Source organism: Curtobacterium sp. LFS079 (assembly GCF_047977865.1).
GTDB lineage: Bacteria > Actinomycetota > Actinomycetes > Actinomycetales > Micrococcaceae > Arthrobacter.
Map to the genome: position 1 here is coordinate 113978 of NZ_JBFPFO010000004.1, position 56831 is coordinate 170808.

54 protein-coding genes (2 of these 54 running past the window's edge) are annotated in these 56831 nt (G+C 66.8%); 21 read left to right on the forward strand and 33 right to left on the reverse strand.

The features are described from left to right. Both ACNQPB_RS08850 and polA read right to left on the reverse strand, forming a co-directional pair. On the reverse strand, window positions 1–759 hold the 5' portion of the coding sequence (locus ACNQPB_RS08850) for a GNAT family N-acetyltransferase (RefSeq protein WP_498750908.1). The gene continues 540 nt to the left of window position 1, outside the view; only the first 759 of its 1299 coding nucleotides appear in the window; it begins with the start codon at window positions 757–759; the stop codon falls past the left edge of the window. A gap of 131 nt (window positions 760–890) precedes the next feature. After that, window positions 891–3533 carry a DNA polymerase I gene (polA, locus tag ACNQPB_RS08855; protein WP_498751289.1) on the reverse strand — a complete coding sequence of 881 codons (2643 nt, stop codon included), beginning with the start codon at window positions 3531–3533 and terminating at the stop codon, window positions 891–893. A gap of 202 nt (window positions 3534–3735) precedes the next feature. On the opposite strand from polA, the gene ACNQPB_RS08860 reads away from it, so the two are divergent. Further along, window positions 3736–4203, forward strand: coding sequence for a hotdog fold thioesterase (locus tag ACNQPB_RS08860; RefSeq protein WP_498750910.1), 468 nt, complete (start codon window positions 3736–3738; stop codon window positions 4201–4203). A gap of 30 nt (window positions 4204–4233) precedes the next feature. Here the strand turns inward: ACNQPB_RS08860 and ACNQPB_RS08865 are convergent, their stop codons facing one another. The 6 genes from ACNQPB_RS08865 to ACNQPB_RS08890 all read right to left on the reverse strand — a co-directional run bounded on the left by ACNQPB_RS08865 (window position 4234) and on the right by ACNQPB_RS08890 (window position 8983). Beyond that, window positions 4234–4788: a dihydrofolate reductase family protein gene (locus tag ACNQPB_RS08865; protein ID WP_498750912.1), complete on the reverse strand. Its 555-nt coding sequence runs from the start codon at window positions 4786–4788 to the stop codon at window positions 4234–4236. A 13-nt stretch (window positions 4789–4801) separates the two neighbouring features. Next, window positions 4802–5782: a hypothetical protein gene (locus ACNQPB_RS08870; protein ID WP_498750914.1), complete on the reverse strand. Its 981-nt coding sequence runs from the start codon at window positions 5780–5782 to the stop codon at window positions 4802–4804. Continuing rightward, window positions 5779–6750, reverse strand: coding sequence for a hypothetical protein (locus ACNQPB_RS08875; protein WP_498750916.1), 972 nt, complete (start codon window positions 6748–6750; stop codon window positions 5779–5781). The genes ACNQPB_RS08870 and ACNQPB_RS08875 overlap by 4 nt, the downstream gene beginning before the upstream one ends. Window positions 6751–6874: 124 nt before the next feature. After that, the gene (locus tag ACNQPB_RS08880; RefSeq protein ID WP_498750917.1) at window positions 6875–7096 is read right to left on the reverse strand and encodes a hypothetical protein; all 222 of its coding nucleotides are present in this window, start codon (window positions 7094–7096) and stop codon (window positions 6875–6877) included. Continuing rightward, window positions 7093–8307, reverse strand: a complete 1215-nt coding sequence (locus ACNQPB_RS08885) for an inorganic phosphate transporter (RefSeq protein WP_498750918.1) — start codon at window positions 8305–8307, stop codon at window positions 7093–7095. Before ACNQPB_RS08885 ends, ACNQPB_RS08880 begins: the two co-directional genes overlap by 4 nt. Window positions 8308–8488: 181 nt before the next feature. Next, window positions 8489–8983, reverse strand: coding sequence for an HAD domain-containing protein (locus ACNQPB_RS08890; RefSeq protein WP_498750920.1), 495 nt, complete (start codon window positions 8981–8983; stop codon window positions 8489–8491). A 206-nt stretch (window positions 8984–9189) separates the two neighbouring features. Here ACNQPB_RS08890 and ACNQPB_RS08895 point away from each other — a divergent pair, with 206 nt between their 5' ends. The 7 genes from ACNQPB_RS08895 (at window position 9190) to ACNQPB_RS08925 (ending at window position 15765) form a co-directional block, all read left to right on the forward strand. Next, window positions 9190–10449 (forward strand): kynureninase, encoded by a 1260-nt coding sequence (locus ACNQPB_RS08895; RefSeq protein ID WP_498750921.1) that lies wholly within the window; start codon window positions 9190–9192, stop codon window positions 10447–10449. Next, window positions 10446–11336: a PaaX family transcriptional regulator gene (locus ACNQPB_RS08900; RefSeq protein ID WP_498750923.1), complete on the forward strand. Its 891-nt coding sequence runs from the start codon at window positions 10446–10448 to the stop codon at window positions 11334–11336. The genes ACNQPB_RS08895 and ACNQPB_RS08900 overlap by 4 nt, the downstream gene beginning before the upstream one ends. Window positions 11337–11484: 148 nt before the next feature. Then, window positions 11485–12621 (forward strand): LolA family protein, encoded by a 1137-nt coding sequence (locus ACNQPB_RS08905; protein WP_498750925.1) that lies wholly within the window; start codon window positions 11485–11487, stop codon window positions 12619–12621. Beyond that, window positions 12618–13595: an ABC transporter ATP-binding protein gene (locus ACNQPB_RS08910; protein WP_498750927.1), complete on the forward strand. Its 978-nt coding sequence runs from the start codon at window positions 12618–12620 to the stop codon at window positions 13593–13595. Before ACNQPB_RS08905 ends, ACNQPB_RS08910 begins: the two co-directional genes overlap by 4 nt. Before the next feature lie 4 nt (window positions 13596–13599). Continuing rightward, window positions 13600–14442: an ABC transporter permease gene (locus tag ACNQPB_RS08915; RefSeq protein WP_498750928.1), complete on the forward strand. Its 843-nt coding sequence runs from the start codon at window positions 13600–13602 to the stop codon at window positions 14440–14442. Window positions 14443–14467: 25 nt separating this feature from the next. Further along, window positions 14468–15088: an L-threonylcarbamoyladenylate synthase gene (locus tag ACNQPB_RS08920; protein ID WP_498750930.1), complete on the forward strand. Its 621-nt coding sequence runs from the start codon at window positions 14468–14470 to the stop codon at window positions 15086–15088. Then, the gene (locus ACNQPB_RS08925) at window positions 15085–15765 is read left to right on the forward strand and encodes an alpha/beta hydrolase family protein (protein WP_498750932.1); all 681 of its coding nucleotides are present in this window, start codon (window positions 15085–15087) and stop codon (window positions 15763–15765) included. Before ACNQPB_RS08920 ends, ACNQPB_RS08925 begins: the two co-directional genes overlap by 4 nt. Here the strand turns inward: ACNQPB_RS08925 and hrpB are convergent. Next, window positions 15762–18401: an ATP-dependent helicase HrpB gene (gene hrpB / locus ACNQPB_RS08930; protein WP_498750934.1), complete on the reverse strand. Its 2640-nt coding sequence runs from the start codon at window positions 18399–18401 to the stop codon at window positions 15762–15764. The genes ACNQPB_RS08925 and hrpB overlap by 4 nt on opposite strands. A gap of 272 nt (window positions 18402–18673) precedes the next feature. On the opposite strand from hrpB, the gene ACNQPB_RS08935 reads away from it, so the two are divergent. From ACNQPB_RS08935 to ACNQPB_RS08955, 5 genes are all read left to right on the forward strand, one after another. Next, window positions 18674–18844, forward strand: a complete 171-nt coding sequence (locus ACNQPB_RS08935) for a hypothetical protein (RefSeq protein WP_498750936.1) — start codon at window positions 18674–18676, stop codon at window positions 18842–18844. Window positions 18845–18925: 81 nt separating this feature from the next. Next, on the forward strand, window positions 18926–19183 hold the full coding sequence (locus tag ACNQPB_RS08940) for a DUF6458 family protein (RefSeq protein ID WP_498750937.1): 258 nt from the start codon (window positions 18926–18928) through the stop codon (window positions 19181–19183). 85 nt (window positions 19184–19268) lie between these two features. Continuing rightward, a complete protein-coding gene (locus ACNQPB_RS08945) occupies window positions 19269–20096 on the forward strand; it encodes a DUF1206 domain-containing protein (protein WP_498750939.1) in 828 nt (275 codons plus the stop codon). Window positions 20097–20104: 8 nt separating this feature from the next. Continuing rightward, the gene (locus ACNQPB_RS08950) at window positions 20105–21061 is read left to right on the forward strand and encodes a DNA topoisomerase IB (RefSeq protein WP_498750941.1); all 957 of its coding nucleotides are present in this window, start codon (window positions 20105–20107) and stop codon (window positions 21059–21061) included. Window positions 21062–21085: 24 nt separating this feature from the next. Further along, window positions 21086–21667 (forward strand): cysteine hydrolase family protein, encoded by a 582-nt coding sequence (locus tag ACNQPB_RS08955; protein WP_498750943.1) that lies wholly within the window; start codon window positions 21086–21088, stop codon window positions 21665–21667. A gap of 62 nt (window positions 21668–21729) precedes the next feature. Here ACNQPB_RS08955 and ACNQPB_RS08960 read toward each other — a convergent pair whose 3' ends face one another. The 8 genes from ACNQPB_RS08960 to ACNQPB_RS08995 form a co-directional block, all read right to left on the reverse strand. Beyond that, window positions 21730–21981: a hypothetical protein gene (locus tag ACNQPB_RS08960; protein ID WP_498750945.1), complete on the reverse strand. Its 252-nt coding sequence runs from the start codon at window positions 21979–21981 to the stop codon at window positions 21730–21732. Between the two features lie 180 nt (window positions 21982–22161). After that, entirely contained in the window at window positions 22162–22701 is a 540-nt protein-coding gene (locus ACNQPB_RS08965; RefSeq protein WP_498750946.1) for an SRPBCC family protein, read from the reverse strand. Between the two features lie 450 nt (window positions 22702–23151). Beyond that, a complete protein-coding gene (locus ACNQPB_RS08970; protein ID WP_498750948.1) occupies window positions 23152–23811 on the reverse strand; it encodes a D-sedoheptulose-7-phosphate isomerase in 660 nt (219 codons plus the stop codon). Window positions 23812–24042: 231 nt separating this feature from the next. Then, entirely contained in the window at window positions 24043–25893 is a 1851-nt protein-coding gene (gene ggt / locus ACNQPB_RS08975) for a gamma-glutamyltransferase (RefSeq protein WP_498750949.1), read from the reverse strand. A gap of 98 nt (window positions 25894–25991) precedes the next feature. Next, complete coding sequence (locus ACNQPB_RS08980; RefSeq protein WP_498750951.1) at window positions 25992–27005, reverse strand: isopenicillin N synthase family dioxygenase; 1014 nt, start codon at window positions 27003–27005, stop codon at window positions 25992–25994. A 76-nt stretch (window positions 27006–27081) separates the two neighbouring features. After that, entirely contained in the window at window positions 27082–29289 is a 2208-nt protein-coding gene (locus ACNQPB_RS08985) for a bifunctional polysaccharide deacetylase/glycosyltransferase family 2 protein (protein WP_498750953.1), read from the reverse strand. Further along, window positions 29286–29738 carry a hypothetical protein gene (locus ACNQPB_RS08990; RefSeq protein ID WP_498750954.1) on the reverse strand — a complete coding sequence of 151 codons (453 nt, stop codon included), beginning with the start codon at window positions 29736–29738 and terminating at the stop codon, window positions 29286–29288. Before ACNQPB_RS08990 ends, ACNQPB_RS08985 begins: the two co-directional genes overlap by 4 nt. 12 nt (window positions 29739–29750) lie before the next feature. After that, entirely contained in the window at window positions 29751–30953 is a 1203-nt protein-coding gene (locus ACNQPB_RS08995) for a low temperature requirement protein A (RefSeq protein WP_498750956.1), read from the reverse strand. 65 nt (window positions 30954–31018) lie between these two features. Here ACNQPB_RS08995 and ACNQPB_RS09000 point away from each other — a divergent pair, with 65 nt between their 5' ends. Then, window positions 31019–31498 (forward strand): NUDIX hydrolase, encoded by a 480-nt coding sequence (locus ACNQPB_RS09000; RefSeq protein ID WP_498750957.1) that lies wholly within the window; start codon window positions 31019–31021, stop codon window positions 31496–31498. Here ACNQPB_RS09000 and ACNQPB_RS09005 read toward each other — a convergent pair. After that, on the reverse strand, window positions 31491–33188 hold the full coding sequence (locus ACNQPB_RS09005) for a sensor histidine kinase (protein WP_498750959.1): 1698 nt from the start codon (window positions 33186–33188) through the stop codon (window positions 31491–31493). The genes ACNQPB_RS09000 and ACNQPB_RS09005 overlap by 8 nt on opposite strands. 262 nt (window positions 33189–33450) lie before the next feature. Between ACNQPB_RS09005 and ACNQPB_RS09010 the strand changes: the two genes are divergently transcribed. Then, the gene (locus tag ACNQPB_RS09010) at window positions 33451–34239 is read left to right on the forward strand and encodes a response regulator transcription factor (protein ID WP_498750961.1); all 789 of its coding nucleotides are present in this window, start codon (window positions 33451–33453) and stop codon (window positions 34237–34239) included. An 18-nt stretch (window positions 34240–34257) separates the two neighbouring features. Here the strand turns inward: ACNQPB_RS09010 and ACNQPB_RS09015 are convergent, their stop codons facing one another. From ACNQPB_RS09015 to ACNQPB_RS09070, 12 genes are all read right to left on the reverse strand, one after another. Then, window positions 34258–34707 (reverse strand): Hpt domain-containing protein, encoded by a 450-nt coding sequence (locus ACNQPB_RS09015; RefSeq protein WP_498750963.1) that lies wholly within the window; start codon window positions 34705–34707, stop codon window positions 34258–34260. Window positions 34708–34829: 122 nt separating this feature from the next. Further along, complete coding sequence (locus ACNQPB_RS09020; RefSeq protein WP_498750964.1) at window positions 34830–35714, reverse strand: type II secretion system F family protein; 885 nt, start codon at window positions 35712–35714, stop codon at window positions 34830–34832. Window positions 35715–35723: 9 nt separating this feature from the next. Next, complete coding sequence (locus tag ACNQPB_RS09025; protein WP_498750965.1) at window positions 35724–36653, reverse strand: type II secretion system F family protein; 930 nt, start codon at window positions 36651–36653, stop codon at window positions 35724–35726. A 7-nt stretch (window positions 36654–36660) separates the two neighbouring features. Then, window positions 36661–38001 carry a TadA family conjugal transfer-associated ATPase gene (locus ACNQPB_RS09030; RefSeq protein WP_498751291.1) on the reverse strand — a complete coding sequence of 447 codons (1341 nt, stop codon included), beginning with the start codon at window positions 37999–38001 and terminating at the stop codon, window positions 36661–36663. Between the two features lie 225 nt (window positions 38002–38226). Then, complete coding sequence (locus ACNQPB_RS09035; protein ID WP_498750967.1) at window positions 38227–39420, reverse strand: CpaE/TadZ family protein; 1194 nt, start codon at window positions 39418–39420, stop codon at window positions 38227–38229. Continuing rightward, window positions 39417–40193, reverse strand: coding sequence for a Flp pilus assembly protein CpaB (gene cpaB, locus ACNQPB_RS09040; protein ID WP_498750968.1), 777 nt, complete (start codon window positions 40191–40193; stop codon window positions 39417–39419). The genes ACNQPB_RS09035 and cpaB overlap by 4 nt, the downstream gene beginning before the upstream one ends. A 33-nt stretch (window positions 40194–40226) precedes the next feature. Continuing rightward, a complete protein-coding gene (locus ACNQPB_RS09045) occupies window positions 40227–41258 on the reverse strand; it encodes a pilus assembly protein TadG-related protein (RefSeq protein WP_498750970.1) in 1032 nt (343 codons plus the stop codon). Then, the gene (locus ACNQPB_RS09050; protein WP_498750972.1) at window positions 41246–41620 is read right to left on the reverse strand and encodes a TadE/TadG family type IV pilus assembly protein; all 375 of its coding nucleotides are present in this window, start codon (window positions 41618–41620) and stop codon (window positions 41246–41248) included. Before ACNQPB_RS09050 ends, ACNQPB_RS09045 begins: the two co-directional genes overlap by 13 nt. A gap of 119 nt (window positions 41621–41739) precedes the next feature. Next, window positions 41740–41964 (reverse strand): Flp family type IVb pilin, encoded by a 225-nt coding sequence (locus ACNQPB_RS09055; protein ID WP_498750974.1) that lies wholly within the window; start codon window positions 41962–41964, stop codon window positions 41740–41742. Window positions 41965–42042: 78 nt separating this feature from the next. After that, window positions 42043–42267 carry a Flp family type IVb pilin gene (locus ACNQPB_RS09060; RefSeq protein WP_498750976.1) on the reverse strand — a complete coding sequence of 75 codons (225 nt, stop codon included), beginning with the start codon at window positions 42265–42267 and terminating at the stop codon, window positions 42043–42045. Window positions 42268–42444: 177 nt separating this feature from the next. Next, complete coding sequence (locus tag ACNQPB_RS09065; protein ID WP_498750977.1) at window positions 42445–42843, reverse strand: hypothetical protein; 399 nt, start codon at window positions 42841–42843, stop codon at window positions 42445–42447. 225 nt (window positions 42844–43068) lie between these two features. After that, entirely contained in the window at window positions 43069–43707 is a 639-nt protein-coding gene (locus ACNQPB_RS09070; protein WP_498750979.1) for a TetR/AcrR family transcriptional regulator, read from the reverse strand. Between the two features lie 103 nt (window positions 43708–43810). Between ACNQPB_RS09070 and ACNQPB_RS09075 the strand changes: the two genes are divergently transcribed. The 5 genes from ACNQPB_RS09075 (at window position 43811) to ACNQPB_RS09095 (ending at window position 50163) form a co-directional block, all read left to right on the forward strand. Next, a complete protein-coding gene (locus tag ACNQPB_RS09075) occupies window positions 43811–45754 on the forward strand; it encodes a primary-amine oxidase (protein ID WP_498750981.1) in 1944 nt (647 codons plus the stop codon). Further along, entirely contained in the window at window positions 45751–47262 is a 1512-nt protein-coding gene (locus tag ACNQPB_RS09080; protein ID WP_498750982.1) for an APC family permease, read from the forward strand. Before ACNQPB_RS09075 ends, ACNQPB_RS09080 begins: the two co-directional genes overlap by 4 nt. Before the next feature lie 17 nt (window positions 47263–47279). Then, complete coding sequence (locus ACNQPB_RS09085) at window positions 47280–47816, forward strand: hypothetical protein (protein ID WP_498750983.1); 537 nt, start codon at window positions 47280–47282, stop codon at window positions 47814–47816. Between the two features lie 130 nt (window positions 47817–47946). Further along, a complete protein-coding gene (locus tag ACNQPB_RS09090; protein WP_498751293.1) occupies window positions 47947–49356 on the forward strand; it encodes an aldehyde dehydrogenase family protein in 1410 nt (469 codons plus the stop codon). Window positions 49357–49566: 210 nt separating this feature from the next. Next, the gene (locus ACNQPB_RS09095; protein ID WP_498750984.1) at window positions 49567–50163 is read left to right on the forward strand and encodes a dihydrofolate reductase family protein; all 597 of its coding nucleotides are present in this window, start codon (window positions 49567–49569) and stop codon (window positions 50161–50163) included. Between the two features lie 537 nt (window positions 50164–50700). Here the strand turns inward: ACNQPB_RS09095 and ACNQPB_RS09100 are convergent. The 3 genes from ACNQPB_RS09100 to ACNQPB_RS09110 all read right to left on the reverse strand — a co-directional run bounded on the left by ACNQPB_RS09100 (window position 50701) and on the right by ACNQPB_RS09110 (window position 56615). Beyond that, window positions 50701–51327, reverse strand: a complete 627-nt coding sequence (locus ACNQPB_RS09100) for a dihydrofolate reductase family protein (protein WP_498750985.1) — start codon at window positions 51325–51327, stop codon at window positions 50701–50703. An 87-nt stretch (window positions 51328–51414) separates the two neighbouring features. Continuing rightward, window positions 51415–51762: a TraR/DksA family transcriptional regulator gene (locus ACNQPB_RS09105; protein ID WP_498750986.1), complete on the reverse strand. Its 348-nt coding sequence runs from the start codon at window positions 51760–51762 to the stop codon at window positions 51415–51417. A gap of 5 nt (window positions 51763–51767) precedes the next feature. After that, window positions 51768–56615 (reverse strand): NAD-glutamate dehydrogenase, encoded by a 4848-nt coding sequence (locus tag ACNQPB_RS09110; protein ID WP_498750987.1) that lies wholly within the window; start codon window positions 56613–56615, stop codon window positions 51768–51770. Between the two features lie 205 nt (window positions 56616–56820). On the opposite strand from ACNQPB_RS09110, the gene ACNQPB_RS09115 reads away from it, so the two are divergent. Beyond that, a protein-coding gene (locus tag ACNQPB_RS09115) for an FAD-dependent monooxygenase (protein WP_498750988.1) crosses the window boundary here: on the forward strand, window positions 56821–56831 show its 5' portion. The gene runs 1441 nt beyond the window's last position; the window shows 11 of its 1452 coding nt (coding positions 1–11); its start codon is at window positions 56821–56823; the stop codon falls past the right edge of the window.

Genomic DNA, 56831 nt, shown 5'->3' on the forward strand with positions numbered 1-56831 from the left:
GCCCGCGAATTTGTAGGAGACGTAGCCATCGACGGCGCCGTGGGCGTCGTAGTGGAGGGCGCATTTGATCGCCCGGTCCCCGTTGCCGTCGCGGCCCAGCATCCCGGAGACGTGGTTGCGGTAGTAGTCCTGCCGCACGATCGAACCCGGGGTGCGACTGTGGGCCGCTTGGAAGACTTCGGGTGCGAGTTCCTGAAGAACCTTCGGGTCCGCGATTTCCACCCGGCCAACGGGTTCGTGGCGAACCCGGAATTTCGGACCGGTGTCCACCTTCATGCTCCGTTCGAAGGTGGCGACGCCAAATCCAAAACGGCCGTAAATCGATGCTTCGGAGGCCGTCAATGCGGCCATCGCGGTCCCGTCCGCCTTCGCCGCCGCCAGGTCGCCTTCCATCATCCGTCGCAGCAGACCCTTGCGGCGATGCGTTCCACGGACGGTCACTGCCGTGATCTGGCGTGTCCGCAATTCCCGGCCGAAGCCGATGTTGAGGTTGTTCTCCATGGTTCCGAAGGTTGCCACGGGGAACCCCGGGTGGAGCGCATGCAGCGGAGGTTCGTCATTGACGTAGACACCGGTCAGCTCGCGGTTGTCCGCCCGGTACATCGCGAGAATTTTGTCGATGTGTTCGTCGCTGCGCTGCTCATCGTGGAATCCAACACCAACGGCAAGGATCCAATCGCGTGCTTGTCCGTAGTCCGGGTTCTCCTTGCCTACGGAACGAAAGCGCCTGACAGTGTATTTTTCCTGGGAATCAGCCACAACGCCAAGCGTAACCGCCGAGGGCCCCGAAGTGAGCGAAGCGAGCTTTGGGAGGCGATTACGCGGCACGCCGCAGGGCGGCGCCATTATTTCGGCGGCGCGCCCTGCGTGCGGTTCCGTGGGAGCGGGCCTCAGTGGCCGGCGTCGTGCCAGCTGGTCCCGACGCCGATTTGGACGTCCAGCGGGACGCTCAGCTCTGCTGCGGAGCCCATCTGTTCGGCGACCAGCTTCTCCACGGCTTCCCGCTCGCCCGGTGCGACCTCGAGGACGAGTTCGTCGTGGACCTGCAGGAGCATGCGGGACTGGAGTCCCTGGCCGGCCAGTTCGGCGGAGACGCCAAGCATGGCGCGTTTGATGATGTCCGCGGCCGAACCCTGGATGGGTGAGTTCAGGGCGATGCGTTCGGCGAGTTCGCGGTGCTGGCGGTTGGTGCTGGTCAGGTCCGGCAGGTAGCGGCGGCGGCCTTCGATCGTGGAGGTGTAGCCGTCAATGCGGGCCTGTTCGACGACGCCGCGCAGGTAGTCGCGCACGGCGCCGAAGCGGTCGAAGTAGTCCTTCATCAGCGAGCGGGCCTCGTCCACCGAGATTTCCAGCTGCTTGGAAAGACCGAAGGAGGTCAAGCCGTACGCGAGGCCGTAGGACATCGCCTTGACCTTGGAGCGCATGGCGCTGGTGACGTCTTCCGGTGCCACGTTGAAGATGTGCGAGCCGACGTAGCGGTGCAGGTCTTCGCCCTCCTTGTAGGCCTGGATCAGCCCTTCGTCCTGGGAAAGGTGGGCCATGATGCGCATTTCGATCTGCGAGTAGTCCGCGGACAACAGGCATTCATAGCCTTCGCTGACCACGAAGATCCCGCGGACCCGGCGGCCTTCCTCGCTGCGGACCGGGATGTTCTGCAGGTTCGGGTTGTTGGAGGAAATGCGGCCGGTGGCGGCAACGTTCTGCGCATAGTCCGTGTGGATCCGGCCGTCCTCGGCCACGGACCTCTTGAGGGTCTCCACCATCTGGGCGAGCTTGGAGGATTCGCGGTGCGCCATGAGCTGGACCAGGAATTCGTGCCCGGTTTTCTCCAGGAGGCCCTTCAGGGAGGCGGCGTCCGTGGTGTAACCGGATTTGATCTTCTTGGTCTTCGGCAGCCCGAGTTCCTCGAAAAGAACGGTCTGCAGCTGCTTGGGCGAACCGAGGTTCACTTCGTGGCCGATCGCGGCGAACGCCTGCTCCTGGGCGTGCTGGACCACCTTCGAGAGGTCGGCCAGCTGCTCGTTCATGCGGTCCGTGGACACACCGATGCCCGCGAGTTCCATGGCCGCCAGGACGCGGGCGACAGGCAATTCGAGGGTGGTCAGCAGGGCCCCGGCCTGGCGGTCGCTGAGTTCCTTTTCGAAGTGCTTGCTGAGGGTGTGCACGACGGCGGCCTGCCGCACCAGTTCGATCGCTGCGGCGTCGTCCGGGCCGTCGCCGAGGTCGAGTTCGAGCTGCCCCGAGGAGGATGCGCTGCTTGCCAGGGTGATTTTCAAGTGGTGCTGGGCGAGTTCAGCCAGCTCGTAACTGCGGCGGTCCGGCTCGATCAGGTAGCCGGAAATGGCGGTGTCATCGACCACGCCCTCGAGGCCGAGCCCGCGGTGGTGCAAGGCCTTCAGGGCGGCCTTGAACTCGTGCATCACCTTGGCTTCTTCGGGGTCGTTGAGCCAGGCTGCGACGACGGCCTCGGCGGCGGCGTCGAGCCTGGTCAGTTCCACGAAGGCCGCCCCGTTGGCGCGGACGACGGCGAGGGATTCGGCGTCGTTCCCGATCCGGCCGGGAACCATCTGCACGGCCAGGGCCGAACGCATCCCGGCCCCGGCGGCGAAGAACGCCTGCAGTTCAGCTGCGCTTTCGAGAACGGCGAACTCCGGGACGTCGATGGTGTCCGGAGCCGCGCCGGCGGTGTCGTCACCGTAGAGGTCGAACAGGCGGGTGCGGAGCGTCTTGAATTCGAGTTCGTCGAAGAGTTCTTCGATGGCCTTCCGGGTGGGTCGCGGCTCGGCCAGCTCCTGCAGGCTGACCGGGAGGTCGAGGTCCGTCAGCAGCCGGTTCAGGCGGCGGTTGCGCTTGACGGCGTCGATGTTCTCGCGCAGGGCCCCGCCCACCTTTCCGCCGATCGCGTCCAGGTTCTCCAGGATGCCCTCGAGGCCCCCGTATTGGTTGATCCACTTGGCCGCCGTCTTCGGCCCGACGCCGGGGACGCCGGCAAGGTTGTCCGCGGACTCCCCCACCAGGGCAGCGAGGTCCGAGTAGCGCGCCGGGGTGACGAAGTACTTTTCTTCGATCGCCGCGGCGTCCATGCGCGGAATGTCGGAGACGCCCTTCTTCGGGTAGAGGACGAAGACGTTGTCGGTGATGAGCTGGAAGGAGTCGCGGTCCCCGGAGACGAGCAGCACTTCGAAGCCTGCCGCTTCGCCCTGCGCTGCGAGTGTGGCAAGGATGTCGTCGGCCTCGTAACCGGGCATCTTGATGGTCTTGATGCCCCAGGCATGCATGACCCGCTCGATGATGCCGATCTGGCCGCCGAACTCTGCCGGGGTCTCATTGCGGCCGCCCTTGTACTCGCTGTATTCGGCCTTGCGGAACGTGGTGTCATCCGAGACGTCGAAGGCCACGGCAACGTGGGTGGGCTTCTGGTCCCGGATCAGGTTGATCAGCATCGAGGTGAAACCGTGGACGGCGTTGGTGTGCTGGCCCGCTGAGGTGGCGAAATTTTCGGCCGGGAGTGCGTAGAAGGCACGGAAGGCCATCGAGTGGCCGTCGAGCACCAACAACCGGGACCGGCCGCCTGCTCCTGTCCCCGGAACGGCGTCCGGAAGGGTTGAGGCAGAGGCGGACGGGACGGCCGCGGGCCCGGCGGCGGGGATTTCGATGACGGTGTTTTCGATGGCCTGGTTTTCGACGGTACCGGCCGGTTTGGTTGTTTCGCTCACAGGTGCCAGCCTAGTTGCCATGATGGACAATTTCACGCCGGGCCGCTTCACCGAGGAACTCATCGCCGCCGGCGTTCCGCAGGAGTATCACGGCTGGCTGGAGCGATACGGCGTGGGTTCCCTGGTGGCGAAGATGGGCATCAGGTTCCTGGAGCTTGGCCCGGACCGGACCGTCGCCACGATGCCGGTGGAAGGAAATACCCAGGTCGCCGGGATCCTGCACGGCGGCGCCCATGTGGTGCTTGCGGAGACCCTGGGTTCCTTCGCCGCTTCGCTGCACGCCGGGCCCGGGCGCCACGCAGTCGGGATCGAAGTGGGCGCGACCCACCACCGTTCGGTTGCCGCCGGCCTGGTTACCGGGACCTGCACCGCTATCCATCTCGGCGGCACCCTGGCCACCCACGAGGTGGTCATGACGGACGAATCGGGCCGGCGCCTCTCCACCGCGCGGATCACCAACATGATCAGGGACAACCGGGGCCGCTGAGTTTACAGGCGCCGGCGCCGTACCGGAACGCTAGCCGGTGCTCGTGCCCGGAATTCTGTACCGGAGCTCCACGGCGGCCCCGCCCACGGTGCGCGAGGAGAGCAGCTCAAGCGGCGCCGTCGGGCGGTCAACGGGAAGCAGCTGTTTGCCCGAACCGAGGACCACGGGGATCAGGGTGACAATCATCTCGTCCAGCATGCGGGCCCGCGCGAACTGGGCCACGAGGTCCCCGCCGCCCACCAGCCATACATTGCGGCCGGCCGCGCTGTCGATGAGGTCCTGCGCGAATTCGGCGACGTCGCCGCGGACGAAAGTGATGTCCGCCCCTTCGGGCGCTGAGTACTCGCGGTGGGTGAAGATCCAGCAAGGAAGGTCCGGGTAGGGCCATTTGCCGGGCTCGTGCTGCAGCAGCCAGCGGTAGGTCTGGCCGCCCATGACCACGCAGCCGACGCCGGCCATGAAGTCCGCGTAGCTCTCGCCGACGCCTTCGGTGTTGTCGAACTGGAGGAGCCAGGCGAGGTCGTCGTCGGGGGTGGCGATGAAGCCGTCGAGGGACGATGCCACGTAGTACTGGAAAGCGGACATGCCCCCAGCGTACTTACCGCGGCGCGGGGTTCCCAGAGCCAGGGTTGCCGTACTCGACCCGGACGGTGCCGTTGTCCGGCAGCACCACCACCCGGCCGTCCTTCAGCGTCCAGCCGTCGTTGAGCAGGAAGATCCGGCCTCCGCTGACCACCAGCAGCCGCAGCCCGCTGTAACGGTAGAGCGGCGCGGCGGTGGTCCCGGCGGAGGCCTCGAGCACATTCGGCGCCGAGACGGCGAGCCGCTCCTTGCTGTAGACAACGGCGGTGGGCAGCAGCGAGGACCGTTCCTGGTAGTCGACGGCGGCGCCGCGGCCGAGCGCCTGGGCATAGTCGGCAGTGCCCCAGAACAGCAGCAAGGTGACGAGGACGAACATGAAGGCGCGCTCCAGTCCGCGCGGGGTGAGGACCGGGCTGCGCCCGGCGGATTGCACCGCGCGGCGGCGCAGCGCCACTCCCCAACTGCCAAGAAGCAGGCCTCCGGCGATCAGGTAGGGCACGTAGAGGAGGGTACGGTCCGGCTGGGCCACAGTGACTATCCACATGGCGGCGGCGAACAGGTACCCGGCCGCAGCCAGCACCGCGGCCCCGCGGCCCAGAGCGCGCCGGTAGCGGCCCGCCGAGATGACTTTGTTGAGCGCGCGGTCCGCCATGAGCCAGGCGAGCCCGATGAGCGCAAGCCAGGCGAGAGGGCGGAACAGGGACTGGATGCTTCGCAGGATGAAGTCCTGCACCGAGTAGCCGAAGAGGCTTACGTCCAGGCCCATCGACTTTGCCTGTGCGTCGCTGCGGGCCCAGCCGAAATAGACGAGCAGTGCGGTCGCCACCGTGAGCGGCGGACCGATGACCGACAGCACTTCCAGGGTGCGCTGCCAGCGGGTGTCGGGCAGGCCCCTGTCGCCTTCCTGCGCGCCGGCTCCCTCTACGTCGCGATCCCCGGCACCGGCGCCGCTGGCACTGGCGTCCGGGGCTTGCGTACCGGAAGGCGTGCCGCTCACAGCGAATCCGTACTGCCGGATGGTCCGGGGCTCACAGTCGGCGGTTCAGTCGGGGAAGGCGAGGCGGTGCCGCTCGCTCCGCCGGTGGGGACGCCGTCGTCGTAGAAGAACTGCACCTGACCGGGCGCGTCCAAGGTGTCGGTGATCGAGACGGTGATCGAGTCCTTGCCGCCGGCCGGCGGCGTCTTGAAATAGACCGGCGAGTAGTCGCCGTCGCTGCGGGTTTCCACACCGGAGGGCTCGCCGTCGATCTTGACCTCCGAGACGCGGACATAGTAGCCGTCCAACCTGACCCAGCTGCCTCCGGCCCGCGGCCCGGCGGGGCGGCTCAGGCCGGGCACCGGGACGAAGTTCCCGTCGACCACCGTCAGGCCGCTGAGCCGCCTCGGGCAGGCTTCTCCGGTGCCCGGCTCCACCGGGACCGCGGTTGCGGGGTTGGCGTTGTGGTATTCGACGGCGCTGCGGGCCACGGAGAGAACCGCCAGTTCCAAGCAGCGGCCCTCAGGCGGGGCCTTGACGGCGGAGAGTGCCGTCGCCGCCTCCTGCCAGTGCGCGGCGGTCCCGTCGCGCAGCGCGTAGCAAACGGCTCCGGCGGCACGCCACACGTCTTTGAAGGTGGTGCCGTCAACCCCGTCGCGGAGCTGGTCACAGTCGCGGCCCTGCGCGAACAGGTACATCCGCCCTTCCTGGGGATCGTTGGGGCCTACGGGCCCGATCGGGATCCACCGGACAACGGGCGCCGCGACGGGTGGCGGAATGTCGGGGGCGGGCGGCCCGGGAACGGGCCGGACAGTGGGCTCAAGCGGCGCCGGATCACTGCTTGCCGGGACGCTGGGAGAAGTCAGGACAGGCGTCTGCTGCGCTGTGCCGTCCACTGGGGGCGGGCCACAGGACACCAGCGCGAAGGCGGCCAGGATCACCGGAAGGAACGTCCCGGAAAAGCCGTTCAATTTCAGCCGTCCGAACATGGCCCCACACCTGCCCCAGGGCGGCGCAATGGCCCCGGAAAGGGGGCCGGTCAGCTTGCGCAGCTACACAGCAGATTATTCTCCCGAATGGACTGAACAGCCAGAGCCCGGAAGGGGCCGGATCCTACTTGCTGAAGTACGGGACGATCAGGTAGATGCCGAAGAGTACTGCGGCGCCGCAGGCCGCGAAGCACAGATATGCCAGGGAACGGACCAGCACTGGCGACCTGTTCCCGGCGTCGGCAGCCACGGCCGTGAGCCGCACGCCGAGGGAGTACAGGACCACCAGGACCACGGCGGAGACCAGCGTGGCTCCGGCGACCTGCAGGAGTTCCAACCACTTCATCGCTGGGTGTCCTTGCTCTTGTTTTCCACCGGCTTTTTCCGGGCGGACTTCTTCTTCTGGAACCTGACGGCCGTTCCGGCCTCTTCGACCTCCACGGCGTTGTGGTGCCCCACATGGGACTTCCGCGAGTAAAGGAACATGAAGATCACGACGGCGGTGCCCACCACGGCGGCGATCACCACGCCTACGGTGCCGGTACCGACCAGCAGCGCTGTCAGGGCACCCACGACGGCGGCCGCCGGCAGGGTCAGCAGCCAGCCGATGGCAATGCGGCCCACCAGGCCCCACCGCACCGTGGTGCCCCTGCGGCCGAGGCCTGAGCCGATGACGGAGCCGGAGGCGACCTGCGTGGTGGAAAGGGCGAAGCCCAGGTGCGAGGAAGCCAGGATGGCTGCGGCGGTGCTGGATTCCGCGGAGAAGCCCTGCGCGGGCTTGACCTCGGTGAGGCCGGAGCCCATGGTGCGGATGATCCGCCAGCCGCCCGCGTAGGTACCGATGGCGATGGCCAGGGCGCAGGCGGCGATCACCCAGAGCTGCGGTCCGCTGCCGGTTGCCTGGGTGCCGCTGGCGATAAGCACGAGGGTGATGATGCCCATGGTCTTCTGGGCGTCGTTGGTGCCGTGGGCCAGTGCCACCAGGCTGGAAGTGAAGATCTGTCCGGTCCGGAAACCGCCGCGCTTCTGGGTTAGCTTGTCGCCGGTCTCCGGGTCGTGCCGCGAGGTCAGGGCATAGGCCAGGCGCGTGCAGATATATGCCACCGCTCCGGCGATCACCGGCGCGAAGACTGCCGGCATGATCACCTTCAGCAGCACGGTTTCGAAGTTCACCGAATTCATGCCAAAACCGACGATCGCCGCGCCGATGAGGCCGCCGAACAGCGCGTGCGAGGAACTGGACGGCAGGCCCTTGAGCCAGGTGAACATGTTCCAGAGAATGGCGCCCATGAGGCCGGCGAAGATGATCTCAGGGGTGATCTGGACGCCGCCCGAACCTTCCCGGATGAGTCCGCCGGAAATGGTCTTGGCGACCTCGGTGGACAGGAAGGCGCCCACAAGGTTCAGCACGGCAGCGAGGGCTACCGCGGTCTTGGGCTTGATGGCGCCGGTGGCGATGGGCGTGGCCATCGCATTGGCGGTGTCGTGGAAGCCATTGGTGAAGTCAAAAAATAAGGCCAGCGCCATAACAAGCGCGACCATGAAGGTGATTTCCACCTGGTTGCCCAATCTGCAGAGTCGACGTTCAGCAGTTCCACTCCCCGCGCCTGCCACACCACATGTTCAACAGATCTTCACCTGCCTGCCCTTGCGGAGGCCGTCCGTGGCCAGCATGAAACCTTAAGAATCCTACGTTGCATCGGGGGCAGTTCAAAACACTCCAGAGCCGGATTCCGGATCAAAGGAAGGCCTCCACGGCGTCCAGGTGGTCCGGCGTCAGGCCCTTGCGCGGGTCGGGCGATATGTGGAGCATCCGCCCGCCCCACGCTTCGGCCCAGGCCAATGCCTGCGGCTCGTGGTCGAGCTGGTCATCCAGCCACACCATGCGATCAGCCGGATGGAGGGCGACGTCGCGGCGAATGGCGTCAAGCTTCCACCACTCCGGCGACAGGTCCATCCCGGCACTGGAAAGGACGGGCCAGTCCCGTCCGTCGAGCTTGATCGCGGGGCAGAGGAACTCCGGCGCAAGCCGCTCCCATGTGGTCAACCACACAAAGCGCGTACCGGGCCGCCGGGACAGGGCATTCAGCCCGGTCACGAGTTCCGGTGCGAACGCCACCTCCAGGACTCCGGCGTCGGCCAGGGCCCATTCGCTGCCCCAGCCGGTCCTGCCCTGCACGGCAAAGGGGCTGACGACGCCATCGACGTCGAGATACAGCGACACCCGGGACATAAACGCTCCTGCAGCCGGAGACCGCGCCTGCCGCGCCCGCCGGCATTCCCACCCTATCGCCGCTGCGGGGCGGAGAACAGGTTCGCACCGCATTCCGGAAAGCCGGACCCTGAGTGAATATCACTATCGCAACGACCGTCATGCAAGTGTTATCCTCATGTTCTAACGGTCCTCAGCCCCAGGACCAGACCCGTGAGGAGTATCCATTGAGCACAGCGCCAGAAACCGCAGGAACCAGCGCCCCGGATTTCGCCACCGCCTCGGCCGCCCTTGATGCGGCTGACCCGCTGGCAGGATGCCGGGACCTCTTCTATAGCCCGGACGCCGACCAACTCTCCGCTTACCTTGACGGCAATTCGCTGGGTCGGCCGCTGAAGACCACGGTGGAGAAGCTCCCACGGTTCGTGGAGGAAGCCTGGGGCAGCCGGCTCATCCGCGGCTGGGACGAAAAATGGATGGACGAACCGCTGGCCGTTGGCGACCGCCTGGGTGAGGTGGTGCTCGGCGCCGCCTCCGGACAGGCATTCATCGGCGACTCCACCTCGGTGCTTTTGTACAAGCTCATCCGCGCGGCTGTCGACGCCCGCCCGGGCCGCAACGAAATCATCGTGGACCGGGACAACTTCCCCACGGACCGCTTCATCGTCGAAGGCATCGCCGCGGAACGGAACGCCACCATCCGCTGGGTGGAATCCCGTCCCGCCAGCGGTGTCCGGCCAGAAGACCTGGCGGAACTGCTCAACGAGCGGACCGCCGTCGTGGTCCTCAGTCACGTCGCCTACCGCTCAGGGTTCCTTGCCGACGCACCGGCCATCACCGCGCTGGTGCATGAGGCCGGCGCGCTGATGCTGTGGGACCTGTGCCACTCCGTGGGCTCGGTGCCGCTGGAGCTGGACGCCTGGGGCGTGGACCTCGCCGTCGGCTGCACCTACAAGTACCTCAATGGCGGCCCGGGCTCCCCCGCCTTCGCATACGTGGGCAGTTCGCTCCAAGGCCAGCTCCAGCAGCCCATCTGGGGCTGGATGGGGGCGCACGACCCCTTCGGGATGACCGACAGCTACCGGCCCGCGGACAACCTCCGCCGCTTCATCACGGGCACCCCTCCCATCCTCGCGATGCAGCCGCTGAAGGACATGGTGGAGCTCATCGCCTCCGTGGGCATGGGCGCCGTCCGGGAGAAGTCAGTCAGGCTGACCTCCCACGCCCTCGATCTGGCAGACGCGCTGCTGGTGCCCCTCGGCGCAGAGGTGATGAGCCCCCGGGACGCAGCCGAACGCGGTTCGCACATCACCGTGGACCACCCCCGCTTCGCGGAAGTCACCGAGTTGCTCTGGGAACGCGGTGTCATCCCGGATTTCCGGCCGCCGCACGGACTCCGGATCGGTCTGTCGCCGCTCAGCACCGGCTTCGCCGAACTCGAACACGGCATCCGCGCCATCCGCGAAGTGCTGCTAGGGCTTTCGTGAGCGCTGTCCTGGACGACATGGACTCCCGGCCGGGGAGCACCACGTCGTTACTGCGCACCGTGATCGGGCTGTACCTGCGCGACGCCGGCGGCTGGATGTCCGCCGGCCACATCCTTGCGCTCATGGAGGCCCTCGGGGTTTCCCCTGCCGTCACGCGCACGGCGTTGTCCCGGCTGCGGAAGAAGGAGATCGTCCTTCCGCACGTGCGGAACGGGGTTCCGGGTTTTGTGATCACCGAGGGCGCCGCTGCCATGCTGGCCCGCGGCGACCGCCGGATCTACCACCCGCGCCTGATGTCACCCGGGGACCCCTGGTGCCTTGTGTCCTTTTCGATTCCCGAAACCGCACGGGAAAGGCGGCACCAGCTGCGGCGCAGGCTGCGTTGGATAGGCTGCGGGACCGTGGCGGCCGGGCTGTGGATCTGCCCGGATTCCCTGCGCGCAGAGGTCGAGGAAATCCTCGAAGACCTGGGGCTGCGAGGCATGGCGACGGTGTTCGTAACGGGCACCCCCCTGGCCGGCGGAAGCCTGCGTGAGGCGGCGTCCGCGTGGTGGGACCTGGACACGGTCGCCGGACTGCACCGAAAATTCATCCGGGAATGGCGCTTCATCGGGGAAGGGAATGGGAACGGGGATTCCAGCCGGGACGCATCGGCCGGGGATGGTTCGCCGCCGCCTTCCGCCGGGACCTTTGCCGTGTATGTCCGGTGCATCGACAGTTGGCGGATCATTCCTTACCTCGATCCGGGGCTGCCGCCGGAATTCCTTCCCGAGGACTGGCCCGGGTTGGAAGGGATTGCCGTGTTTGAGCACATCCGGAGCGTCTATGCGAGGCCAAGCGCGGATTACGTGCGGACACTGGCCCGGGAAACAGCCGCCGAAGAATAGGCCAGTGCATGCAGGCGCCCCTCGAGGGGAATTCCGGCCGAAGCAATCCGGCCGGACGCCGTGAGCTCGCCGGGCACCGGGAGTAGTCTGGAAGCATGGCCACCGCCGATGGCGCGTGGCTGGTTGACGGGTGGTCCGGGAGGTTGCCATGACCCGTACGTGGTTGCGCTGGTTACCGGCCGCACTGGTGCCCGCAGCCCTGACAGCTGCGGCTTTGGCTGGTTCATACCAGGCCGGGGCCGCCGTCAGCCTCCCGCAGAAGTCGGCCGCGGAGATCATTGCCATGATCGGCCATTCGGACGTCCGCGCGTTGTCCGGAACACTCCGCCAGGCCTCCGAGCTGGGGCTCCCGCAGCTGCCCGCGGCAGGACCCCTGCCTTCGCTCCGGCCGGGTGCCAGCCAGGGCCTTGCCGCCGTGATCGAGCTGCTGGGCAGCCCGCATACCGCCCGGATCTACCTGGACGGTCCGTCGAAGGCCCGGTTCCAGGTCATGGACACGCTCGCCGAGCGCGACGTGGTCCGCAACGGCAACGACCTCTGGCTCTACAACTCCGCGGACAACACCGCCGCCCATGTCACCCTGCCCGCCACAATGGCACCGGGGACCCACGTCCCGCCGCACCATGCGCCGGCGGACCACAACCAGAAGACGCCTGGTGTGGTGACACCTGAAGCCCTGGCCCAGCGGTTCCTCACCGCCGCCGACCCGAGCACCGAAGTGACCGTCGGCGACGCTACCACCGTGGCCGGCCGCACAGCCTACCAATTGGTCCTCAAGCCGCGCAGTACCGGAACCCTGGTCGATTCGGTGACCCTCGCCGTCGACTCCGCCTCCGGCTTGCCACTCGGAATCCACGTGCAGGCGCGCGGACAGGCAACCCCGGCGTTCTCGCTGGCGTTCAGCGATATCAGCCTCTCCGCCCCTGACTCCTCCGTGTTCGCTTTCACGCCGCCCCGCGGTGCCTCCGTGGAGGAGAAAACCGTTTCACCGGTGCCCGCCGCGCCGGAGAAGAACCCCGCTGCTGCCGTCCCCGGTAAACACCCCGCGCCTGGCGGCGGGCCCACCGTCACCGGCAAAGGCTGGGACGCTGTGGTGGGCTTCCCCACGGGAATCCTTCCCGCCGACGTCCGGTCCGATCCTTCACTGGTCCAGCTCACCCAGGCGGTGCCCGGCGGCCGGGCGTTGACGACCAGCCTGGTGACCGTCCTGATGCTCGACGACGGCCGGGTGTTCGCGGGGATGGTGCCCCTTGAGCGGCTGCAGGCTGCGGCCGCCCCGCGATGATCGACGCCTCCGGGCCAGCCGGACTGGCAATAGAGAGCGATGACCTGAGCAAGCGCTTCGGCCGCCGCTCCGCCGTCGACTCCATCAACCTGGCCGTTCCGCGGGGTTCCGTTTTCGGTTTCCTCGGCCCCAACGGCTCCGGCAAGACCACCACCATCCGCTTGCTGCTCGGCCTCGCCGCGGCCACCAGCGGCGGGATCCGGGTCCTCGGCAGGACCATTCCAGCGGGGTTGGCGGACGTCCTGCCGGAGGTGGGCGCCTTGGTGGAAGGACCGGCCTTCTACCCTTTCCTCTCGGGAGCGGCAAACCTGCGCAGGTTCGATGCCGCAGACCGGCACGCATCCAGAAGCACGCGGGCCGCACGGGTCGATGAAGCCCTGGAACGTGTAGGTCTGTCCCACGCCGCAGGCAAGAAGGTCCGCGCCTACTCGCTGGGGATGAAACAGCGCCTGGGGATCGCGAACGCCCTGCTGCGGCCCCGCGAACTGCTGGTCCTGGACGAGCCCACCAACGGCCTGGACCCCCAGGGAACGCGGGAGGTCCGCAGCCTGGTGCGCTCGCTGGCGGCGGGCGGCACCACGGTGTTCGTCTCCAGCCACCTGCTCGCCGAAGTCGAACAAATGTGCACCCACGTGGGAGTCATGAGCGTCGGCAAGCTGGTGGCCCAGGGCACCCTCCATGAGCTGCGCGCGGCCGGGACGGCGAGGATCACGCTCCACACTCCGGATGCCGCCGTCGCGGCCCGCGTCTTGTCCGGCCTTGGCCTGACCACAGAGCCGGCGGGCAGTCTGCAGGGCGCGGACCACGGCGGACTGGTCAGCACCAGTCCGCCGGGACACGTGGTGGCCCCCGAGGACATCGTGGCTGCCCTTGTGGCAGCCGGCGTGCGGGTGCGGGGTTTCGGGGTGGACGACGCCAGCCTCGAAGAGCGCTTCGTTTCCCTGACCGGAGAGGGGTTCGACATTGCAGGATGACTCCATGGCCGCTGCGCCGGGTACGCGCCGGGGTTCGTGGGCGCTCATGGCGTCCGAGCTTTCGGTGCTGTTCCGTCGGCTCCGTACCTGGGCCATGTTGCTCGCCCTGGCCGCGATTCCCATCCTCATCGCCGTGGCGGTCCGGCTCAGCTCGCACCCCGTGACGCCGGGCCGCGGCCCGGCGTTCCTGGACCGCATCTCCCAGAACGGGCTCTTCGTGGGCATGACGGCCCTCCTGGTCTCGGTGCCCCTGTTCCTGCCCCTCACGGTGGGAGTCGTTGCCGGTGACACGATCGCGGGAGAAGCGAACCTCGGCACCCTCAGGTACCTGCTCGCGGCGCCGGCGGGCCGCATCCGGCTGCTGCTCATCAAGTACGCTGCCGCGGCGGTCTTCTGCCTGGCCGCGACGGTGACCGTAGCCGCCGTCGGCGCGCTGGCCGGCGTCGCGCTCTTCCCGGTGGGGCCGGTGACGCTCCTCTCGGGGGACACCGTCGACGTCGGCGAGTCACTGCTGCGCTCCCTGCTGATCGCCGCGTACATTTCGGTGTCGCTCCTCGGGCTCGCCGCGATCGGGCTGGCGATATCGACGTTCACGGACATCCCGGTAGGTGCCATGGCCGCGACGGTTGTGTTGTCGGTCGTGTCCCAGGTGGCGGACAACCTGCCGCAGCTGGAATGGCTGCACCCATGGCTGTTCAGCCACTACTGGCTGGGTTTCGCCGATCTGCTGCGCCAGCCCATTTCCTGGACGACATTCGGTGACAATGCCCTGCTGCAGGCGGGCTACATCCTGGCCGCAGGCGCCATCGCGTACGGCCGGTTCACCAGCAAGGATGTGCTGTCATGAAGGGCCTCCGAAGTAAGCTCGGGGAATGGCCAGATTCTTCGACGTCCACCCGCAGGACCCCCAGCCGCGCTCGGTCGCGCAGATTGCCGACATTGTGCGCTCGGGCGGTTTGATCGCCTACCCCACCGACTCGTGCTACGCCCTTGGGGCCCAGCTGGGCAACAAGGAAGCACTTGACCGGATCCGCACCATCCGCCAGCTCGACGACAAGCACCATTTCACCTTGGTCTGCAAGGATTTTGCCCAGCTGGGCCAGTTCGTGATGATCGACAACGACGTCTTCCGCAGCATCAAGGCCGTGACGCCCGGAAGCTACACCTTCATCCTCCCGGCCACCAAGGAAGTGCCCCGCCGGCTGCTGCACCCGAAGAAGAAGACCGTGGGGGTGCGCATCCCCCGGCACAACTTCGTCCATGCTCTCCTCGCCGAACTCGGCGAGCCCCTGCTCTCCAGCACCCTCCTGCTGCCGGGCGAAGACGAACCCCTGACCCAGGGCTGGGAGATCAAGGAACGCTTGGACCACGTGGTGGATGCGGTCGTCGAGGCCGGGGATGTAGGCGCCGAGCCGACCACGGTGGTCGACTTCTCCGGCGGCGGCGCCGAGGTGGTGCGCCGCGGTACAGGCGACCCCTCGAGGTTCGAATGAGCACCCCGGAAGAGGACGTCACCATCGACGTGGACGGCACGCCCGTATCCGCCCGCTACGCCCGGCCGGAGAACCCGTTCGCCACGGTGCTCGTGGCACACGGTGCCGGCGCGGGCATGGAGCACCCTTTCATGGGCGGTTTCGTGCGGGCCCTGAACGACGACGGCGCCACCACCTTGCGCTTCAACTTCCCCTACCGCGGAGCCGGCAGGAAGTTCCCGGACCGTCCGCCCTTGGCGATCGCCACGTGGCGGGCCGCCATGGCCGAAGCACAGGCGCGCTCGGCCGGCGAGCCGCTGTGGGCAGCCGGCAAGTCCTTCGGCGGGCGCATGGCGTCGATGGCCGTGGCCGAGGGCATGCCCGCCGCCGGGCTCATCTACCTCGGCTACCCCCTGCACCCGCCGGGCAAGCCGGACAAGCTCCGCGACGAACACCTGTACGGGATCACCGTGCCCATGCTGTTCCTGCAGGGCACCAAGGACACCTTCATGACCCCGGAGGTGCTGGAAGGCGTCGTCGCCCGGATCGGCTCCAACGCCGTGCTTGAGTGGCGGGAAGGCGGCGGGCACACCTTCGAGGTGGCCGGGGTGAAGCGCAGTGCCGCCGAGCTGGGTGCCTCCCTGGCCCCTTCCGTCAGCGCCTTCATCCGCCTGAACAGCCGGGTCCCGAACGCCTAGGCCCGCGGCTTGGCGCGGGCCGTGGCCGGCGCCGTCCACGGGTCCTCGGGCCAGGGATGCTTCGGGTAGCGGCCGCGCATTTCGGCACGGACCTGGGCGTAGGGCCCGGCCCAGAAGGACTCGAGGTCGTCGGTCACGGCCAGGGGCCGGCGCGCCGGAGACAGCAAGTGGAACAGCACTGGCACCCGTCCGCCGGCAATCCTGGGCGTCCCGGCCCAGCCGAAGCATTCCTGCAGCTTGACCGCCACCACCGGCCGGCCGCCGTCGGCCTCCGCCTCCGGGTAGTCGATGGCCACGCGGGATCCGCTCGGCACTTCCAGCCGCTCCGGCGCCAGCTCGGCGAAACGGGCGGCTTCGGGCCAGGGCAGCAGGCGGCGCAGCGGTTCGGCGAGGTCGATCCCGGCGGCCGGGGCGCCGCCGGCCAATGCTTCCAGTTCCGGGGCGAGCCAGTCTTTCAGCCGCGCCAGCAGCGCCCGTTCCGAAACGTCCGGCCACGGCGCACCCAGCTCACGGTGCAGCAACGCCATCCTGCGGCGCAATGCGTCCGCCGCCGTTGACCATCCGATCGTCGCCAGGCCCTGGGCTTCCAAGGCCCTGGCAACGGCGGCGCGGCCTTCGGCCGGGGCGGGCCGTACAGGCGTGGAGGACAACACGATCGCGCCAAGCCGGCGCTCCCGGCGGGCAGCCACCTTGCCGTTCGCGAAACGCGCACCGACCGAATCCTCCAGCAGATGGGCGGCCGCGGCTTCGGCGGCATCGGCGGAAAGGGGCGCCGCGGAGCGTATGACAGCGCCGGTACCCGCCGCGTCCCGGCCTGCTGCCCGGGTAACCTCGGCTACGGCAAGCCAGTCATGCCCGGACAACGGACTGCCGGCGGGAAGGCCGGCCCGGGTTCCGGACGCGAACAGGTATTGCGGCGGCCCATCCCCCGGCACGCGGCGCGCCACCCGGTCCGGATACGCCAGGGCCACAACGAACGCCACGGCTTCCTTCCCGTCCGGTGCCGTTTCCAACGCACCCCGCAAGGAGGAAGCGGCGACTGCGGACGCTTCCCCGCCGGCGATCGCCTCCAGCCGCCGGGCTTCGTCCGCCCAGCGTTTTGACGACGGGTCCGCGCCTTGCCGCAGCGCCGCCAGGAGCCCGGGCAGGTCCGCGCCCGCAGCCCGCTGCTCCCCCGAGACGAGCGCGACTGTTTCCGCGGCAACGCGTTTGCCCACGACGGCGGCCCCGTCCAGCAGGGCCCGCGCGAGCCGGGGTTCCGCGGGGATGGCAGCCAGGACCCGGCCGAGGCTGGTGGCGTGCCCGGCGGCGTCCACCGCTCCGAGTTCCCGCAGCACCTCCACGGCATCGTCCATGGCCCCGCGCGGCGGAGCGTCCGGAAGGGCCAGGCCCGCTCCCCCGGGCGCTCCCCAGCAGGCCAGGGTGAGAGCCGCGCCGCTCAGTTCCGCAACGGCGATTTCCGGCGTGCGGTGCGCCGGAGCCGCGGCGAAAACCTTTTGTTCGTAGCAGCGGACCACGGTCCCGGGCCCTTGCCGAGCCGCCCGGCCTGCACGCTGGTCCGCGGAGGCCCGGGAGCAGGACACTGTGACCAGCCCGGACATGCCGCGGCCCGAATCCCGGCGCGGTTCCCGGGACAAGCCGGCGTCGACCACCAGTTGCACGCCGGGCACAGTCAGGGAGGATTCGGCGAGCGCCGTGGACACGATGATCCTGGCGGGTCCTCCCGGCTCCCTGCCCGAGACCGCCCGGTCCTGTTCCGCGGGGTTGACTTGGCCGTGGAGCTCGAGGATCTCTGTGCCTGCCGCCCGTTGGCGGAGGCGGTCCGCGACGTGCGCCACCTCGCGGGCACCGGGGAGGAAGACGAGGGTGTCCGTGCCGGGCTCGGCGGCCACAGCCGCGGCGTGCGCGGCTGCGGCCGTGTCGGCCACATGGTCCAGGAAGCCGGGAGTGACGCCGCGTCCGTCGAGGCGGGGAACCGGCGCCGGCGCCCACACAGTTTCCAGCGGGTATAGCGCTGAGGGACAGTCGACCACGGGAAGCGGGCCGCCGTCGGGCCCTCCCAGCAAGGCCGCAAAGCGCGGGGCATCCACCGTGGCGGACATGGCCACCAACCGCAGGTCGCCACGGAGTTCGCGTACTTCGGCCAGCATGCCGAGCAGCAGGTCGCCCTCAAGGCTCCGCTCATGGACTTCGTCGAGGATCACGGCCTCGGTGCCCTCCAGTCCGGGGTCGCCCAGCAGGCGGCGGAGCAGGATGCCGGGGGTGACGAATTCGACGGCGGTCCGCGGCCCCGCCTGCCTTTCCCCACGGACGGTGTATCCCACGAACTCCCCCAGCCGGCTTCCATGGAGGGCTGCGAGCCGCCGGGCCGCGGCACGGGCGGCGACGCGCCGCGGCTGGGTCACGACGACCCTTGGTGTCCTGCTCCCCGCCGCGCACAGGGCGGCCAGCAGCGGCGGGACCAGGGTGGTCTTGCCGGTTCCCGGCGGCGCCTGGACGACGGCAGCCGAGCCTGGCGCATTGAGCGCGGCCACAAGATCCGGCAGGGAGCGGGAGAACACAAGGCCGGCCCCGATGCGTTCGAGGTCGAAAATGGCCTGCGCACCGGCTGTGCCGGGAGGGAAGGGTGAAGTCACCCCTCCATTGTGGACGCCCGGGGCCGCTCATTCCGAAACTTGATAAGCATGCTTAGCAATGGCATGATGAGGATTGTGATCGGTTAGCCGGACTGAACCAGACAGATGGACAAGCTGAGCGGGATAGAGAAAACGGCACAGCGGTCACGGACCGTCCTTGGGTCGATGCGGGGGCACCCGTCGAGGGTCGCAGCGCAGCAATGTGCAACTGTTGGATATCACGCGTGGAGGCACGCAGTTTCGGTTTCCGCGCCGGAAAGGAAACGTCAACCATGAATACCCTTCTTATCGTTGCCGGCATTATCGCCATTGTTCTTTTGCTTGTAGGCGGCTTCACGCCGGCCCTGAATTTCCTGCTGTGGGTCGGAATCATCCTTCTGGCCATCGCAGCCATCGGCTGGCTGTTGAGCTACACGAACGGACACCGCTCGAGCGGCATCTGATGCACCCCGCCCCGGGAATCACCGGGCTGGACCGTCCCCGGCGGCAGCCGTAACAAGGAGCCAGCACAGGAAGGAACGGACATGTACATAGGTTCATCGATATTCCTCATAGCGCTGGGCGCAATCCTCGCCTTCGCGCTTACCCCGGGGCTGGTCCCCTTCCTGGACCAGCAAATGACCGGCTACATCCTGATGGCCGTGGGGGTTATCGGACTGATCGCTTCGCTGATCTGGGCGGCTCCACGCCGCCGGTACCGGAGCAGTGAAAGCCGGCAGACCGTGGACCCGGAAACGGGGGAAGCGGTCACCCACAGGGAAACCCGTGACACCGGCCTCTGACACCGGCCCCTGAGCCAGGCAAAGGCAGTACCGCGGCTCCCGCCCTTCATAGTGGCGGGGGCCGCGCCATGAACAGGAGCGCACTGTGACCAAGAGCGCAAACAAGACAGCACGGGCCGCTGCCAAATCCGCCGAAGCCGCAAGCAACTCCCAGGCACTGGAAACCGCGGCCAGGGCGGGCTTCGCGGCAAGCGGCGTGCTGCACGTCCTGGTTGGGGCGATCGCTTTCCAACTGGCGCGCGGGCTTAACGGGGAGGCCGACGTCGGCGGTGCGGTCGCCCAGTTGGCAGCGCGACCGGGCGGACCGCTCCTCTTATGGGCGTGCTTCGCAGCCTGCGCAGCCCTCGGCTTGTGGCAGGCGGGAAACGCAATATTCGGAATGCCACGCGCCCACGGAAAGCAGCTCACCACACGGGTCACCGCCTCGGCGCAGGCCGTGGTGTTCGCCCTCCTGTCCGCCACGGTGCTCTCCTTCGCCCTCGGCAGCGGGAAGAGCAACAGGGAGTCCAGCAGCGACCTCACAGTCACCCTCATCCGGGCACCCTTCGGCGTAGCGCTCCTCCTGCTGGCGGGGGCAGGAATCATAGGTGCCGGCATCTTCTTCGTGGTACGCGGCGCCCGGGCCTCCTTCCGCAAGGACCTGTTCCTTCCCGGCGCCGCGGCTCCGCGTCGGGTGCTGCTCACCGCCGGGGTCGCCGGCTACCTGTCCAAGGGCTTCGCCCTGCTTTTGGCGGGTCTGCTGGTCATCCTCGCCACCGTGCGCCAGCAGCCCGAACAATCCACCGGACTCGACGGCGGGCTCAAGGCCCTGCGGGAGCAGCCCTACGGACCCTATCTCCTCGCGGCACTCGCCCTCGGCCTGGTCTGCTACGGCTGCTTCCTGATCCTGAAAGCCAAGTATGCGCGCATGTAGCCGGCACCATGGCGCGGCTTAGGCGCAGCGATCCCTCCCTTCCGGGCATCCGACGGCGGCGGGCCGGCCGGGGATTCAGCTACCGGGACGCCGGCGGCTCGCCTGTCTCCGACGCGGACCGCGAGCGCATCAGCCGCCTCGCCATACCTCCGGCTTGGCGGCAGGTATGGATCTGCCCGTATCCCAACGGTCACATCCAGGCCACCGGCCTCGATGACGCGGGCCGCCTCCAGTACATCTACCATCCACGGTGGCGTGAGAGGCAGGACGCCGAAAAATTCGCGCGGGCCGCCAGCCTGGGGCAGACCATGCCACGCCTCCGGAAAACCGTGGCGCGGCACCTGCGCGAATCACGCTCTCCCAGGACGCGTACCCTCGCCGCAGCCGTACGGCTCATGGACCTGGGAGCACTTCGGATCGGCGATGAGAACTACCGGAAACACCATGGATCGCACGGCCTGACTACCCTCCGCTGCCGCCATGTGTCCATTCACGGCGATACGCTGCACCTGAGCTTCCCGGGCAAGAGCGGCCAGCTGTGGGAATGCACTCTCACGGACGGCCGGCTGGCCGCCTTCCTTGCACCCTTGGCAGGCAGGGCGGCCGATGATGTGCTCATGGCCTTCGAGGAACGCGGCACATGGGTGACCGTTGAGCCGCGCATGCTCAACGACTACATACGGCATGCCGCCGGCGACGGTTTCACGGCCAAGGACCTGCGCACCTGGAAGGGAACCCTCGCGGCCGCCCGGATCCTGGCCCGGACTGCTGCGGACGTCCCGGCCCAGGCAGCCTTGGCAGAGGCGTTCGAAGAAGCCGCCGCCCTGTTGGGCAATACAGCCGCCGTGGCCAAGTCGGCCTACGTCGATCCACGGCTCGTGGAGGCCTTCCTCGACGGGAGCCTCCGCAAGGTCAAGACGGGGGAAGCGGCCATCGCACGGTTCCTGGCCTCGCAGGCAGGGTGAGTGGGAGGCAGCAAGGAGGTTCCAATGATCGCGGTGCTGGTCATCGACATGCAGAACGCCTATTTCGAGGACCCGGGTCTCGCCGTCCACCGGGAGAAGACCACGTCCGCCTGCAACGCGTTGATCGCGGCAGCAACATCCCACGGAAGTCCTGTACTTCTGGTGAGGACCGAGCACGAACGGGACCGCTCCACGTGGACGCTCAACATGCTCGATGACCGGCAGGGGTTCATCTTCCGCGGGAGCCCGCAAGCAGATTTCGTTCCCGGGTTGCTCACGTCCGGCCTTCCCCAGCTCAGCAAGACCCGCGACAGCAGCTTCATCGGCACCGACCTGCTGTGGCGGCTGCGCAACTGGCAGGTCGATACCCTCGTGCTGGCCGGAGTCTCCGCTCACAACTGCATCGCACAGACCGCGGCGGATGCCTTCGCCCACAATTTCCGCGTGGTCCACGCCGTGGAAGCCATCGCCGGGGAGGACCCTGGCTTGCAGGCGTTGACCCAGGAGCTCCTGGCGCGCGAATACCGCCAGAAAATGCTCGCCCACGGGGAGATCACGGCGCTTTTCGCCGCGGATCACCCAAGCGGTCGCAGCTGCTGGAGATAGAGCTGTAGCCCTGCCTTCGGAGAGGAAGGGTTCCGGCCGGCAAGCGCACGGTCACAGGGCGGCTAATCGCTGGGACTCAGCTTGGTGGCCAGGCTGCGGTCGTCTCCGGTCGCGTCGTCTGCCTCCTCGGCCGGCCCGCTGGGATCCTTCGAACCCGCCGTACCCGGGCGGCCGGTGTCTTCACCGCCCAGGCCGCCCGGAGCTGCGCCCCCTGGTACTCCGTCCTCCGACTGCTCTTCGTATGTATCCCTCGGCACCAGATGCTCCGGATGCTGGATACCGTCATGGACCGGGGATGCGCCCTTGCGCTTCATTGTTCTTTCCTCCTCAAGCCGGGCGGCCCAGCCGGCCGGCTCAGCCGCGGCAATTTTCATTCCTCCGGGCCTGCCCCTGCCCGGAAGCAGGACGACGCCGGCATCCGGGCAGGGGGCGCCCCCGCCACGTTCGCGGCGGGGGCGCCTCGGGGTTCCGGGGATGCGGCCTTGGGGCAAGGTTCAGAAATCCCGCCCGCCCGTGGGCGGAGGTGGTTCCTCATCGAGTCCGATCCCGCCGGCCGAACCGGGGGGCGGATCCTCTACCTGTCCTGAGGCCACGGTGGAGCGCCATGCGCCGGTTTCACTGCCACGGTTCTCGATGAATTTCTTGAATTTATTCAGGTCCGCCCCGACTTGGAAATCATCAAGTCCGACCGCGGCGCCGCTCTTCTCCGCCAGGCCTTCGGGTGTCCACTCAATGGTGACGGTCACCCTTGACCTGCGCGGGCCCAAGGGCTCAAACCTTACGACGCCTGCGTTGCGCGGTCCGTCCATGCTCTCCCACCTGATCACCGAGTCCGGGACCTGGTCCAGGATCCTCGCGTCATACTCGCGCTGCACGCCTGCGGTGTTGGTCGAGAAATGCAGGGTGGTGTCGTTGAGCTGCCTGACCGCTTCAACCCCGCTCATGAATTCGGGGAAGGTTTCGAACTGGGTCCATTGGTTGTATGCGGTGGATACGGGCACGTCAACTTCGATGGTCTGATCGACAGTAGCCATCACTGTCTCCTCACGTGGTGGATTCGATTGGATGCGGTGCTACGTTTTTCACGCTATCGAGGGCGCCAGTGAACATCAAGGGATTTTGCTAAGCATGCTTAGTTTTTTTTGCTGACAGCTTGTGGCAGCATCCGGCTCCATCCAAACCCGCCCTTAGCGCGCCCTGCAGGGCAAAGAGTTCGCAGAACCCGACGCCGCCTCATCGAACGCATCTGCTTCGGACGCAAGAGCTACGTCTCCTTCTTGTGTTGCCTCCTGGCACTGTCCCAATCAGGCCCGTTGCCCTTGCGGCCGCCCGTCGGGTGCGGGGCCGCAACCGCAGGCGGCTGGCCCGGGCCAAGGTGCAGGCGCTTGTAGAAGCAACGCTTTACCGGGAAATAGTTGCGGGGATATCTCATGGTGTCCGCGGAACCCATGCGACCAAGTGGGTCCGAAGCGGAACCACGGCCCTCATACCCGGCCCTCCTTGCGAAACCGCTCTACGGCGGCGTCGAAGCATCCGCACAGCGCATGGATGGCGATGAGGTGGGCCTCCTGCGCGTGCGTGGCCTCCGTGCTGATGCAGATCGCTTCGTCCGCGGCGTCGGCGAGCGGATTCGGCCGGGCGCCGGTCAGCGCCCAGACAGTTGCCCCTGCCCTGTGGGCGGCGTCAGCCGCCGCAAGGAGATTGGGGCTGCGTCCGCTGGTGGACAGCAGAAGGAGGACGTCCCCGTTCCGTATGTGCCCCGTCACCTGCCGGGCGAAGACTTCGTCATAGCCGTAGTCGTCGCCGATCGCAGTCACCGCGGAGGCGTCTGCCGGCAGCGCGATGGCTGCAAAGGCCTGGCGGTCCTCCACGTGGCGCCCCACCAATTCCGCCGTGAAATGCTGGGCCTCCGCAGCGTCTCCTCCGTTGCCCGCCGCTAGCACCTTCTTTCCCGTCACCAAGCGGCGCGCATGTTCCTCGCCCCATTCTGCGATCCTGGAAGATTCCCTCCGTAGCGCTGCCACGGCCGGCCCGACCTGGCCCAGGTGCTGCAGGACCACGTCCACCGCCTCCTGCGGGATGTCTCCGGCGAGGGGATCAGGTTTCTTTCTCGGGTCCGGCACGGGGTCAATGAGCGCTTTCATGGCGCCCGCCTCCTTCCGATTGCCCGGGACCAAGGCCCGCTGGTGCGCGGTGAACCCGCGGCGAGCAGGAAGGAGAAGGACGGGCCCAGAGCTGGGTTCCCTCAACAATCATGCAATTTTCGGGGCGTCTACTGCCGGACACACTTCCAGCGAAGCAGAGCCGTCGCTTCAAGACAAGGGCTTTTAGTAAGTTTGCTTAGTTTCTTGGTGACGGCCCTGCGATTTCCGCCGTCACCAGGGCGAACGCGTCACCACCATGGCCGAGCCGCCACCGCGCCGCACCGGTTCGGCCGCGGCGAGCAGAGCGCCGTCGGGCAGGAATTCGATGGCAGTGGCCGCGCCGATTTCCGCTGCCGAAGTGAAGGCGTCACCGGAAGGCACCAGGGTGTGGCCGAACGGTGCCAGTTGGCTGCCGTAGGCGGCGATGAACTCCGGTTCCGCCGTGACGTTGGCCGTGTTCCGCTGCGCCGCCCGGGGTGCCGCGATCGCTTGCGGGGTGGTCATGCCGCGGTCCACGCGGTTCATGATGGTCTGCAGCACGGTGGTGATGATCGTGGAGCCGCCGGGCGAGCCGAGTGCCAGGTACGGCTTCCCGTCCCTGAGGATGATGGTGGGCGACATCGATGAGCGCGGCCGCTTACCCGGGTCGATCCGGTTCGGGTCATCTGCCTTGTACACGGTGGAGAAGTCGGTCAGTTCGTTGTTGAGCAGGAAACCGCGGCCGGGAACGACAATGCCCGAGCCGCCGGTCTGTTCGATCGTGAGGGTGTATTCGGCCACGTTGCCCCACTTGTCCGCGACCGTGAGGTTGGTGGTGGAGATGTTCTCGGTGTCGCGGTCCTCCGCGGCGGCCGCGGCACCGGCCGGGCAGGCGCCGTCGTACGCCGTCACGTCGCCGGGGGCAACCGGCTTGACGGCGGCGTGCAGCGGATCGATTTCGCAGGCACGCTCCTTCCCGAACAGTTCGTCGGTGAGGGCCGCCGTCGGGACCTTGACGAAGGCGGGATCGCCGACGTACTTGCCGCGGTCGGCAAAGGCCAGGGCGCTCGCCTCGAGGTAATGGTGGAGCGCGTTGGCGGTGGGCATGTCCGCCATGTCGAAGGTGCCAAGGATGTTCAGCGCCTCACCGACCGTGGTGCCGCCGCTGCTGGAGGGCGCCATGCCGTAGACGTCCAGGCCACGGTAGTTCACATGGGTGGGCGCCTGGTCCACGACCCGGTAGGCAGCCAGGTCCGCGGCGGTCATGTGTCCGGCGGGCACGGGCAGGCCCGTGGTGGCGGTCTTTGGCGGGGACTGGACGGTGCTGGCGATCTCGCCGGCGAGCGGGCCGCCGTAGAAGGCACCGGTGCCCTGATCGGCGAGCAGCCGGTAGGTGTCGGCGAGTTCGTGGTTCCGGAAGATGCTTCCGACGGCGGGCGCGTCCCCGCCGGGGAGGAACAGCTTGCTCGTGGAGGTGAAGGCCCCGAAGCGGAGCTTGTTGTCGAGGGTCTGCTGGCGGAAGGTCGGGTCCACCACGAAGCCGCGGGTCGCCACCTTGATGGCGGGCTTGAGCGCCTCGCCCAGGCCGAGGGTTCCCCACCGTTCCAGGGCCCGTTCCCAAGTGGCCGGGGTGCCTGGGACGCCGACGGATACACCGCTCGTGACCAGTTCGGGGGTGAAGCGGTAGGGAGTGCCCGCCGGATTCTGAGGTGTGACTGTGGCGGGATCGATGAAGGCGTCGTGCGGCATGACGGCCGGCGCGGTCTCCCGGCCGTCGATGGTGCCGACCTGACCGCTCTTCGCGTCGTAGTACACAAAGTAGCCGCCACCGCCGATGCCGGCGCTGTACGGTTCGGTGACGCCGAGTGTTGCAGCGGCCGCGACGGCGGCATCGGCCGCATTGCCGCCCTTGCGCAGCACCTCGATCGCCGCAGCCGAGGCCTCCGGATCGACGGTGCTCACAGCTCCCCCGTATCCCGTGGCGGTGGCTGTTTTGTCTGTTGCCCGCGGGTCCGCGGACGCGGGGCTGAAGACCGCTCCGCTCGTTACGCTTAAGGCCAGAACCGCCGTGATGGCAGCCAGTCGACGTCGCATTTCAGGCATGGTCGCTCCCTGGGGATCGGTGCTGGTGAGGTGGCGCCCACCCTACCCCGGGGCCGGGGCGGACTCAATGACCCGGCGGTCACGGAGCGGCGTGGCGGTCACTCCGTCAGCAGGTCGGCATGCTGCGCGGCCACCACATTCGGGTGGGCGCGGAGCCGGTACCGCAGGGCGTTGTCGCCGTAGGTTTCCAGGATCGGGCTGTTGGTCGGATCGACGGACAGCCCCCGTGCCCTGGCCTGGAATTCCGGGCTCACCGCCAGCTGCGGCATCCGGGCGTCCAGTGCCGGGTTGTAGAAGAACGGCAATGAAATCCGGTCCGTGCCACGCAGCGGCGAGATCACCCGGTGCAGCGTCGCCTTGAGGTAGCCGTTGGTCGCGAGCTCGAGCATTTCGCCGATGTTCACCACGAAGCTTCCCGGCACCTGCGGGGCATCGATCCAGTCGTCGTCGTGCTCGACCTGCAGGCCGCCCTTTCCCGGTTCCACCAGCAGCAGGGTCAGCACGCCGCCGTCGCGGTGCGAACCCACCCCCTGTTTCGGATCCGGATCGGACTCCCCCGGATACCGGACGATCTTCAGCACGGGAAAGGCGCGTGCGGCGAACGCTTCGTCGAACGTGTCCTCCGGGGCGCCCAAGGAGACCGCCAGGGCCCGCAGCAGGTCAAGGGATACCGCGCTAAGCCGGTCCATCCATTCGGCAACGATGCCCCGCATTTCCGGGAGCGCCTCCGGCCAGAGGTTCGGGCCCTCAAGGCGCCAGTAGTCTGCGACCCCTGGGCCGGGCTGCACGGGGTCGCGGTCGACGCCGATATCGATCTGTTCGCGCCAGTCCACCGCACCTGCGGTCAGTTCGCCGCCCATCCTCGTGTAGCCGCGGAACTGCGGGCTGTTGACGTTTTCCACGGCGAGCTTCTGCTCTTCCGGCAGCTCGAAGAAGCGCCGTGAAACATCGAGCATCGCGTCGGTGAGCTCCTGGGGGATGCCGTGGCCGGACAGATACAGGAAACCGACTTCGTGCATTGCATCCCGGAGTTCGTCACGGAAGCCGGCCGCCTCCTCCGGCCCCGCGTGCAGCCGGGAAAAATCGAGCACGGGCAAAGTTTCAAGAGCCACTGCGTTATCCCTTCAACGGACTTGGCAAGCTGCAGCTTGTATTGGCTCCCATGTTACGTACCGACCCGGGTGGTGCCTACCGCCCCGGCTCGAAAGGATCCGGCCGCGGCCCCGCCTGGTTTTCGCCTTCTACGGCAAGCGGGACGCGCAGGCTGCCGTACCTCTCCATCCGGTGCCAGCGCAGGTGCAATCCGGCCACCGCCGTCACCAGTGAATGGATGACAACGACGTACATCAGCTGCCGGTAGACGAACTGCTGGAGCGGCAGCGCCCACAGCGGGCGCAGCGGCTCCTTGTCCAGCCGGAAGGCGTAGGCGGCCATCAGGAACTGCACCAGCAGGAAGCCGAGCCACAGCGCGGCGATACGCACGGGGTCAAGGAAGAACAGCCCGTAGAGGGCAAAGACGTCCACGACAGGTGCGAACAGGGGCAGCAGGACCTGCAGGACCAGCAGGTACCCGAGGCCGCGCCGGCCGAGCTTGCCGGCGGCGCCGCCCTGCACAACGGCGCGGCGATGCTTCCACATGGCCTGCAGCGTGCCGTAGCACCAGCGGTACCGCTGCCGCCACAAGGCGCCCAGCGTCGCCGGCGCCTCGGTCCAGGCCCGTGCGTCGTCCTGGTACACCACGCGCCAGCCATCCCGGCACAGTGCCATAGTGAGGTCGGTGTCTTCGGCGAGGGTATCCTCGCTCACGCCGCCGACCCCACGCAGGGCCTCGCGCCGGAAAGCACCGATCGCGCCCGGTACGGTCGGCATGCATTCCGCGAGGTCGAACAGGCGGCGGTCCAGGTTGAAGCCGACCACATATTCGATGTGCTGCCAGGCGCCGAGGACGCCGCCGCGGTTCACGACCTTGGTGTTGCCGGACACCGCTCCCACCGCAGGGTCGGCGAAGGGCTGGATGAGGGTATGGACCGTGCCGGGTTCGAACACAGTGTCGCCGTCGACCATCACCACGAGGTCATGGCTGGCGGCCGCCAGCCCGGCATTCAGGGCGGACGGCTTGCCCCCGTTCACCTTCCGGATGACCGTGACGCAGGGAAGCCCGAGCGCCTCCACGATCTCCGCCGTGCCGTCGGTGGAACCGTCGTCGACGACGATGATCTCCAGCGGGTGGGTCGAGGCGGCGATGGACCGCACGGCGGCTTCGATGCCGGCAGCCTCGTTGTATGCGGGGACGACCACACTGACCGGCTCCGTGACCTCGGGGCGGACTGCCACATCCACGCGTCGCCGGCCGCGTCCGCTTGCCCTGAGCCGGCGTGCGATGCGGCTGTGGCGTGCTGCGAAGCCGATGACCAGCACGGCGCGGGCAAGCGTCACGACGCCGGCTACGACGAGCGCCCAGGAGATGGCGGTAACCACGAAGTCACTGAGCCGGATTCCCCAGACAAACGCCGTGCCGCTGAGCTGCTCCGGCGCGGAGGCCTGCCGCATGCTTTCGATGCCGACGGCGGCGCCGACGGTTGTCACCTTGTAGCCTTGGCCGGCCCACCGCGTGAGGGCGGAGTCCAGGGCGGCGACGGTCTCCTCCCGGTCGCCGCCGCCGTCGTGCATGAGCACAACCTGGCCGTCCCGGCCCGGCGAGGCGAGCTTCTGCTCAATCGCCGCGACTCCGGGCCGCTGCCAGTCCTTGCTGTCGAGGGTGCTGAACACGCTCAGGTAGCCGTCGTCCGCGAGGTCCTGCATCGCGGACCAGGTACCGTCGTTGATCGCGTCGTTTTCGGAGCTGTACGGCGGACGCAGCAGGGAGGCCGCCTTGCCGGTGATGCTGGTGATCACCTTCTGCGCACCCTGGACTTCCAGCTGACGCCGCCATGGCGGAGCATTGCCGAGGTCGGCGTGGGTCAGCGTGTGGACGCCGATTTCGTGGCCCTCGTAGACGATCCGCTTCACCAGGTCCGGGTTGTCGATGGCCGCGGAGCCGACCAGGAAGAAGGTCGCATGGACGTGGTGTTTGCGGAGGACGTCGAGGATCCGGGGCGTCCACACGGGGTCGGGTCCGTCGTCGAACGTCAGCGCGAGGGTGCGCTCCGGCGGACGGACGGCGTGGACGGTGCCTCCGCGCGAGTCGACCACGGGGCCGCCGCCGCTCACGGCTTTCGGGACGGTGGTGGCGGTTCCGGCTGCGGGCGCGGAGTCGTCGCTGATCCCGGCGAGGTGGTGCATGTACCCCTGGACAAGCAGGGCGGCGGCTATCGAGCACAGGACGGCCAGCAGGATGAACCAGTGTGCCCTGACACCGGCCGGATCCTGGCGTCTGGGCGGGCGGCGGACACTCACGGGTGGCTTGGTGTGGCTCGCCGCTTGGCCTGTCCCGGGGCCTCGTCGTTCTTGGCCGGATTCGTGACGGCAGGAACGGCGGTGGGAGCCGTCGCTGCTTGGGCAGCGGCCGTGGCGGCAACAGGCACGGCCTGCGGCTGGGCCAACGGTTCGACGGCGTGTGGTGCGGCCGGTTCAGCTGCCGGGGCTCCGCTGCCAGGCGGCTGGGCTTCCTTGGAGGGCGCAGGACGGTCGGCTGCGGGGACCGGCAAAGGCAGGTAGGGCGCAGCCACGTTGGAGCCCCCGGTGAAGGCGAGCAGCAGGAGGACGGCATATCCGGCAACCAGTGCAGCGGCCGCGAGACCTGCAATCTTGACCTTCCGCAGGCGCCGCCCCGAGGCATCCACAAAAATCGGCCCCTGAGGATTCAGGGGCTGGACACGAACGGGGTTTTCTTTGGAATCTGCCATCGGGCATCAATTTTAGCGGATCCGGTCTCCGCGTCCTAAAGAGTTGCCCACACGCCGCCTTTTCTTGGTCTCCACGTATGCGGTGACCAGGACCAGGAGCAACACCCCAAGGGCCAGCATGGCGAGCGCGGGAACCAGGGCGCCCAGCGGGATAAGAAGCACAGCGATGAGGATCGTCGGAAGCGCCCATGGCAGCACTGCTCGCGGCGGCTTGCCGTAGCGGAGGGCCACCATTGCGTTGCACGCATAGAAGAGTGCAATTCCACCGCCGAGCGAGATCCCCGATCCGATCGGCAAGGGTTCGAACGGCTCCGGGATCGCGGTGGCGATCGCGCCGGCAATCGCCGTCACGCCGACCACCAGCAGGAACGGCAGGAACAAGGTGGTCATGAGGATCCCCGTGAAATCGGACCGGGACTGCAGGCGCTCAAGACCCGCTGCCATGGTGCCGGTGCCGTACTGGAAAAACGCCCAGCCGAGGAAGGCAACAATGAGGAACCCGAGCCCGCCGGCCTCGCCGGCGCCAGCTCCCCAGTCGTCCGAGACTTCAAGGACGATCGTGAAGACGGATTCACCGAGGACGATGATGACGAACAGGCCCAGCCGCTCGGCTGCGTGCTCGATGTTGATGCCGGCCACGCCGCGGTCGGGCCAGAGGCGCCCGCCGAGCACCGCCATGACGACCTCGACGGCGATCGCGGCCACCCACAGGATCGCGGCAATGTGGAGCGGCAGGAAGGCCGCCACGAACCAGAGCGCCGCGGTTCCGCCATTGTAGGTCCAGATGCGCCATACCGTTCCCGCCGGTGTTTCGCGGTGTTGACGCAGCCACAGGGCCAGCAGGACAAGGCGCAGGGCAGTGTTCGCCAGCGAAAAGGCCCAGGCCCGCTCACCGAAAGCCCCCGGCGCGGCGGCAGCCATCACCCCGGCTGCGGCCATGGCAGCCAGCATCGCGACACCCAGCGCCCGGGACGACAGGCGGGGCAGCAGGTTGACCACCGATGCGATGTTCACCCAGGCCCACCAGGCCGGGAAGAAGAGCAGGATGAACGTGCCGAATTCGGCCCATCCGGGGTCGCCGTGGATCCCGTGTGCGAGCTGCCCCACGAAAGCGACGAAGACGAGGTCGAAGAACAGTTCCATCCAGTGCACGCGGCGCGGATCGCGGGCCACGTCATGGCTCCATCCGCCGGGCGCCGGCGACTTATCCGTCATCCACCAATGCTAGTGCGGAACCGGCGCGCCGAAGGGCCCGGATACCCTAGGAACATGGAGCGCAAGTGAAGGTCCTCAGCGCAGGGATCCTGCTGTACCGCCGTCGCGCCGAAACCGGCCTTGAGGTGTGGATCGCCCACATGGGCGGACCGTTCTGGGCGGGAAAAGAGGAACACGCGTGGTCCATTCCGAAGGGTGAATATCCCTCCGGGGAGGACCCTTGGCTGGCCGCGCGGCGTGAGTTCGCCGAGGAGATGGGTGTGCCTGCTCCACCCGCCGACTACTTCGGCCTCGGCGCCTTCAAACAGCCCTCGGGCAAGGTCGTCACGGTCTTCGCCGCCGAATCCGACTTCGGCCCGGAGGAGATCCTGAGCAACACCTTCCCGCTGGAATGGCCGAAGGGATCAGGCAAGGTCCAGCACTTTCCCGAGATCGACCGCGCGGAGTGGACCCCGGTACCCGAGGCCCGGACCAGGCTGGTCCGGGGCCAGGTGCCCCTCCTCGACGCACTGCTGGTTCATCTGGAGGAACGGCGCCCTAATTGAGCGTGGGCGGGCCGGTCTCCGGGCTTCCGGACGGCCCGGCAGGCAGCGCCACGGTGAACGTGCTTCCCTTCCCGGGCCTGCTGTTGCAGGTGATGCTGCCTCCGTGGCGTTCCACGATGGACTTGGTGATGGACAAACCCAGCCCGACGCCCGGGATCGCCGCCTGACGGGCGGCACTTGTCCGGAAGAAGCGGGTGAAGATCCTGGACGTCTCGTCCTCGGTCATGCCCATGCCGGTGTCCTGCACCTCAAGCCGGACCCAGCCGTCGTCCCGCGTTGCCCTGACGCTCACCAGGCCGCCGCCCGGCGAATACTTGATGGCGTTGGAAACCAGGTTGTCCAGGGCCTGGCCCAGCCGAAGCGGATCGGCGTCCGCCCACAGAGGGGCCGGCACGTCGGCAACAAGGCCGACATTGGCCGCGTCCGCCTGGGCCCGGGCGGAACCCAGGCTGTTCTCAACGAGACCCGCCAGATCCGTCCGGCGCAACTGCACGCTCTCGACCGACGCGGCCGACGACAGCAGGTCCTCCACGAGGACCCGGAGCCTTTCGGCGTTCCTCTCCGCGACCTCCAGTCCCCGTCTTGTTCCGGCCTGGAGGTCCGGGGCTCCGCGCATCACGATATCGAGGTTGCCAAGGATCGAGGTCAGTGGCCCGCCGAACTCGTGCGAAACGTTGGCAACCAGTTCGTCCTTGGCCGCAAGGGCGTTGACGACGTCGGTCAGGTCCCGGAAGAAGACCACCGCGCCGCCGAATCCGCCGTCGACGTCGTTCCTCATGCCGCGCGCGGCGGTCGAAATCGCCCGCTGTTCCGTCCCGGCACCAAACCACACCAGGTAATCGGAAAAGGTTTCCCCTTGCACTGCCCTTTGGACGGGGTCCCTTTCGGGCGGGAGCGGAGTCTGGCGGTCCTGGCCGAAAACCAGCCGTCCCCCTTTGGCCGCAGCGGATCCCTCGTCCGCCGGCGCCGCCAATCCAAGGAATGCCTTCTGCTGGTTGTTGACCAACAGCGTTTCACCTTTGGAATCCACCGCGACAATTCCGACGTCGATGGTGTCCAGGATGGTCTTCAGCAATGTCTCGCGCTCCTTGCTGGCAGCAAGCAATTGCCTCAGGACCCGGTCCCGGTGTTTCACCCGCCGTTCCTGGAGCCGGGCGTAGGAACCGGCCAGCCGGATGGAAAGGGCCACCGCAAACATCATCAGGGGCAAGAGGACGACCGAGGAGATATCCGATGCCGTGGGCTTGGGAAGGTGGGCTACGAGGGTGGGCAGCGCAATAAGGAAAGGGCCCGCAAAGCTCAGAATGAGGCTCGTCTTGGAAAGCATCCCCGAGGCGGCCAGCCAGATCACCGGAAAAACGGAAAGCACGGTGAGGCCCGGTATCACGTTGAAAGCGCCATTCCGGGTGAAACAAAGAGCCAGCAGGTCAAGCATGGGAATGGCCAGGCTTATCTTTGGTTCCAGGCGCTCCCACGGAACCAACAGGCAACTCAGGAACAGGATTCCATGGAGGACGACCCCGGTTGCAAACGCCCAATTCTCGAGCAGGCCCGGCCAAACGTGCGGTGCGGCAATCACCAGGCCGGCGATGATGATCGTCAGCGGTATTTCACAGACAGCCAGCCGTACCCGCGGTCCGAGTTTCCTGAAGAAACGGCCGGCGGTGCGAAGAATAGCCTGCTCGCTCAAGGCAGAACCTTTCGTTGGCGAGACGCTGGGAGAATTGATGCCTCGAGCGATTCTAGCAACAAGGGCTCAGGCGACAAGAGGGGCGATCCGCCGTCGTGCCCAGCGGAAATAACGGCCCTGCTCAGCGGACGTGAAGCTTCAAGGCAGCACATATTCCACATATTAGGTGCCAAATAACTTCGATGCTTGTATCGTTGCTATTCGGAGACACTCCCGCATTGCGCTGGGCTGTGCGGCGGTGATCACCGACTCGAGGGTACAAATGAGCGAGCCTGGGGTAGCTGTAGTCATCGAGGATGACGAAGACGTCCGGAATTTGATTGACGCCATCCTCAAGGAAGCCGGTTTTGTGGTGCATTCCGCCGCTACCGGGCGCGAGGGCGTGGAAGTCGTACGGCATCAACAGGCGGCGGTTGTCACCCTGGACATCGGGCTTCCGGATATGGACGGCCACGAAGTCCTGCGCCGGATCCGGCAATTCAGTGATGCGTATGTGCTGATGCTGACGGCCCGGCAGGACGAAACCGAGACCCTGACGGCGTTTCTCACGGGCGCCGACGATTACGTCAAGAAGCCGTTCCTCCCGCGCGAGTTGCGCGCCCGGGTCACGGCGATGATGCGTCGGCCCCGCGCCGCGGAGGTGCCGGCTTTTCCCGGCAGGCTGTCCGACGGCGGCCAGGGCAGCCGTGAATCGACCCGCACAGGTGGGCCGGAGGATGCTGTCATCAAGCACAATGGCCTGGCCCTGAACTACAAGACCCGCATGGTTTCGCTTCAGGGTTCCGTGCTGAATTTGACGAGAAGCGAATTTGACCTGCTATTTGACCTGCTTCGCGCCAAGGGACAAGTGCGGACGAAGACAGAACTAGTGCGGGCAGCCCGCGGCGATTACTACGACGACGACGCATATATCAGCGAAGCGGACGAAAGGGCTGTTGAAACCCATATCGGCAACCTTCGCCGGAAACTTCACGAAGATCCGCAATCACCGCGGTTCCTGCTGACCGTCCGGGGCATCGGATACCGGCTCGCTCCCAAACGTGTGGACTAGCCGGCACCATCCGGGCCGCTATTCATTCCTGAGGACGTAACTCCCCCGCAGTTCAAGGACCGTTGCATGGCCGCATTCGGCAACTGCGGCAAGCAGGGACCGGAGGTCACGGATATCGCCGTTCCGGATATGCTCCTCGAATTGCCCTGCCAATAGCGCGAGGCGGACCCCGCCCACCATTGTTGATGAGGTTTTGAGGCTCAGGATTGCGTCCAGGGCTCCCGCTTCGTCGCCACGTTCCACGGCGCCTGCGAGGGCTTCGTACCTCAAGGTCCAAAGTTTCGCGAAATCTCTGGCGAAGCTGCGGGCAATGAGCGGATTGTCAAGTTGGTCTTCCAGCAGCTGGAATGCGGCCAGGTCCAATAACGGCTGCTTGTGCCCCCCGGCCGGAAGCCAGCTCGAACCGTCGGCAGAACCCGTGTGATCGGGTTCCACGTCGCCGGCTTCGATTGGACCTGGACTGAACATAGCTCAATGCTACTTTCTGAATTCCGGAAAAGCGGTTCTTGTGGTTTTCCTGAGGAAATCTTAAGACTTCCGGGATTGTCGCCTTTTACCGGGCGCCCAATTCCAGTAATGGAATATCAGTTTCATCCGCCGCTGAAGGTGGCGATGGTGTTGATGACGGCCGGTCCCAGGATGGCGATGAACAGCACGGGAAAAATGAAAAAGAGCAGAGGAAAGAGGATCATCACAGGAAGCTTCATTGCTTTCTCCTCGGCTCGCTGGCGGCGCTTCACCCTCATGACCTTGGCTTGGACGCGAAGCACCCGGCTGATGGCGATGCCATAAGTGTCCGCCTGGATGACGGCCTGTACGAAGCTCCGGAGCTCGGGAACGTTGGACCGTTCGGCCAAGGCCAGGTAGGACTCGCGGCGGCTCCGGCCCACCTGCATGTCCTGGAGCGTCCGGACCAGTTCTTCGGCCAAGGGGCCTTTCCCGTTTTCACCGGCGCGCGCCATGGCGCCTTCGAAACCGAGGCCGGCCTCCACCGAAATGAGCATCTGGTCCATGGTGTTTGCCAGTTCCAATTGCATGGTCTTCTGCCTCTCCTGTCCCTTGCTGTACAACATCAGGTCCGGAATGAAGTAGCCCAGCAGCACGACAAATATCCCGACCAGTTTCAGAATGCCGCTTTCGCTGTTGGCGCCGATCAGGAAGCCCAACAGTGCGCCGCACAAGCCGAGCGCGGGCTTGGCTGTCAGGACACGGCCCAAAGGGAGGGACGAGGGCCGGCCCGCCAGCGAGAGCAGGCGGTCCAGCTTCTGGACGTAGCTTCCGGGCGTGAGCCGGTAGCCGATGCTTTCCAGGGCACCGCTGCGCAATTGCGGCCCGGCTTCAACGGCGTCTCCCCCCCGGGCCAGGAGCACCCGGACCGCGCGCTGGGTTTTGCGGTCCACCGAGAGGACCGACCATGCGAGGTACGCGATCGGCAACGGCACCAGCAGGAGCGACAAAAGGAGCAGGAGATTCACTCTTTCACCTCAAAACTTCAAGTCGATGATCTTGCGCATCCACAGGCCGCCGATGGTCATGAGAATTGCCGAGGCCGCGATCATGCCCCAACCAAGCGGGTTGGTGAACATCACGTTCATGTAGCCGGGGTTCACCACCATGAGCATTGTGGCGATGCCGAAGGGAAGAGCCATCAGGATGTAGCCGGAGAACTTTCCCTCCGCTGCCAGGGACTTGATGTGCCCTTTGATCTCGCTCCGCTCGCGGATGGTTTCGTTGACCTGGTCCAGGACCTCCGCAAGGTTTCCACCTACCTCGCGGTTGATCTGGATGGCCTGGGCTATCCACACGAAGTCCTCGCTGTGCATTCGCTCGGCCGTATCGTTCAGGGCGGACTGGAGCTCGCGCCCCAGGCTTGTTTCGGTGATGATGCGGCGCATTTCTTCGGCGGTCGGGCTGACCGATTCGGTGGCCGCGGCGTCGATCGCGCGAAGGATGCTGTGCCCTGCCCGCAGGCCGCCGGACAGCAGCTGGAGGGTGTCACCGAGTTGCTCGTCGAACTTAGCGCGCCTCTTTCCGGTGCGGAACCTGATGAAAAGCTGTGCCACGAAAGGCGCCGGAATGAAGAACAGCACGCCGAGCAACGGCCCGCCGACGACAAGGCCGATCAGGGCGCCCACGAACGCGCCCGCGGCGACGAAGATGAAGAACTCCGCCTGGCTTGTCCGCAGCCCCGCGTTCTCAAGTTCTTCGCGGTTGAACAGCCGGATGTCGCGGCGGGTCAGGTACGCGTGGATCATCCCGGAGGCAGAGCCTGCAAAGCGTGTCAGCTGGGAGTCGGCAACCTGGTAGGGGCGCCGCCGGTCCAAGGGAACCCCGGGGCTCTTGGGCAGGATCACCGCCACCCCGAAAAGCAGGATGGCTGCGAGCATGAAGGCTGTTCCGGTGAGGAGGATCATGGCGTGCTCACACCCTCGCTGCCGACGCCAGGGGTGCGGCGAAGACCTCAGGCGATACGCGGATGCCCAGGTCATTGAAGCGGTCGATGAACCGCGGACGGATGCCGGTGGACACCGGCCGGCCGAGGAATGTCCCGTGGGCATCCACGCCAGCCGAGTAGTCGAAGACAAACGCGTCCTGCAGCGTGACCACCTCGCCTTCCATGCCTTGGACCTCCGTCACGTGGGTGATCCGCCGTGTACCGTCGCGCAGGCGGGAGATCTGGACGATGAGATTCACCGCGGAGGCGATTTGCTCACGGATCGCCCGCAGCGGCAGGTCCATGCCTGCCATGAGCACCAGCGTTTCAAGGCGTGCTACAGCGTCCCTGGGCGAATTCGAGTGCACTGTTGAGAGCGAACCGTCGTGACCGGTGTTCATGGCCTGCAGCATGTCGAGCGACTCTCCGCCGCGGACCTCGCCGACGACGATCCTGTCCGGGCGCATGCGCAGGGAGTTCCTGAGCAATTCCCTGATGGTGATTTCGCCCTTGCCCTCCGTGTTCGCCGGCCTGCTCTCAAGCCTGACCACGTGCCGTTGCTGGATCTGCAGTTCCACGGCGTCCTCGATCGTGACGATGCGGTTGTCGTCCGGGATGAACGACGACAGGACGTTCAGAAGGGTGGTCTTCCCGGTGCCGGTGCCGCCGGAAACGATGATGTTCAGTTTCGCCTTGACGCAGGCATTGAGGAGTTCGGCCATTTCCGGGGTGAGCGTTCCGAAGTCGATCAGGTTCCGCACGGTCAGCGGCACCTTGCTGAACTTCCGGATGGTCAGGGACGAACCGCCGACGGCGAGCGGTGGGATCACGGCATTAACGCGGGATCCGTCTTCAAGCCGCGCGTCGACGAGCGGGGATGATTCGTCGATCCGGCGGCCGACCTTGGACACGATGCGCTCGATGACCCTCCTCAGGTGTTCTTCGGAACCGAAGACGGAGTCCGTGAGGGTCAGTTTGCCTTTCCGTTCGACGTAGATCTGGTCCATCTTGTTGACCATGATTTCCGTAACCTCCGGGTCATCAAGGAGGCGCTGAAGGGGTCCGTACCCGAGCACATCGTCCGCTACGTCCGCGACGAGGCGGCTGCGCTCGTCGGCGGACAACGGGACCTGCTCGGCGTCGACGATCCGGATGAGTTCCTCACGTGCCGTCGCCCGCAATTCGTGTTCACCCAATGCCGAGTCGTTGAACCTGGCACCCAGGCGCTCGAACAAAGCAGTTGCCGCCCGCGCCTTGAGTGCGGCGAAGGCATCCACTGGCTGCTGGGCCTTCGACTTGGGCGTCTCCGCGTGGTCAGCCAGCTTCAGGGAAGCGTGGGGTTTTCCGGTAACAGCCGGTTTCGCGACGGCATGCCGCGCGGACTGCCGGACCGAATCGGCAAACGTCGGCTCGACGACCGCAGCCGCCGGCGCTGCCGGACCGGCCTGCCCCAGGCCGTCTTGTGCCAAGGTGTATCCGGCCGGCCCGCCCGCGGGACCGGAGGTCCCCCCGGTCTTGTCTTCGGCGGCGCGGAGGCGCTGCGACAGCTTCACCTAGACCACGACCCTTCTGTGCAGTTGGCGTTGTGCGGTGGCCCGCCACGCCGGATTGAATCGATCAACAAGTTGCTTGAAGCCCTTGACCGCCGGGTCCTTCACGGCTTCCTGCAGCACGGGGATGCCGCGGTTGGTCGAGAGCGCAACGGCCTTGGACCGGGGAAGGCTGATATCGACGGGGGCGCCCACGGTGGCTTCCACGTCCTGGACCGACAACCCCGATTTCGAATCGGCCATGTTCAGCACCACGTGGCGCGTTTCCGGCAACAAGTCCAGCTTGCGGAGGATGTCCAGGCCGGAACGAAGGCCGCGGACGCTTGGAACGTCCATGCCTGTCACCCACACGGCGTCCGTGCATTGTTCGAGCGCCGCGAGGCCGACTTCAGGCAGGCCCGGCGCGGTGTCCACCACCACGTACTGGAACTGTTCGGCCAGCTGTTCGAGCAGGCGGCTGACCTGTTCCGGCGAGATATCGTCCGCCTCGACCGGGTCCTTGGGGGCGCACAAGGCGTAGATGCCCGCCGGATGGACGCTGAGGAAAGCCTTGAGGACCAAGGAGTCCTGGCTTGCCGAGGGCGTAACGGCGTCGGTCACGGTATGTTCCGGATTGAGGTACAGGCCGGAAGCGACATCGCCGAACTGGAGGTCCAGATCCACGATCACCACGCTCATCGGCGCGATCTTGCCCAACCCGACGGCGATGTTCGTTGCGATCGTGGTCTTGCCCACGCCGCCCTTGGGGGAAAAGACCCCGATCACCATGCCTTTGGGAGCACTGGATTGCTTCGGTTCCAGCGTGCGCTGCCGGCTGGCGAATGACTGGCACGCGCGCTCCAGCATGATCCGGATCTGCGCCACATCCGCGGCCGGGCTCATGATGTCCCGGATGCCGGAACGCATCGCCTGCAGGACGAACCCGGGGTCGGGCTCGCTGACGAGGATCACGCTCAGCTCGGGCAGCCGTACATCGAGGACCGTGGCCAGGCGCAGGGCTTCCTCCACGGGCACCTCCGGTCCCAGGATCAGCACTTCGAACTGTTCCTGGTTGAGTGCACCAAGCAACTCGGACGGGTCGGACGGCAGCACGTAGGTGAAGAACGTCTGGACGCTCCCGGGCAGCCCGCCGGCAACCGCCTGGCGCAGCCGCTGGTCGAATTCGGTGTTCGGGGTGATCAGGACGAAGCGGCTCACTTGTACACCTCGCTGCCTTGGATGATCCGGGCTCCGCTGACCTTCGCGCCCACCGGTTCCTTGCTCAGCCAGATCTTGGCGAACTCCGAGGCGTACACGATCCGGGCGGCGTCCACGTCGTTGACGGCCACGGTCAGAAGGAGCGAGCCATTGGGAAGGGTGGTGTCCTGCGGATCTGCGGCCGTTGTTCCCGGCGTGGCGCTCGGCGCAGGCTGGGCCGTGGCCGCCGCCTGGGGGGCGCGCTGGACGGCGGTCACGAGAACCTTGTGGATGGTGAGCTTGGTTGAGCCCGCCTTTGCCTCCGCCCCGCCGCCGCCGCCGCCGATGGAGATAAACACGCCGACGTGGTCACCGGGGGTCAGGCGTCCGCCCACGACCCGCTGGGGTTCCAATTGGAACGAGACTTCCTGCAGGCCCGCCGGCACCTTGACATTGCCCGGGGTTTTGAGCTCGTCCGGGGCGACCAGGCGTTCGGCAACCAGTGTCTCACCGGGAATCAGGTCCACGGCGGCCACTTTGCCGGCCACGTCACCGAGCGTGTGCAGTGCCGACTTCGGAACCGCCGATTCGGGAAGTTGTTGCGTCGCTACCGAGGCCGCCATCGCTTCCACGGGCGTTCCGGCGGGAACCGCGGCCTTGACGACGAGGACGTCAACCGGTGTGAGGTTCTGGACCGCACGCTGATCCGCGGCCTGCGCGTATGAGAATACGAGAATCACTCCGATGACGGCCAACAACGCCGCTGCCGATCCGGCCAACAAGCGGGACTTCACTTGCTACTCCTGTGCTCGAAGAATGGGATGGAACTAGTTGGTGAGGCGCACGATGGTGGCCCCGTACGCGTCTACGGGCCCCAGCGAGTAGCCGTCGGCCAGCGAGACGTACTTGACAAAGCTGCCAATGATTCCGCGGCAGTTTCCGGTGCAGGAAAGGGCACTGGGGACGTCGGGGCTCGCGTTGTGGAACGTGTCCGGCAAGCTGCTGTTCCCGGTGAATTTCCAGCCGGTCACTTTGAACGCCGCGAAAGACTTCAGGTGGTACACGGCCCCGCTTCCGGTGCCGGTCACGGCATCGAAAATGGGGAGCAGGACGATGACGTCGCGCCCGGCCGTAATGGTGTCGGCCCACTTTTGGAGTGTGGGCCCGCAGTTGCCTGGCACGCTGTTGCCCGGCGCGCTGCCGCCTTCGCTGACGGCCAGGTTGATCGTTCCGCCGCAGACGCCGGGATCCTGGACGAGCCAGCCGAACCCGCCCTCCACGGCCGCCCCGGAAGGACCGTACATGCAGCCGGGGTTGGCGCCGCTGCCGTGGTCCTGGAGGAGTTGGAGGGCTCCCCCGATGTATCCCTGCACTTGGCAGATGGAGTACGCCAGCGGAAACGCCGTCCTGCCTGCGTAGGCGCTGCCCCATTCAACCTTCGAGGTGGTCGCGACATCCCCCGTGCCGAATCCGAGGACCTTTGCGAAGAAGAGCGAAACCCCGTTCGGGGCGCCGCCGGCCTGCCGGGCCCCGCCTGTCACTGTCACTTTCCGGTTGGCGAGATCCACGCTGACCGACTTGACGCTGCCCAGGCTGTCAATCGCGTTCTTGTTGACCAGGTCGGCGGCGAGGGGGGCCGTCGCGGAGCAGCTCGGGTCGGCCGTGTTCGCGGCGCATTTCTGCGCCAGGGCGATGGCGGCGGCGTCGGCTCCGTTCTGTGCCTGGGCCCGTTCGGAGTACAGCATTCCTACATCCACCGCGAGGGCGGCAAAACCAAGAAGCACGACAAGTGAGAGCGCGACAATGACCGCCACGGCGCCCCGCTCGCCGTCTTGAGCACGGGGCTTCAGCCGGCGCATACCATGACTCCTACGCCTTGCATCGGGAAAGGACCGGCAATTCCGGTGAGGGTGCTGAGTGTGTACTTGATGGTCACGGACATTTGGGCACCCGACGTGCAGCTCGCCTGGCTGAACGTGAAGTTCGAGTCGGCGAGCCGCGGGTTCAGCGCGACGGCGGCGTTCTTCGCCGCCGTCCGCGCGGCAGTCTGGTCGTTCGAGATCGCCATGACACGGACTCCCTCACGTGCTGCATTGGAAAGGGACACTTGCGTGTTGTATGCCCTGCCGAATTCCATGATTCCAAGCAGCAGCAGAACCAGGACGGGCGCGAGCAATGCGAATTCAACCGCCACGGCGCCGCGTTCTGAGGCCCTCGGCATACCGTTGCCCTTCGAGAGAATGGATTGTTCGAATCATGCGGAGTGGCGGCCGCTGAGCGCCGCCGCCACTCCCGGATTGCTCGCTGTGCCCCGGACTGCGGCACAGTTCAGTGCAACCCCTAGGCGCAGGTGCCGGCGGCACCATTGGCACCAGCCGTCCAGGTCTTGCCGCTTACCGAGCACTGGACCTGGGAGAAGGTTTCCCTCACCGTCCCACCCAGCAGGGTTACGGCGACGATGATGACGACGGCGATGAGCGAGACCATGATGCCGTATTCGACGGCGGTGGCCCCGGATTCGTCGCGACGGACACGCGAGGCGGACGCTAGCAAAGTGGAGAGCATTCTGACTCCTTGTTGGGGAAATTTGCTGACGACGCTGACAGGATGCGGGCTATGTCGGATCCGGTCCTGGACATGAGGCTAGGCGCAGGTGCCCGCAGCGCCGTTGGCGCCGGCCGTCCAGGTCTTGCCGCTCACGGAGCACTGGACCTGATTGAAGGTGTTCTTCAGGGTCCCGCCCAGCAGCGTGACTGCCACGATGATGACGACGGCGATGAGCGAAACCATGATGCCGTATTCGACGGCGGTGGCTCCGGATTCGTCACGACGGACGCGGAGCGCGGTGTTTGAGAACAGAGAAAGCATTGTGGACTCCTGAGCGAGTTGGGGGATTCGGGCTGGCCCAGCACCAGCTCGCAATCAACTTAGCAACGCCCAACACCCCGTGGCGGAGTCCTTGCAGCATCCTGTGGGAATGCTCGCCAAACTGCGTATTTCCTGCGTTAAACCCGGGGAAATCCCCGGCCTGGGAGCCCTCGGCGCTCAGCCCATCGCAGGTGCAAAACCACCCCGGGGCGCCAGCTGCTTGCGCGCCCAGCCGGCCAGCTTCCTGCCCTTGCCCTTCCACCAGTTGTCCTCATCCTTGTCCTGGTGAAAGCGGAAAATGATCGTCACCATCACAAAGACGCCCATGACCAGGTCGGTCCAGGACAGGATGATCACGGCGACCAGCACGCTGATCCCCATGACGAGGATTGATGGCACTGCCAGGGTCCGGAACACGGTGCTGGCCACATAACGGCGGTGTGAGCGGGGCACGGAGAGGGCGCGGAGCATGTCGGCACACAGGCAGGCAACCACCAGGATCTGGCCGAGGGACATCAGGACAAGGCCTGGCAGGGATCCCGCGAACATGACGGCGGATTCCATTCCCGCGCTCATCGGACTGCCTCCGTCAACGAGCGGCGCGGAGAACGAACATCGGCATTGCAGAAAGCAGACATCGTATGACCCCCAGAGTCATGAACTGCGGTTGAGACCAGCTACGTTCCATTGAATCCGCCGGCCTCAGGGCCTGTCACGAGTGGCAGGTACTCCACTTTCCACCAGGTGATTCAAGTAATTTCAGCAGCGTGTACTCAATTCCACGCGGAGGCGGGCGGAGTACTACTTGGTCCGCCCTGAGGTCCTGCCACCCGCTTGGCACTCCATGGCCGGCGCGCGCATCAGCGAAACATAGGACTCCAGCTGGGAACGCAACTGCTCCGGGGAATGGTGCGACGGCGACAAGGTCGCCGTGATCTGCGCGCCCAGCACGAAGGTCATGATCCCGCCGACGACGTCGTCGTCATCCAGCCCCTCCTTGAGTTCGCCGGCGTCCCGGGCTTCGCGCAGCCTGTCGAACAGTTCGCCGCGCCATTGCTCCATCGAGCTGTCGTGGAGCGCCGCCTTCTCCGGGTCCGTCAGTGCCCGCTGCCAGTACGCGATGGCGATCCGGGCTTCGCTGAGCCGTTCGGCGTCGAGCGGCAGGATTTCGTGGCAGAAGCTGCGCAGGGCAGCCAGGCCCTTCAGCCCGCCCGAAACACTTCCGATCCGGGCGTTCGTCTGGTTGAACACATGCGCGAAGGCGAAGGACAGGAGGTCGTCCTTGGTGGGGAAATAGGGTTTGAGCGCACCGTTGGCGAAACCTGCCTCCGTGGCGATCTCGCGCATGGTGGCGCCCTCGATCCCCCGCCGCGCGATGATCCGCCAGGTGGCTTCAACCAACTCCACGCGTCGCTTGTCGTGATCGACGATCTTCGGCACCCGGTCCCCCAAACTTTTTTTCTACAACCGTTGTGACTCAGCTTACACACTGTTATTGTCTACACACATAGAAAATAAACCGCCACTCCCAAGGGGCATTTCCATGAACACCTCCGCCATTCCCGAAACTGCTGAAAACACCGCCTACGCACCCGTCACCGCCGACGAGATCACCGCCGTCAAGGCCGTCCTCAGCGGCGCCGGGCTGTTCGACGCCTCGGCCCGGGTCGCCTACTTCGGCCTGCTGGACCCGCCGCGGGGTTCGGAAGAAGGCGCCCCGGAAGAAACAGCCGGCCGCCGCTTCCGGATCTTCCTGCACAATGTCGCCACCGGGACCGCCCGCGACGTCGTGGTCAGCCTGGGAAGCGGAGAGGTGACCCGCAACAACGAGCTGGACACCGCCGTCGCGGGCGAACTGCCTGTTATCGAGGAAGAGTTCGAACTCGTCGAAGCGGTGCTCTCCCAGGACGAACGCTGGCTCAGGGCGCTCGCGGACCGGAACCTCGACGTCGCCAAGGTGCGGGTGGCTCCCCTGTCCGCCGGTGTCTTCGAATACCCCGAGGAGAGGGGTCGCCGCATCCTGCGCGGCCTGGCCTTCGTCCAGGAATTCCCGGAGGACAATGCCTGGGCGCGCCCCGTGGACGGCCTGGTGGCCTACGTCGACGTGGTTGCCAAGGAGGTCACTCAGGTCCTGGACTTCGGGGCAATGCCGGTCCCGGCAGAACACGGCAACTACACCGACCCGGAACTGACCGGCCCGCTCCGCACCACCCAGAAGCCCCTCCACATCACCCAGCCGGAAGGTCCCAGCTTCAGCATCCAGGGCAACCACCTCGAATGGGAAAAGTGGAGCCTCGACGTCGGATTCGACGTCCGCGAAGGCGTGGTGCTGCATAACGTGGCGTTCGACGACGGCGGCCGGCGCCGCAGCATCCTCAAGCGGGCCTCCATCGCCGAAATGGTGGTCCCCTACGGCGACCCCTCCCCGGTGCGCTCCTGGCAGAACTACTTCGATACCGGCGAATACCTGGTGGGCCAGTACGCGAACTCACTGGAACTGGGCTGCGACTGCCTCGGCGAAATCACCTATCTCAGCCCGGTGGTCAGCGACTCCTTCGGCAACCCGCGCGAAATCCGCAACGCCGTCTGCATCCACGAAGAGGACTGGAGCATCCTGTCCAAGCACAGCGACCTGTGGAGCGGGGTCAACTACACCCGCCGCAACCGCCGCCTCGTGGTCAGCTTCTTCACCACCATCGGCAACTACGACTACGGCTTCTACTGGTACCTCTACCTGGACGGCACCATCGAATTCGAAGCCAAGGCAACCGGCGTCGTCTTCACCAGCGCCTTCCCCGAAGGCGGCTCGGACAACATCTCCCAGCTGGCACCGGGCCTCGGCGCCCCCTACCACCAGCACCTTTTCAGCGCCCGGCTGGACTTCGCCGTCGACGGCTTCAGCAACCGCGTGGAGGAAGAAGACGTGGTCCGGCAGGCCATGGGCGAAGGCAACCCGCGCGGCAACGCATTCTCCCGCAAGCGCACCGTGCTCAGCCGGGAGTCCGACGGTGTCCGCGAGGCCGACGCCCGCAGCGGCCGCACCTGGGTCGTCTCCAACCCGGAATCCCGCAACCGCCTGGGCGAGGCCGTGGGCTACAAGCTGCATTCCGAAAACCAGCCCACCCTGCTGGCCGACCCCGGCTCCTCGATCGCCCGGCGCGCCGCCTTCGCCACGAAGGACCTGTGGGTCACCCGCTACGCGGACGGCGAGCTCTACCCCACCGGCGACTTCGTCAACCAGCACTCCGGTGGCGCCGGCCTGCCCGCCTACATCGCCCAGGACAGGGACATCGACGGGCAGGACATCGTGGTGTGGCACACCTTCGGCCTGACCCACTTCCCGCGCCCTGAAGACTGGCCGATCATGCCGGTGGACACGGTGGGCTTCAAGCTGCGGCCCGAAGGCTTCTTCGACCGCAGCCCGGTGCTGGACGTCCCCGCGTCGAAGCCCGCCGGCGGGCACTGCCACATGGCGGCGGGACAATGAGCGTGAACGCCGGAAAAGTTGCCGGCAAGGCGGAGCAGACGGTCCATCACCACCGCCGGCTCGGCGTTCCTGCGGTGACGTTCATGATCATCGCTGCGTCGGCGCCGCTGACGGTGCTCGCCGGCGGCGTGACGACGACGTTTGCCGTCACCGGGGTCACTGGCGTACCGCTGTCCTTCCTGCTCCTCGGCGGAACCCTGGCGGTATTCGCCGTCGGTTATGCGGCCATGAGCAGGCACCTGGTCAACGCCGGGGCGTTCTACTCCTACGTGGCGCAGGGCATATCCCGGCCGGTCGGCGTCGGAGCCTCCATGGTGGCGCTGATGGCCTACAACCTCATGCAGGTGGGCATCTACGGGCTCTTCGGATTCAGCGTGTCCGGCCTTGTCAACGAACGCTTCGGCATTGCGGTCCCCTGGTGGGTTCCGGTGCTGCTCTGCATCGCCGTCGTCGCGGTGCTGGGCGTGAACCGGGTGGACCTGTCCGCGAAGGTCCTCGGGGTGCTGGTGGGCCTGGAATTCCTCGTGGTGATCGTCTACGACATTGCCTCGTTTGCGGCGGCCCCCGAGGGGGTCACCGCAGCCCCGCTCAGCCCCGAAAGCCTCTTCGTGCCGGGCGTGGGGGCGGTGCTGTCCTTCGGCGTTGCGGCGTTCATGGGCTTCGAATCGGCGGCCATCTATGGCGAGGAAAGCAAGGACCCCAAGCACACGGTGGCCCGGGCCACCTACACCGCAATCACCATCATCGCCCTGTTCTACGCGGTGTCGGCGTGGGCAATGGCCGTGAGTACGGGACCGTCCGCGGTGGTCGATGCCTCGGCAAAGCAAGGACCGGACCTGATGTTCGGATTCCTCGGCACCCACGCCGGGGTCCTGATCGCCGACCTGGCCCGGCTGCTCTTTGTCACGAGCCTCTTCGCGGCTCTCGTCAGCTTCCACAATGCCGCCGCCAGGTACTTCTTCTCCCTCGGCCGCGAAGAGGTCCTGCCCCGCAGGCTCGGTGCGGTGCGGCGGCACAGCGGCGCACCCTACGCGGGATCGCTCGCCCAGACGGCCATCGCCGTCGTCGTCACCGCCGCGTTCGCGATCGCCGGCACCGGTTCCCCGCTGGGGGACCTCTACCCGGTCCTGACCATGTTCACCTGGCTGACCAACGACGGCGCCATGGGACTCGTGCTCCTGATGACCGTGGTCTCGCTGGCGGTGATCGGATTCTTCCGCCGGGACAAGCGGGACACCGGAACCTGGACCCGTCTGATCGCCCCGGGACTGGGTTTCGTGCTCCTGGCCGCGGTCTTCGTCATGATCGTGCTCAACTTCAACGTCCTGCTCGGCCAGGAAGGCAACAATCCGCTGACCTTCATCCTGCCGGCCATGATCGTTGTTCCCGGGCTGGCCGGGGTTGCCTGGGCGTTCCGTCTTAAGCGGAGCCGTCCCGCGGTGTACCGGCGGATCGGCCATGGCGAAGAGGGCGCCGCCGCCGTGCACCTCGGCGACGAAGAAGACTGACGGGACCGGATCCGGACATGCACACCATCCTTTCGGCGGTCATGCTCGCCTGTTGCGGCGTCGGCATCCTGTGTCCGCTGTGCGACGGACTCACCGGGCGCGACGGACTGCGCGGCGGCGTGCTGCGGAACATCGGCCAGTGGGGACCCATGGCCCTGATGCTCGCCGCCATGGCCGACACCTCGCTCGGAACCGGCCTGGTCCCGGGTGTGGCGTGGGGCCTGTTCCTGCTGCTCGCAGCGCCGCTGCCGCTTCTCCTCCGGCGCAGGGAGCACCGCAACGGCATGGAACTGCACCGGGCGTTCTCGGTCCTGGGGATGTTCGCGCTCCTCGTCACCGGCCTGCAGGTGGCGCCGGGAGGCGTACCGCATGGCCATGCGCATCCGGGAACGGCCGGTTTCACGCCGTTCCTGGCCGTGGCGCTCGCCGCCGCGATTGCCGGCTATTCGGTGGTGCTGGCCCTGCGCAAGCTCCGGTCCCGCCGGTTGTTCCACCCTGTCGAGGCTTTCTCCTCGGCGGGGGCATTGGGAGCCATGATGCTGATGACCCTCTGAACCCGTTCGCAGAACATCAACCATCGTTCCCGGATACACAAGCTGCCCCACCAAGGGGCAGGCAGACTCAACACAACGCCTGACGGCCATGCGGCCGACCGGCACCAACTACTCAGAGTGGAGTGAAACCTTGGAAAGCTACGACGCCCTCCTGGCCTCGATCACCCCGGTCACCGGCGAAACCCGGACCATCCTGGACCCCGCCACCGGCACCGTGGTCGGCGAAGCCCCCGTCCACACGGTCCAGGACCTCGAGCAGGCAATCGCGGCCGCCGCCGCGGCCCAGCCGGCCTGGGCGGCGCTGGGCCACGACGCCCGTTCCGCCGCGCTCCTGAAGGCCGCCGACGCCGTCGAACGCTCCGCCGAAGAACTCGCCCAACTGCTCTCCCGCGAGCAGGGCAAACCCCTCAACGGCCCCAACGCCCGCTTCGAAGTCGGCGCCTGCGCCGCCTGGCTGCGCACCGCCGCTGCCACCGTCCTTGACCCCGAGGTCGTCGTCGACGACGGCGAAACCCGCGCCGAACTGCACTACCGGCCCATCGGCGTCGTGGGCGCCATCGGCCCCTGGAACTGGCCCATGATGATCACCGTCTGGCAGATCGCCCCCGCCCTGCGCATGGGCAACACCGCCGTCGTCAAACCCTCCAAAATGACCCCGCTCTCCGTCCTGGCCCTGGTCAAGGTCCTCAACGAAGAACTCCCCGACGGCGTCCTCACCGTCATCTCCGGCGACCGCGAAGTCGGCGCCCGCCTCGCCGGGCACCCCGCCATCGGCAAGGTCATGTTCACCGGCTCCACCGCCGCCGGCCGCGAAATCATCAAATCCTCCGCCAACACCATCAAACGCCTCACCCTGGAACTGGGCGGCAACGACGCCGGCATCGTCCTGCCCGACGCGGACCCCGCCGCGATCGCCCAGGACCTGTTCTGGGGCGCCTTCATCAACACCGGCCAGACCTGCGCCGCCCTGAAACGCCTGTACGTGCACGACAGCATCTACGACGCCGTCTGCACCGAACTCACCGCCGTCGCGGCGGCCATGCCCATGGGCGTGGGCCTGGACGAAAACAACGTCCTGGGCCCCCTGCAGAACAAAGCCCAATACGACATCGTCGCCACCCTCGTCGAGGCTGCCAGGGAATCCGGCGCCCGCATCCTCACCGGCGGAAATCCCGACCCCGAACAGCCCGGCTACTTCTACCCCACCACCCTCATCGCAGACATCGACAACAGCAACCCGCTCGTCGCCGAGGAGCAGTTCGGCCCCGCCCTGCCCATCATCAGGTACTCGACCGTCGATGAGGCGGTCGAGATGGCCAACGCCCTCGACGTCGGACTCGGCGCCTCCGTCTGGTCCACCGACCTGACCGCCGCCCGCGAAGTCGCAGCCCGCATCCAGGCCGGCACCGTCTGGATCAACAAACACGGCGCCGTGGACCCCCGCATCCCCTTCGGCGGCGCCAAGCAATCCGGCTACGGCCTCGAATTCGGCACCGAAGGCCTCAAAGCCCTCGGCGTCCCCCAGATCATCAACGGCTGAGGTCACAACGGCTGAAGTCACCAAAGGGCACCACCGGAGCAGTTCCGGTGGTGCCCTTTTGCGTGGTGCCCTTTTCCGTGTTGGAAGATCAGACCGCCACTTCGAGGAAGCCGTCCCGTTCAACCGTCCCGGCTTCCCGCCCGGACTGCGCTGGGTTAGGGTTGCGCTGACGTGCATTCGACGGACCCGCCCCTGGGGAGGATTTTCATGATGAACAAGGTCACGTGCGATCTCACCGTTTCCCTCGACGGCTACCTTGCCGGCCCGAACCAGACACCCTCCGAGCCCTTGGGCGAGGGCGGGGAAAATCTGCACCGCTGGATGTTCGAGGAACCCGAAGCCAATGCCGAAGCGATCCAAGGCATCCTCTCCTCGCGCGCCTACATCATGGGCCGCAACATGTTCGCCGGGCCCGGCGCCGGCCCGTGGGCCCCGGATTGGCGCGGTTGGTGGGGCGAGGAGCCGCCGTACCACGCCCCGGTCTTCGTCCTCACGCACCATCCCCGCGCTCCCCTTCAGATGGACGGCGGCACCACCTTCAACTTCGTGGCCGACGGTATCCAGTCCGCCCTGGCCCAGGCAAGGGAAGCAGCCGACGGCGGGGACATCGCCGTCGCGGGCGGCGCGGAAACAGTGCGACAATTCCTGTCAGCCGGGTTGATCGACGAACTCCGGCTCCACATCTCACCGCTCATCCTCGGCGGGGGTGCCCGGCTCCTCGACGGTGTCGGGGACGTCAGGCTCGAACCCACCGAGGTGGCCGGCACCGGACTGGTGACACACATCCGCTACCGGGCGCTCCACTAAGGCGGTGGTAGCCGTAGTGGCGCAGCCAGCCATCCGGGGCCGTCTGCGCTCATCGGTTCAAGGGTGGGAGTCCCCATATGCATGATCGCCCCGTCGCAATCCTTGTCGTGTCCAAATCCAAGCGCCCCAAGCAATACTGGTCGCCAGTGGCAGCAGTGCCAACACAATCCCTGCGACTCGGGGATTGAATGTACTGATAACGGCTCCACCGACCGTTGTGAAGTGGCAACGAATTCCTAGTGGCAGGAATTCGTACGTTCCCTCGGGAGCTTTAGGCCCCCCTTCAGGAGATGACACGGACCCGGAGGGCGGATAGTCATGCAGGCAAACGGAAGCAATCGACGAGTACTGGTGGACCGCCAGCTGTCGGTCGGCCAAGCCCACAAGGAAGTACCACCCCACGGATAGAAGCAATGCGACAAGTACGAGCCTGGATCTTTTGTCCACTTATCCCCCTAGGAAATGCTCCACGTAACCATCCCACAAGGTTGACGAGGGCGCTCGTAGCGGCGGAGCGGCCTCGCTAAGCGGAACGGATCAGGCCGCACCGCCCGGCGGTCGGTCCAGGACAGTGGGAACGTACTCGAGCAGCTGGAGGCGGCCGTCGAAGGTCCGGCTCCCCACCATTTCGAGGGAGACGTCGGGGTAGCCGTCGTAGATCCGCTCCCGCCCGGTGCGGCCGGTGATCACGGGGAACACGACCAGCCTGAACCTGTCCACCAGGCCCGCAGAAAGCAGTGAACGGCACAGGCTAAGGCTCCCGAGCGTGCTCAACGGGCCGGCCCCGTCCTGCTTCATTTTCCGCACGGCCTCGACGGCGTCGCCGCTCACCAGCTGCGAATTCGGCCAGCTCAGGGGTGCCTTGAGCGTGGAGGAGAAGACGAACTTCGGTACCGCGGCAAGGCCCGTCAGCGCGGCGCCTTCGTCCTCGGAGAACCCGGAACCCTCGCCCGCGGCTTCCTCGGACATGCCGGACATCAGCCGGTAGGTATTCGCCCCGAACAGGAAGGTGTAGCCCTTTTCGGCTTCCTCCCCCAGCCACGCCAGGTATTCCGGTCCTTCCAGCCCCCACCACCCCGGCCAGCCTTCGGCCGAGGCGTAGCCGTCCAATGAAATGATCAGGTCCACCATCAGGCTCGATGCGTCGGCAGTAGTTTCGCCCATGACAGTCTCCTCGTAATGATCGGCGCCGGTGCGCGCCATGCTAGCCCCGCCCGATGCTGGCCTACAAGGGGAACTGGGCGCCGGGCGCTACTTGCCCGCCGAAGCGTGCTCGATGCAGTACGGCGTCCACGGCCGCGCTTCGAGCCTGCCTTCGGCAATGGCGGCCCCGCAGACTACGCAGATGCCGTAGGTTCCGGCCGACATGCGCTCAAGGGCGGCGTCGACCTGTTCCAGACCGGACCGGCTTTGTTCGAACAGGGCGGAGGCCTGGGAAAGCTCGAATGCGATGGTGCTGCCTTCCGGATCATGCTCATCATCGACATTGGAGTCCTGCCGTGCGGCGCTCACGGAGGCGATGTCCCGGCGGAGGGCATCGAGCAGGGCGCGCTTTCGGGCACGCTCTTCCTCGAGGAGGATCCGGAACCGCTCCGGCATGCCGCTCACCGCTGTGCCAGCGTCCGCAGGAGTTTCAAGGCCACCGCGATCCCGGCGATATCTACCTGCGCATGGGTAATGACTTCCGCGAATGTGCTCTTGATCCGGCGGAGCTGCTCTTCGCGACCCCGCTCCCACTCCTCGATGCGTTCCATCGCCGACGCCCCGGGGGTACCGCCCCGGCGGGTCGTCTGCATGACGGCGGTGGTTATTTCGACGACGGCCGCGTACGCGTCGTCCCGGAGCGAGGCGCGGGCAAGGGCCTGCCAGCGGGTGTCCCTCGGCAGGTCCGTGATGCGCAGGAGCAAGGTGCCCACGCCGAAGGCGTGAATCACCGTGTGGTACATGTCGGCAATGGCGGTGAGCGGTTCATCCACGCGCTCAGACACGAGCGAGATGTCCAGCAGCGAGAAGCTCTCCAGCAGATCGGAGGCGCGCCGCCCCAGTTCCGGCGGCATTCCGACGTCGTACCAGTGGGCCAGGCGTGCCTTGGCGCGGTCCAGGTCGGAGCCCCGCAGGAACTCCGTGGTCCTGGTCCGCAGCAGGTCCAGCGCCGGCATGATCCTTGCCATGGCCACCGCAATCGGCTGGTCGCGGTGGTCGTGCGTCACATACCAGCGGGTCGCCCTGTCCAGAAGCCGGCGCATCGGCCGGGCCACTTCCACCGCGTGTTCGCTGGGAATCCCGGGAGGCAGGCCGGCCACAGTGTCCACGAACCACGGGAGATCGTAGGCCTCGCGGACCACCACAAAAGCCCTGGCTACAGCCGCCGCAGTGGCCGTGGTTTCCTCCATGGCGCGGAACGCGAACGTGATCCCGCCAAGGTTGATCATGTCGTTGGCAACAACGGTGCAGATTATCTGCCGGCGCAGCGGGTGGGCATCGAGTTCGGCGTCGAAGCGTGCGGACAATTGCCCGGGAAAGTAGCCCCGGAGGACGCGCGTGAACCACGGATCATCGGCGAGATCGCCGGCCACCAGTTCCCTGGCCAATTCGATCTTGGCGTAGGCGGCGAGGACCGACAGCTCAGGTGCGGTCAGGCCGGTGCCCGAAGCAAGCCGCTCCTGGAGCTGTTCCGCGTCCGGCAGGCTTTCCAGCCCGCGGTCAAGGTCGGCGGTGCTTTCGAGCCATTCCATGATCCGCTCAAATCCTGGGATGGACTCCAGCGCCAGGTGCCGGTCATTGAAGAGGAGGACGTTCTGGTCGGCGTTGTTGGCCAGGACCAGCCGGGCCACCTCATCAGTCATGGACTGCAGGAAGCCCGCCCGCTCGGCTGAGCCCATCTTGCCTGCCGCAATCATGCGGTCGAGGAAGATCTTGATGTTGACCTCATGGTCCGAGCAGTCGACGCCGGCGGAATTGTCTATCGCGTCGGTATTGAGCAGGACACCGGCCAGGGCTGCCTCCACCCGTCCCCGCTGCGTGACCCCCAGGTTCCCGCCCTCGGCAAGGACCCGCGCCCGGACCTCCCTGCCGTCGATCCGGATAGAGTCGTTCGCTTTGTCCCCCACATCGGCGTGGCTCTCGGCCGAGGCCTTGATGTAGGTGCCGATGCCTCCGTTGTAGAGGAGATCGACGGGCGCACGGAGGACAGCCTGCAGGAGCGCCTGGGGCGTGAGGGATTCGACGCCGGGGTCCAGTCCCAGGACTTCCCGGACCTGTTCGGTGGTTTCGATGGTTTTCGCCTGCCGGGGGTACACGCCGCCGCCCGCACTGATGATCCTGGGATCGTAATCTGCCCAGGAGGAACGGGGCAGCCCGAAGAGCCGCTTGCGTTCTTCGAAGGACGCTGCCGCGTCGGGGGCGGGATCCAGGAAAATGTGCCGGTGGTCGAACGCAGCCACCAGGCGGATGTGAGGTGAGAGCAGCATGCCGTTGCCGAACACGTCGCCGCTCATGTCCCCGATGCCGACGGCGGTGAAGTCATCGGCCTGCGGGTCGATGCCCACTTCACTGAAATGGTGTTTCACGGATTCCCAGGCTCCGCGGGCCGTGATTCCCATTTGCTTGTGGTCGTACCCGACCGAGCCCCCCGAAGCGAAAGCGTCGTTCAGCCAGAAACCATAGTCCGCTGCCAGGGCGTTGGCCGTATCGGAAAAGGTCGCGGTTCCCTTGTCGGCAGCGACGACGAGGTAGTAATCGTCGCCGTCGTGGCGTTCTACGCCTTCCGGCGGCACCACGGCCTCACCGTTGGCAGTGACCATCAGGTTGTCCGTCAGGTCCAGCAGCCCGCTGACGAATATCCTGTAGCACTCGAGGCCTTCGGCGAGCCAGGCTTCCCGGTTGCGGGCCGGGTCGGGCAGGAGCTTTGGGTAGAACCCGCCCTTGGCTCCCGTCGGAACGATGACGGAGTTCTTGACGTTCTGGGCCTTCACCAGGCCGAGGACCTCCGTCCGGAAATCCTCGCGGCGGTCCGACCAGCGCAGCCCGCCCCTCGCCAAGGCGCCGAAGCGCAGATGGACCCCTTCAACCCGCGGGGAATACACCCAGATCTCGTACTCCGGCCGTGGAAGCGGAGCCACCGGGATCGAAGCCGGGTTGAACTTGAAGCTCAGGTGCCCCTTGCCAAGGAAGTAGTTGGTCCGCAACGTCGCATCAACGAGGTCCATGAACGTGCGCAGCAGCCGGTCCGCATCCAGGACGGGGATTTCGTCAATGGCTGCCAGCAGTTCCAGCCGTGCCCTCGCCGTGATTTCGGCCCGCAAATTCCCCGCCAGGCCGGGGTCGAACTTGGCCCGGAACAAGGCTAGGAGGGCATGGGTCGCCCGGGGGTTGGCCACCAGTGCGTCCGCGATGAAGTCGTACGAGTTGGTGGTGCCCAGTTGTTGCAGGTACTTCGCATAGCTCCGGAGCACTGCAACCTCGCCCCAGCCCAGGTGCTCCCGGACCACCAGGGCGTCGAGCCGGTCCGACTCCATGTCGCCCCGCATGGAGGCGCCGAAGGCATCGGCGATCAGATCGCTCGTGGCCTCCGGATCTACCCCCGCGGGATATTTCACGCCGAGCTCGTAGAGGAACAGCTCCGGCCCGCCTGCACGCCGGAGCCCGTATGGTCTCTGGTCCAGGACCTCCAGGCCAAGGTTGTGCAGGAAGGGCAGGATCTGCGTGAGGCTCCGGGGTTTGCTCAGGTAGAGGCGGATCCGCACGCCGTCCACGGTGCTGGCTGCCGCCGGAGGTTTCCCGGCCCCGGTATGGACCGTGAGCAGCGGATCCGTCAGGGGGCGCCCGCCTGCGCCGTCCATGTCGAATTTCTCGAAGGTGACAATGTCGCCGACGGCGGATTCCGGCTCATGGTCAGCGCGGTAGTTCGCGGGGAAGGCGTCCAGCCACAGCTCGGACAGGCGGGCCGCCTGCTTCCCCGGAAAACGCTCGCGGATCGTTTCTTCGAGTCCGTCCGGCCACGGCCGGACGGCTGATATCAGCCGCCGTTCCAGCGCAAGGGACCGATCCTCGCCGATCGTGCCTGCCTGGGCTTCCGCCTTGTCTCCGGCAAGGTGCAGGCGGAAGAAGACGAAGGCCATCGGTGAGCCCGTCAGGCGGACGTCGAACTCAATCGTGTCTGCCCTGAACACGTACCGGAGTTCCCGTTCCATGAGGAGCCGGACGGCCGTGCTGTACCGGCCGCGCGGGAAGATGACTGTCGCGGAAACAAAACGGCCGGTACTGTCGGGCCGCAGGAAGACCCGGGGCTTCTGCCGCACTTCAGCACGGAGGATGTCGCCCGTGAGCCGCGTGAGGTCGTCCACTCCGATGCGGAAGAGTTCGTCCCGCGGGAAACCCTCCAGGATGGCGAGGGTGTCCTCGGCCGGGTGCGACCGTGGGGCCGATCCCAGGCTTTCGCAGACGGCCAGGATTTTGTCCCGGATCACAGGTATCCGCAGCACTGACTGATGCGCGGCGCTCGCGGTGAACAACCCGACGAACCGCTGTTCCCCTCTCCCCGCGCCAACCGCGTCGTACACGGTCAGGCGCAGCTCGTCGAGATATGACTGGCGCATGACGGTTGACCTCAGTTCCGAAGTTGCCATCCGCAACACCTCCCCCGGGTCGGCACCCGGGACCATACGCGGCACATCGGCGCCGGAACCCCCTCGAGGGCTCCTCAGCAGTCCGAGCCCCGAGCCCTGCCGGGGCGAGAGCACTTCGCGGCCACCCGCCGTCGTACGCTCAAGTTCGTCATAACCAAGGAACACGAAATTGCCGTCACCGAACCAGCGGAGCAGCTCCCTCGTTTGTTCCACGCGAGGTTCGGCACGGCCCGGAATTCCGGCGATGGCGGCGACTGCGGCGGTCAACCGTGCGCGGATCGCGTCACCGTCCTCAGCCGCGGCGCGGACGTCGTCGAGCACTCTGTGCAGCTTGTGGATCAGTTCCCGGGCCACGGCGCCGTCGGCCAGCACGCCGATTTCGGCCGCGATCCAGACCTCCGTTACGCCGGTTTCCCGGCCGCCCCCGGCCAGGAGGCCCTTCGGGGAAGAGCCGCTCCAGGCGTCCACCAGCTCGTGGGACGCCGGGTCCCGGAGCACCTGGAAGTGGGGGTGTACCAGCAGCCGGATCGGGACGTCGTCACGCGTCAGCTCGGCGGTGACGGACTGGACGAGGTACGGGAGGTCCTCGGCGACGATCGCCACGATGCTCGCGTCCAGTTCGTTCAGGATCCCGACGGCGGCCTGACCAGGCTCCCGGGAGCATGCCAGCTTGAGGTGGTGCCCGGACCACGCGTGGAGCGTCTCGGCGCCATAACCCTGCAGTTCGTCCGGCGACAATTGCGCGAAGTACTCCGCGAGGAAAGGTTCGGTCACCCGGGGGAAAGCGGACGTTCCGTGTTCCGCAGGCAACGGGTTCTCAGGCATGCCACTGCACCTCCGCTGCGGGAGTACAACGCCCGGTGCGGCCGGCACGTCGGCCTCCCGTTCCCTCCATCATGGTTGATGGCGGGAGAAAGGCAAGAGGTGTGAATGCCTCCACTTTCAAGATATCGCGCCGTAGTGGGCTTGCGGCAAGGCCCCCCGGCTGTTTCATACTGGCCATCGGGTGCGAAAGGGAGAGTGGTCGGGAATGCACGATGT

Bases quoted from the DNA above. Each gene is read 5' to 3' on its own strand.
- polA (WP_498751289.1), bottom strand. From the start codon at position 3,533: ATGGCCTTCCGTGCCTTCTACGCACTCCCGGCCGAAAATTTCGCCACC.
- ACNQPB_RS08860 (WP_498750910.1), top strand. From the start codon at position 3,736: ATGATGGACAATTTCACGCCGGGCCGCTTCACCGAGGAACTCATCGCC.
- ACNQPB_RS08865 (WP_498750912.1), bottom strand. From the start codon at position 4,788: ATGTCCGCTTTCCAGTACTACGTGGCATCGTCCCTCGACGGCTTCATC.
- ACNQPB_RS08875 (WP_498750916.1), bottom strand. From the start codon at position 6,750: ATGTTCGGACGGCTGAAATTGAACGGCTTTTCCGGGACGTTCCTTCCG.
- ACNQPB_RS08880 (WP_498750917.1), bottom strand. From the start codon at position 7,096: ATGAAGTGGTTGGAACTCCTGCAGGTCGCCGGAGCCACGCTGGTCTCC.
- ACNQPB_RS08890 (WP_498750920.1), bottom strand. From the start codon at position 8,983: ATGTCCCGGGTGTCGCTGTATCTCGACGTCGATGGCGTCGTCAGCCCC.
- ACNQPB_RS08905 (WP_498750925.1), top strand. From the start codon at position 11,485: ATGACCCGTACGTGGTTGCGCTGGTTACCGGCCGCACTGGTGCCCGCA.
- ACNQPB_RS08910 (WP_498750927.1), top strand. From the start codon at position 12,618: ATGATCGACGCCTCCGGGCCAGCCGGACTGGCAATAGAGAGCGATGAC.
- ACNQPB_RS08915 (WP_498750928.1), top strand. From the start codon at position 13,600: ATGGCCGCTGCGCCGGGTACGCGCCGGGGTTCGTGGGCGCTCATGGCG.
- ACNQPB_RS08920 (WP_498750930.1), top strand. From the start codon at position 14,468: ATGGCCAGATTCTTCGACGTCCACCCGCAGGACCCCCAGCCGCGCTCG.
- ACNQPB_RS08925 (WP_498750932.1), top strand. From the start codon at position 15,085: ATGAGCACCCCGGAAGAGGACGTCACCATCGACGTGGACGGCACGCCC.
- ACNQPB_RS08935 (WP_498750936.1), top strand. From the start codon at position 18,674: ATGAATACCCTTCTTATCGTTGCCGGCATTATCGCCATTGTTCTTTTG.
- ACNQPB_RS08940 (WP_498750937.1), top strand. From the start codon at position 18,926: ATGTACATAGGTTCATCGATATTCCTCATAGCGCTGGGCGCAATCCTC.
- ACNQPB_RS08950 (WP_498750941.1), top strand. From the start codon at position 20,105: ATGGCGCGGCTTAGGCGCAGCGATCCCTCCCTTCCGGGCATCCGACGG.
- ACNQPB_RS08955 (WP_498750943.1), top strand. From the start codon at position 21,086: ATGATCGCGGTGCTGGTCATCGACATGCAGAACGCCTATTTCGAGGAC.
- ACNQPB_RS08960 (WP_498750945.1), bottom strand. From the start codon at position 21,981: ATGAAGCGCAAGGGCGCATCCCCGGTCCATGACGGTATCCAGCATCCG.
- ACNQPB_RS08965 (WP_498750946.1), bottom strand. From the start codon at position 22,701: ATGGCTACTGTCGATCAGACCATCGAAGTTGACGTGCCCGTATCCACC.
- ACNQPB_RS08970 (WP_498750948.1), bottom strand. From the start codon at position 23,811: ATGAAAGCGCTCATTGACCCCGTGCCGGACCCGAGAAAGAAACCTGAT.
- ggt (WP_498750949.1), bottom strand. From the start codon at position 25,893: ATGCCTGAAATGCGACGTCGACTGGCTGCCATCACGGCGGTTCTGGCC.
- ACNQPB_RS08990 (WP_498750954.1), bottom strand. From the start codon at position 29,738: ATGGCAGATTCCAAAGAAAACCCCGTTCGTGTCCAGCCCCTGAATCCT.
- ACNQPB_RS08995 (WP_498750956.1), bottom strand. From the start codon at position 30,953: ATGACGGATAAGTCGCCGGCGCCCGGCGGATGGAGCCATGACGTGGCC.
- ACNQPB_RS09010 (WP_498750961.1), top strand. From the start codon at position 33,451: ATGAGCGAGCCTGGGGTAGCTGTAGTCATCGAGGATGACGAAGACGTC.
- ACNQPB_RS09015 (WP_498750963.1), bottom strand. From the start codon at position 34,707: ATGTTCAGTCCAGGTCCAATCGAAGCCGGCGACGTGGAACCCGATCAC.
- ACNQPB_RS09025 (WP_498750965.1), bottom strand. From the start codon at position 36,653: ATGATCCTCCTCACCGGAACAGCCTTCATGCTCGCAGCCATCCTGCTT.
- ACNQPB_RS09045 (WP_498750970.1), bottom strand. From the start codon at position 41,258: ATGCGCCGGCTGAAGCCCCGTGCTCAAGACGGCGAGCGGGGCGCCGTG.
- ACNQPB_RS09050 (WP_498750972.1), bottom strand. From the start codon at position 41,620: ATGCCGAGGGCCTCAGAACGCGGCGCCGTGGCGGTTGAATTCGCATTG.
- ACNQPB_RS09055 (WP_498750974.1), bottom strand. From the start codon at position 41,964: ATGCTCTCCACTTTGCTAGCGTCCGCCTCGCGTGTCCGTCGCGACGAA.
- ACNQPB_RS09060 (WP_498750976.1), bottom strand. From the start codon at position 42,267: ATGCTTTCTCTGTTCTCAAACACCGCGCTCCGCGTCCGTCGTGACGAA.
- ACNQPB_RS09065 (WP_498750977.1), bottom strand. From the start codon at position 42,843: ATGAGCGCGGGAATGGAATCCGCCGTCATGTTCGCGGGATCCCTGCCA.
- ACNQPB_RS09075 (WP_498750981.1), top strand. From the start codon at position 43,811: ATGAACACCTCCGCCATTCCCGAAACTGCTGAAAACACCGCCTACGCA.
- ACNQPB_RS09080 (WP_498750982.1), top strand. From the start codon at position 45,751: ATGAGCGTGAACGCCGGAAAAGTTGCCGGCAAGGCGGAGCAGACGGTC.
- ACNQPB_RS09085 (WP_498750983.1), top strand. From the start codon at position 47,280: ATGCACACCATCCTTTCGGCGGTCATGCTCGCCTGTTGCGGCGTCGGC.
- ACNQPB_RS09095 (WP_498750984.1), top strand. From the start codon at position 49,567: ATGAACAAGGTCACGTGCGATCTCACCGTTTCCCTCGACGGCTACCTT.
- ACNQPB_RS09100 (WP_498750985.1), bottom strand. From the start codon at position 51,327: ATGGGCGAAACTACTGCCGACGCATCGAGCCTGATGGTGGACCTGATC.
- ACNQPB_RS09105 (WP_498750986.1), bottom strand. From the start codon at position 51,762: ATGCCGGAGCGGTTCCGGATCCTCCTCGAGGAAGAGCGTGCCCGAAAG.
- ACNQPB_RS09110 (WP_498750987.1), bottom strand. From the start codon at position 56,615: ATGCCTGAGAACCCGTTGCCTGCGGAACACGGAACGTCCGCTTTCCCC.